Here is a 55,680-nt window from a genome sequence, read left to right as displayed (position 1 = left end):
AAGGCGGTCGGCACGGTGTTCGCCAAGTCGCAACTGGTGATCCGCCGCACCGGCGATGAAACCTGGGAACTGCTGATCCGTCGCAGCTTCTCCGACTACTGGTGGCTGTGGCTGCAGGATGCAGCGGCGGAATACGGGCTGAGCATTCAGGCTTAACCTTCGACTGGCGAACTGGAGCTTCAATTATGAGTCGCGCCCCGGATACATGGATTCTGACTGCCGATTGCCCGAGCCTGCTGGGTACGGTGGACGTGGTGACACGCTACCTGTACGAGCAAGGCTGCTACGTCACCGAACACCATTCGTTCGATGACCGGCTGTCCGGACGCTTCTTTATCCGGGTCGAGTTTCGCCAGCCCGATGGCTTTGATGAAGCGACCTTCCGCGCCGGCCTGACCGAACGCAGCGATGTCTTCGGCATGCTGTTCGAACTGACAGCGCCCAAGTACCGGCCGAAAGTGGTGATCATGGTCTCCAAGGCCGATCACTGCCTGAACGACCTGCTCTATCGTCAGCGCATCGGCCAGCTGTCCATGGACGTGGCCGCGGTGATCTCCAACCACCCGGACCTGGAACCCCTGGCCCGCTGGCACGAGATCCCGTACCACCATTTTCCGCTCGACCCCCATGACAAGCCGGCGCAAGAGCGCAAGGTGCTGGAGGTGATCGAGTCGTCCGGTGCGGAACTGGTGATCCTTGCCCGCTACATGCAAGTGCTGTCGCCGGAACTGTGCCGCAAGCTCGATGGCTGGGCGATCAATATCCACCACTCCCTGCTGCCGGGTTTCAAGGGTGCCAAGCCCTATCACCAGGCATACAACAAGGGCGTGAAACTGGTAGGCGCCACCGCGCACTACATCAACAACGACCTCGACGAAGGCCCGATCATTGCCCAGGGCGTCGAAGCGGTCGATCACAGTCACTATCCCGAAGACCTGATTGCCAGGGGCCGGGATATCGAATGCCTGACCCTGGCGCGCGCGGTGGGCTACCACATCGAGCGCCGGGTGTTCCTCAACGCTAACCGTACCGTCGTTTTGTAATGCAACTCCTTGCCCGGGGGGGAGCTTTGGCCGCTCCCGGGCACACCGCTACATAAAAACAACAGCGAGGTTAAAGCATGTCTGGTAATCGTGGTGTGGTGTATCTCGGCAACGGCAAGGTCGAAGTCCAGAAGATTGACTATCCCAAAATGCAGGACCCGCGTGGCCGGAAAATCGAGCACGGTGTCATCCTGCGCGTGGTCTCTACCAACATCTGCGGCTCGGACCAACACATGGTACGCGGCCGTACCACCGCTCAAGTCGGCCTGGTGCTGGGTCACGAGATCACCGGTGAAGTGATCGAGAAGGGCAGCGATGTCGAAAACCTGAAAATCGGCGACCTGGTGTCGGTGCCATTCAACGTCGCGTGCGGCCGTTGCCGTTCGTGCAAGGAGCAACACACCGGTGTCTGCCTGACCGTAAACCCTGCCCGTGCCGGTGGTGCCTACGGATACGTGGACATGGGCGACTGGACCGGCGGCCAGGCCGAATATGTACTGGTGCCATACGCCGACTTCAACCTGCTGAAACTGCCGGACCGCGACAAGGCCATGGAGAAAATCCGCGACCTGACCTGCCTCTCCGACATCCTCCCCACCGGCTATCACGGCGCAGTCACCGCCGGCGTCGGCCCGGGCAGCTCGGTCTACATCGCCGGTGCCGGCCCGGTCGGCCTGGCAGCCGCCGCCTCGGCGCGCCTGCTCGGTGCCGCCGTGGTCATCGTCGGTGACGTCAACCCGGTCCGCCTGGCCCACGCCAAGGCCCAGGGCTTCGAAATCGCCGACCTGTCCCAGGACACCCCGCTGCACGAACAGATCGCCGCATTGCTGGGCGAGCCGGAAGTGGATTGCGCCGTCGATGCCGTAGGCTTCGAAGCCCGCGGTCATGGCCACGCCGGCGCCAAACACGAAGCCCCGGCTACCGTGCTCAACTCGCTTATGGGTGTGGTGCGTGTTGCCGGCAAGATCGGTATCCCTGGCCTCTACGTGACCGAAGACCCGGGCGCTGTCGATGCTGCTGCGAAAATGGGCAGCCTGAGCATTCGCTTTGGCCTGGGCTGGGCCAAGTCCCACAGCTTCCACACTGGCCAGACGCCGGTCATGAAATACAACCGCGCACTGATGCAGGCGATCATGTGGGACCGGATCAATATTGCTGAAGTGGTGGGTGTGCAGGTAATCAGCCTGGATCAGGCGCCGGAAGGGTATGGCGAGTTTGATGCTGGGGTGCCGAAGAAGTTTGTGATTGATCCGCACAAGATGTTCAGCGCGGCCTAAAGATCCGTGCTTGTCAGAACGCCTCGCTGGTAAAACAGCGGGGCGTTTTTATTGATGCCAAGTAAGCTTGCTCACGGTGGGAGCCCTTGCCACCAGTACACGGAACAATCATCCGAATTCTCAGTCAAACGCCTGCTTTGCGCCCACACTCGGGCGTCTTTATGGCTCATGAGGTCGTTTCAATGAAGATTACCCGCGGTTTTGCACTGGCGACGCTGATGACCCTGGCCGCGAGCCCGGTGTTTGCCTTTAACCTGGGCGATGCGGCCAATGCGGTCGCGGCCATGCAGGGCGGCAACCAGAACAACGGTCAAACCACAGCCGTGGCCCCGGCCACTGGCCTGCTCAATACCCTGGGCACCGAGCTGAAAATTACCCCCGAACAGGCCATCGGCGGCACCGGCGCCTTGCTGGGCCTGGCCCGGAATCAGTTGAGCCCGACCGACTACGCCGAACTGAGCAAGTCGGTGCCGGGGCTGGACCTGCTCTCGGGTGTCAGCGCACTGGGGAGCCTGGGTGGCCTGGGCAGCTTGCTGGGCAATCCCAATGGCACCGGCACCGGGAGCCAGTCCGTGCTGGATAACGCCCTGGGCAATGTGAAGAACACCAACGACCTGAATAACGCCTTCAGCGCCCTGGGCATGGACACCGGGATGGTCGGCCTGTTTGCCCCGGTAGTGCTGCAATTCCTCGGGCAGCAGGGTGTCGCCGGTTCGCTGTTGCAGAGCCTGGGCACGGCCTGGGGCGTAGCCGCAACCAATACCGACACCGATACCGACAGTTAACCCTTGAGCTCGGCGCGCAAGGCGTCGATGCGTTGGTCCTTTTCCATCCAGAGCTGGTTGACCCAGTTCTGGACGGTCTGGCGAAAGGCCGGATCGTTCTCGTAATCCCCTGCCCACAATGCCGGATCGAGTTCACGCAGCTGAATGTCGATGATCACTTTCGGCACTTGCCCGCTGAGCAGTTCCCAGAAGCCAGGCGCCTTGTCGCCGGGGTAGGCCACGGTGACATCGAGCAATGCGTCCAGTTGTTCGCCCAGGGCGGCCAGTACAAAGGCAACGCCGCCTGCCTTGGGTAGGAGCAGGTGGCGAAAGGGCGAGCGCTGCGCGGCATGCTTGGCTTCAGTGAAGCGCGTGCCCTCCAGGTAATTGACCACGGTCACCGGCTGGCGTTTGAACAGCTCGCAGGCGGCCCGGGTGATTTCCAGATCATGGCCCTTGAGGTGCGGGTGCTTGTCCAGGAAGGCCTTGCTGTAGCGCTTCATGAAGGGATAGTCGAGTGCCCACCAGGCCAGGCCCAGGAAGGGCACCCAGATCAGCTCTTTCTTCAGGAAGAATTTGAAAAATGGTGTGCGTCGATTGAGTGCCTGGATCAGTGCCGGGATATCGACCCAGGATTGATGGTTGCTGACCACCAGGTAGGAGGTGTCCTGACTCAGGGTGGCGGCGCCGCGCACCTCCCATTGGGTCGGCAGGCACAGGGCGAAAATCAGCTTGACGATTTCGGCCCAGGTTTCGGCGATCCACATCACGGCGGCGGAGGCACGGTCACGATTTCGGCCTTTCAAGACCAGCTTGAGCAGGGCGAAGACCATCAAGGGGCCGATCAACACCAGGGTGTTGAGCAGGAACAGCAGGGTAACGAAACAGCCGGTGAGCAGGCGGCGCATAAGACGACTCTTGGAAAACGTGAAAGCCGGCCATGATAAGCAGCCAGAGCCATTACGCCAAATCGCCGGCCCGCGTAACGAATGTTTGACCAGATGTTGGCTAAGCTTGGCTTCCGTTATATTGCAGTGCCGAACCATTCGACGACAGACGGTCTAACGTCGGGCGCTTTAATTTCAACCTGAGGTAATCACCACGTGAAATCCGTTCTTGCGCTGTTAACCCTGCTGGCCCTGCCGGTCATGGCAGCTGAGCCAACCGTCTATGGGCGCTATGAATACATCGGGGTTTCGGAAATCGGCAAAGTCCTGACGGCCAAGATGGACACCGGTGCCTTGACCGCCTCGTTGTCGGCCAAGGACATCGAGCAGTTCACCCGTGACGGTCAGGACTGGGTGCGTTTCCGCCTGGCGACCAAGGACGGCGACGGCAAGGTCTACGAGCATCAGGTCGCGCGAATCAGCAAGATCAAATCCCGTGCCGACGAAGATGAAGAAAGCGTAAGCCCCAACGTCGCCAAACGCCCGGTGATCGAGCTGGATATGTGCCTGGGCGGCATCCAGCGCACCATAGAGGTCAACCTGGCCGACCGCAGCAACTTCAACTACCCGCTGCTGATCGGCGCCAGGGCCTTGCGTGAGTTTGGTGCGGCGGTGAACCCGGCCCGGCGTTTCACCGCTGGCAAACCCAACTGCTGATAGCGCCTCAGGCAGTCGGCGGCTCGGTAGCCTTGAGCGACGGACGCTGACTGACCTCGGCATACCATTGGGCCAATTGCGGCTGCCTGGCGCGCCAACCCAGAGTGGGCATGCGGAAGTCCAGGTAGCCCAATGCACAGGCGACACTGATTGCGGCGATGTCGAAGCTCGAACTCAGTTCCTTGATGCCGTCTCGCTCAAGGTAGGCCAGGGTGCGTTCGATCTTTTCCTGCTGGTTTTCCAGCCACAGGTCCCAGTGTTTTTCTGCCGGGCGCAGGAAGGTTTCGTAGCGGATCAGCACCGCGGCATCGAGGATGGCGTCGGCCAGCGAGGCCAGGGTCAGGCGCCGCCAGCGTGCCGGGACTTCACGCGGGATCAGCGGCGTGCCGGTGTGCTGGTGGTCCAGGTAGTCGAGGATCACCCGGCTGTCATGCAGGACGCTGCCGTCGGCCAGGCGCAGAGCCGGGAGCTTGCCGGCCGGGTTGTCCTGGTTCAGGCCGCTGTCGGGGCTGACCGGACTTACGGTGACGGTGTTGGTGGCGACACGGTCCAGTTGCCCGGTTTCATGCAGCAGGACCATCACCTTGCGCACGAAAGGAGAGCTGGGAGAGTGGAACAGGGTCATGCTGGGGGTGGACATGGCGATCCCTCGTTGATGGTGAGCGCCTAGCCTAATCAGCCGCATTGAGATTTGCGAGTGCTTCGCGCTGCCAACCCCCGAACACTGAGCACCGTCGGCATCACCAACCCTATCCACGCCAGCGCATCCCACCAGCCATCGCCCAACAGCGCCGCGAACAATCCCCCCGCACCGAGCAGGGCAATCAACACAGGCCAGCCAAACACCGGCCAGAACGTCGATTTCTTCTTCCTTGTCATCGCGCCATCTCCGTCTGGCCAGCGGTCGCCGATGCCGGCGCCCGCCGCCGCACCCACCACAAATAGAGTCCGCTACCGAGCACGATGATGGTCAGCACATCGAGCACGGCCCAAAGGATCTGCATCGGTCGGCCACCGTAGTCGCCGAAGTGCAACGGCTGCGACAGGCCCATGGCATTCATGTACCAGGGGCGGTCGCCGATGGCGGTTACCTTCAGCGTACGGGCGTCGATCAACACCGGCGTCCACAGGTGCGAAGTCAGGTGGGTGTTGCCTTTCATGAACACGGCGTAATGGTGTTCGCTGGAGAAACGGGTACCGGGGAAGGCGACGAAGTCCGGCTCCATACCGGGTGCGGCGCGGGCCGCGATATTCAGCAGGTTTCTGGTGGGTGCCAGGGTTTGCAGCTGCGGAGCATCGCGATACGGCGCCACCATCGCCGCCAGGCTTTCGTTGCGCCAGGCGGCGATGACCAGGTCGGCGCAGGCGCTGATCACGCCGGTCACACCCACCACCAGCGCCCAGCTCAAAGTGACGATGCCGATCAGGTTGTGCAGGTCGAGCCAGCGCAGGCGCGTGGACTTGTCATTGCGCACGGTGGCGAACTTCAGGCGGCGCATGAAGGGTGCGTACAGCACCACGCCGGAAATGATCGCGACCACGAACAGCAGGCCCATGAAGGCCAGCAGCAGCTTGCCCGGCAGCCCGGCGAACATGTCCACGTGCAGGCGCAGCATGACCATCATGAAGCCGCCGTTGGCCGATGGCGTCTCGATGGGGTCGCCGGTGCGAGCGTCGAGCATGAAAGTGTGCGAGCTATTGGGCTCGGTACCGGCCGTGGCTGCCATGATGGCCAGTACGCCATTGGGTTCGTCATCGTCCCAGCCCAGGTACTGTACGACTTCACCAGGCCGATGGGCCTCGGCCCTGAGCACCAGCTGCTGCGGGTTCAGGCGGCCGGCATTCTCGGGCATTTCCTTGAATTTGGGCGCATTACCGAGCAGGTGATCGATCTCGTGATGGAAGATCAGCGGCAAGCCGGTCACTGCCAGCATCAGCAAGAACAGGGTGCAGATCAGGCTGGTCCAGGTGTGGATAAAGGACCAGCGGCGGATGGTTGAGCTTTTCATTTGTTGCCCTTCACAAATACCAAAGCCGTCAGCGAGTGACGGCTCGGTTCATTGCCTCAGCCAATCACCAGCGGTAGGTAGCGCTGGCGACTACGCTGCGCTGGTCTCCGTAGTAGCAGTAGAAACCGTCGCAGGTGGAGATGTAGTCCTTGTCCAACAGGTTGGTGGCGTTGACCTGCAGCGACGCGCCCTTGAGGCTGCTGTCCAGGCGACCCAGGTCGTAGTGCACGGTAGCGTCGAACACGGTGTAGGAGTCGGCCTTGCCCAGGAAGGAGTTGGCCTGGTCGCCGTAGGTGTCGCCGGTGTAGCGGGCGCCGGCGCCGATGCCAAAGCCGTCCAGCACGCCGCTGTGCCAGGTGTAGTCAGCCCAGAGCGAAGCTTGCTTTTCAGGCATCAGTTGCAGGCGGTTACCTTTGAATGCGCCGTCTTGCACTTCGGACTTGGCCAGGGTGACGGCGCCGATCAGTTTCAGGTTTTCGGTGACATCGGAAACGGCTTCAAGCTCAAGGCCCTTGACCTTCACCTCACCGGTCTGGCTGGTGACCGTGATGTTGCCGACATTGTTGGTGACCGATACGTTTTTCTGGGTGAGGTCATACACCGCAGCGCTCAACAATGTGTCGCTGCCCGGAGGTTGGTACTTGATGCCCAGTTCCCATTGCTCGCCTTCGGTCGGTTTGAATGTCTTGTCGAATTCGGCACTGGCATTGAGAGCCGGCTGGAAGGATTGGGCATATGACAAGTAAGGGACAAACCCTGATTCGAACACGTAGCTGATGGCGGCATTGCCGGAGAACTTCTTGTCGCGCTCGGTATTGGTGGCATCGCCCTTGTTGAAGTACTTGGTACCGGTATGCACCCAGTCTTCACGCCCGCCCAGAGTCAGGCGCCATTGGTCGAGGGCCATCTGATCCTGGACATAGACGCCAGTCTGGTAGGTTTTCTGGTCGTAATCGAAGAACGCGGTAGAGCGTGGCGGACGCGTGATCGGCAAGCCATAGATCGGGTTGTTGACGTTGATGCCGGGGGCGCCGCCGAAGATCGAGGTGTAGTTGGTGTTGATGCGTTGGTGATCCAGGCCGAGCAGCAGGGTGTGCTGGATATCGCCGGTGGCAAAGTCGCCCTGGAAGTTGTTGTCCACGGCGAACTGGCTGATGTCTTCGTCGACATTGGTGGTGTTGCGGCCGGTGTTGCCCTGGTTGTCCACTTCACTGAACGGGGGGAAGAAAGCGTTCACGGTTACTTGCTGAAATTCCAGGTCCGACTTGGTGTAACGCAGGTTCTGCCGGAACTGCCAGACATCGTTGAAACGGTGTTCAAAGGCGTAGCCCAATGCGTAGTAGGTGCGGTCGTAGTAATCGTAGTTCGGGTCGCCCAGGTTCTTGTGATGGGAGATCTTGCCGAACGGCATGTCGATCTTGGTGCCCTGGATCGGGTAAAACTGGCTGGTAACACCGGTATCGTCGCGGGTGAATTGCGAGAGGAAGGTCAGCGAGGTATCGGGGTCGATGTTCCAGGTCAGACTGGGCGCGATGTTGTAGCGTTTGTCGTCGATGTGATCGATCTGGGTGCCGCCATCTCGCAGTACGCCGCTGAGGCTGTAGAGGAACTGGCCCTGGTCGTCGACTTTGCCGGTGCTGGCGAAGTTGATCTCGCGGAAATTGTCGCTACCGTATTGCAGCTGTATCTCGTTGCTGGACTCTGCGCTCGGGCGACGGCTGACCATATCGAGCAGGCCACCGGGAGGGGTCTGGCCATAGAGGGACGAGGCCGGACCACGCAGCAGGGCGACGCGGTCCAGGTTCCAGGTTTCCGGTTTCGGGTTGGCGTACACGCCCCTTGGCAGAGGCAGACCGTCCAGGAATTGGGTCGGTTCGAAGCCACGCACACGCAGCCAGTCGATGCGTGTGTCACTGCCGAAGCTGCTGGCAGTGATACCTGGCATATAGCGCACCGCGTCGTCCAGGCTGTGCACGGCGCGATCGTCCATCTGATCGCGCGTGGCAATGGAGATCGAGCGGGGTACTTCGACCAGGGCGGTATCGGTCTTGGTGCCGGCTGCCGTGCGGTTGGCCAGGTAGCCTGTGACCGGTCCCCATGCGCTTTCCGAATCACTGCTGGCGTTTACGGCCGTTTCCGGCAAGTCCACTACCCCTTCAGGCGTCGCGACCAGGCTGTAGCTGCCGACGCTGCTCTGCTGCAATTGCAGGCCAGTACCGCGCAAGGCTTCGCGCAGGGCGCCTGCGGCGTCGAACTGGCCCTTGACCGGTGCCGAGGTGCGGCCGCTGGCCAGGCTTGGGTCCAGGCTCAGGGCCAGGCCCGCCTGGCTGGCGATTTGCGTGAGGGTGGTCGACAACGGTCCCGCCGGAAGATCGTAACTGCGCACGCTGCTGGCTGCTTCGGCGGCGATCAGCGGGCTGCTCGCCAGCGGTACGGCCAAGGCGATGGCCATAGCCATCAGGCTGGGGCGCAGAAGGGTTTCGAATGGGCGGGACATGCGACGGCTCCAGGAAGAAATTAATTGTTCAATGACCCTGTGCCGAGCGAAAAACGAAAAGTGATAGGGGTTATCGAAAATAATTTAGATTTAGAATTGCATGGGCGACCGCTGTGCGGTCGATCGCTGGCAAGCCAGCTCCCACAAAAGCACCAGTAGAGGTTGTGATGAACTCTGTGGGAGCGGGCTTGCCCGCGATAAGACCCGAAGGGTCTTCAAGGTTTGTCGTTACGAGCTACTACAGTCACCCACCAAGGCGTGTGCTCTTCGATCTGCACCGGCAATGTCGGCATCAACGATTTGAGCGCCAGGTCCGTGTTGGTCAGCGGGAAACTGCCGGTGATACGCAGCTCCGCAACTTCCGGGCTGACGCCCAGATAGCCGCTGCGATACCGTCCAAGCTCATGGACCAGGTCGTCAAGGCGGGCGTTGTCGACCACCAGCATGCCGCGGGTCCAGGCATCGGCTCCGGGTGCCACGGCGAGGGTGGCGCCGAGGCCATCCTGGCGCATCACCACCTGCTGGCCTTCGCGCAGGATCTGTTCGCCCTGGTCGTGCTCGGGCCGGGCTGCGACCGCCGATTGCAGCACGCTCAAGCGCGTGCCGTCTTCTTCGAGTTTGACCAGGAAGCGGGTTCCAAGTGCACGCATGCGGCCATCGGACGTCGCGACAATGAAAGGTCGGTCGTCCTTGTGCCCGGTTTCGATGAAGATTTCACCTTCCTGCAACACGATCAGGCGTTGCTTGTCATCGAAGCGCACATCCACCGCACTGTGGGTATTGAGGTTGAGCAACGTGCCATCGGCCAGGCGCATCATGCGCTGTTCACCGGTGCCCGTACGCTGGTCGGCGAGCCAGTAATTCACATGCAGGTAGTTCTGGCCCAGGAACAAGGCCAGGCCACCGACCAGCACCACACTGGCAACGCCTCTGCCCAGCTGGCGAACCTGCCGCCGCAGGCTTGCGCGGGACTGCAGCAAGGACTTGCGCGCCGGACCTGCGGCAGCATTGAAACGTTGATCGACCATGCCCAATTGCATCCAGGCGCGAGCGTGCTCCTCATCGGCGGCGTACCATTTGTGGAATTCGGCGCGCTCGATTTCGCTGCCATTGCCGCAGTCCAGGCACAGCTGCCAGGCAATGGCGGCATCGAGTACCCGGGCCGAAACCGGCTTGGAACCGACCGGGCTCATGTTGGCTCACCGTAGAGTGCGACATAGCACTGTCGCATGCCTTGGGCCAGGTATTGGCGCGCACGCGGTACCGACACGCCCAGGCGCTCGGCGATCTCGGCGTGGGCCAGACCATCCAGCCGACTGTACAGGAATGCGGCGCGAGCCTTGCTCGACAGCTTGCCGAGCAGGCGGTCGATGGCTTTGAGGTCTTCAAGGATCAGGTATTGTTCTTCCAGGGAGGGCTGTTCGGCCTCCGGGATCAGCATCAGTTCGGCCAGATAGGCCTGCTCCAGTGCTGTGCGGCGGAAATGGTCGAACAACAAGCCCTTGGCAATGGCCACCAGAAACGCACGAGGTTCGCGAGGGGTAGCGAGCTGATCACGCCCGAGCAAACGCACGAAAGTGTCCTGGCTCAAGTCCTCGGCGCGCTGCGGACAGGCGATATTGCGCCGCAGCCAGGCGAGCAGCCAGCTGCGATGGTCGCGATAGAGCATGCCGACCAGTTCGCTGTGGGGGCTTTGGACAGACGACAAGGACTTCCCCGAAAAAGAAAAATATAACTAACGAGAATTATTCGCGATTGTGTCAGAGCCAGATACTCTGCGCAATTGGCGTTTGTCGGATGTTTCCTCGGAATTCGTGCGATTTCAAGGTCAAAATGAGTGAGATTGTTGGCGGCGACGCCATTGATTGAGTCGTTGCTCCAACAGCTGCGGGCTGTCGATTTGCTGGCGCCGCGCCTTGCTGAACAGGATCAAGGCCAATTCGGCAGTGACCAGGGCATCGGCACTGGCATGATGGCGGGCCTGGGCCTGCAGGCCAAAATACGCGGTCCAGTCATCCAGGGCGGCCTCGCGCAGGGTTGCGTGAGGGCAGAGCATGGGCGCCAGTTCCGCCAGATCGAAAAAGCGGTGCTGCAGACGGAAGCCGAGTCTGTCCTTGAGGGCACGGGTGAGCATGCGTTGATCGAAAGGCGCATGGAACGCCAATACCGGGCTGTCGCCGATAAACTGCAGCAGATCCAGGAGGGCATCGGCAGGGTTGCTGCCAGCCGCGATCGCACTGGGACCCAGGCCATGGATCAGCACACTGGGGCCCGGCTTCAGGTCGCTGCACTGCAGGGTGCGCTCGAACTGTTGGCCCAGGTCGATGGCTGCGTCTTCGATCACCACTGCGCCAATCGACAGCACCTGATCGCGATTCAGATTGAGCCCCGTGGTTTCCAGGTCGAGCACCACCCAGCGCTGTTCGCGCAGGGATTTTTCTGTCAATTGGCCAGGGTTGGCCAGGCCTTGCAGGCGTTCTTGCTGCTGTGGGGTGAGCAGCGGTTGGCGGGGGCACAACCAGGCCAGCAGGCTCATAACTGATACCGCACTGTCAGGCTGCTTTGCAGGCGCTGGGCCTGGCGCAGGGATTCGCGCAGGATGCGTCGATCCAGGTCGTTGAGGCTATCGGGGTCGACGCGGTTGGAGTAGGGCAGGTTGTGCCGGGTCTGGAGTTGATGTTGTTGCATGCGGGTTTGCTGGATGAAGTGATAGGCCTCTTCGTAGGCGGCACCGTCGAGGCGGTCGATGACCTCCTTGGCCACCAGTTGGCGCAAGCGTTCGAGGGTGTTGTTGGCCTCGATGCCATGGGCGAGCGCAAGCAATCGTGCACCGTCGACGAAGGGCGTCAGGCCCTGAACCTTCAGGTCGAGTGTGGCCGCCTTGTCATTGCCCTTGCGAGTCAGCACGAAGTCGCGCAAGCGCCCCACCGGGGGACGCTGACGCAAGGCGTTCTCGGCCATCATGCGCTGGAACAGGCGGTTGTCGGCCACCTGATCGAGGATGCCGCGGCGCAGTTGTTCACAGGCCTGTTCCGCGCCCCAGACCACCCGCAAGTCGAAATAGATGCTCGAGCCGAGCAGGTTTTCCGGTGTCGCCTCGCGAATGAAGGCCGCGAAACGTCGTGCCCATTCGGCGCGCGACAGGCACAGCTCAGGGTTGCCGGCCATGATGTTGCCCTTGCACAGGGTAAAGCCGCAGTGCGCCAGGCTCTGGTTGATCTGTTGCGCCAGCGGCAGCAGTACGCTGCGGATCTCGGCGGCATGGGCGGCATCGCGAGCCTCGAACAGGATGCCGTTGTCCTGGTCGGTGTGCAGTGTTTGCTCGCGTCGCCCTTCGCTGCCGAAACACAACCAGCTGAAAGGGATACCCGGATCGCCTTTCTCTTCGAGCACCAGTTCGATGACCCGGCAGACCATGTGATCGTTGAGCAGGGTGATGATCTGGGTAATCTGGGTCGAGGATGCGCCGTGGGCGAGCATGCGCTCGACCAGTTGGCCGATTTCCCCGCGCAGCGCCGCCAGGCTTTCGATGCGCGAGGCATGGCGGATGGTGCGGGCCAGGTGGACCAGGTCGACCCGCTGCAGCGAAAACAGGTCGCGTTCGGAAACCACGCCACACAAACGCCGCTCCTTGATAAGGCAAACGTGGGCGATATGCCGTTCGGTCATGGCAATGGCCGCGTCGAAAGCCGTGGCATCGGGGCTGAGGGCAAAGGGTGACTGGGTCATGTGCCGGCCGATGGGGTCGCTGAAGTCGGCACTGGCGTCGGCCACCACCTGGCGCAAATCACGCAGGGTGAAAATCCCCAGGGGCGTCTTGTGTTCGTCGACGATCACGATGCTGCCGACCTGCTGTTCATGCATCAGTTTCACGGCTTCGCGCAGGGGCGCCTGCGGACCACAGGTCACCGGATGACGCATCGCCAGCTCGCCCAGGCGGGTATTGAGGGAATACTGGGTTCCCAGCGTTTCCACGGCTCGGCGCTGGACCTGCAGGTTGACCTGATCGAGCAGGCTGCTGACCCCGCGCAAGGCAAAGTCACGGAACGGGCTGGAGAGGGCAAAGAGCTTGATGAACGCCGGCTTGTTCAGCTGCAGGCAAAAGGTGTCTTCGGCGGCCAGGTGCTCGGTTCTCGTGGCCCGCTCGCCAAGCAGTGCCGCCAGCGGGAAGCATTCACCGGTGGCGATCTCGAAGGTGGTTTCGGTGCCGCGCCTGGCCGTGTGCGGCCGCTCCCCGACCACCTGCCCTTGCTTGACGATGTAGAAGTGTTCGATAGGGCCATCGCTGGGCTTGATGATGCTTTCGCCTTCGGCGAAGAAGCGCAATTGGCATTGCTCGACCAGATACGCCAAATGGGCGTTTTCCATCTGGTTGAAGGGTGGAAAGCGTTGCAGAAACTGCATGGTGCCCTGAATGTTCTGCAACACCGCAGTTTTTCCGGCCTGGGCGAAGGCGTCGGTTTTGCTCATGACCATGACCGCACTTTTATCGGTTTGTTTTTATCGATCTCCATGGTCGGCCGCCTGCCCGCGAGTGCCCATTGGACGTAAGTCTAAAAAAACACTTCAAACAGGCGAGCGCCTTGAGCATCATGGATCCAACTTTTCGGATGAACCGACGAAGTGCGGGTTGAAACATGTAGCAATGCGGTCTGAACTCAAGGAGAGGGCAGTGGACAGGGGCGTTGAGAATGAGAAGGTTATGTCAGACCACGATATTTTGAGTGACGCCGAGCGTGAAGCTATCAATGCCGTCATGCAGGAACCCGAGCTGCCCCCCCAGAAAGCCTTGATCGTCGAAGATGACAAGGCGACCCGCGAGTTACTGGCCGAGATTCTTCAGCTTCATGGCATCCAGTGCCTGACCGCCAAAAGTGCGGAGGAGGCCTTGAACTCAGTGGCCACCAACAAAGCCATCGGGCTGGTCATTACCGATCTGCGCATGGGACCGGTCGATGGTCTGGACTTGATTCGCCAGATACGCGAATCGGATCGGGCAAGTTTGCCCATCGTGATCATTTCCGGTGATGCGGGAGTTCGAGATGCCATCGAGGCCATGCATTTGAATGTGGTCGATTTTCTGCTCAAGCCGATTGATCCGCAGCAACTGATCAAATTGGCTCGGCAGGAGCTGGGGCTCGATTCCTCGCTGTAGGCAAATTCTTTATTTCTTGAGCGACATTTCCCAAGCATAATCAGTCAGCCTTGAACGCTGTTGCGCCTGAATTTTCAGATGGCTAGTCTTGCCCAGTCGTTGCCGATTCAACGACCGGGCTTGGTAATCCGATCTGCAAAAGGCGCATAGCGCCCCAAATTCATTGCATGGCGTTTTTTACGTCGACTGCAAGGTTTATGGTGGCTGTGCGCGGGAGGGCTTCGGTCCTGCCGGGTTCCTTTTGCCCCGGTTTACCAACCTGCGTACAGCTGCCACCCATTCGCTTGGTAACGAACGTGGCAGCTCCACAGCAGAAGGAGCTACTCCATGATAAAAATCGTCCCCGATCCACCTGCTTCAACTCCCACACGTTTCACCATCGAAAAGCCCTTCGGCACCGTCGACAGCAATGGTCAGCCCATGCTCACGGTACGCGGCGGCATTCCGGTCGAAGACGCCCTGGCCCATGCCACGACCCTGATCGAATGCGCTGAAGCCACAGCCTGGGATGTGGTCGATCATCTGCACCTGAATGACAAAGCGCTGGTGCTCGGGTTGTTTCACCAGCTGGATGCAGCGCAGGCGTTGATTGGTGCGGTATTGGACCACCCCGGCGCTCGCTGACCAACGCCGAACCCTCGTTCCCACGCTCCGCGTGGGAATGCAGAGCAAGACGCTCCAGCGTCGACTTCCCGGAGCGTGACGCAGAGTGTCACGGGATGCATTCCCACGCAGAGCGTGGGAACGAGAAGCCAAAAAAAAAGCCCCGGTCCTGCGACCGGGGCTTTTTGTTTTTACGCCTTACAAACCGTTCTTCGCCTTGAACTCACGACGACGACGGTGCAGCACCGGCTCGGTGTAGCCGTTCGGTTGCTTGGTACCTTCAACCACCAGTTCGACCGCCGCCTGGAAGGCGATGTTGCTGTCGAAATCGGGGGCCAGCGGACGGTACAGTGGGTCGTTGGCGTTCTGCCGGTCGACCACTGGCGCCATGCGCTTGAGGCTTTGCAGCACTTGCTCTTCGGTGACGATCCCGTGACGCAGCCAGTTGGCCAGCAGCTGGCTGGAAATGCGCAGAGTAGCGCGGTCTTCCATCAAGCCGACGTCATTGATGTCCGGCACTTTCGAGCAACCAACACCCTGGTCGATCCAGCGCACCACATAACCCAGGATGCCCTGGGCGTTGTTGTCCAGTTCGTTCTGGATCTCTTCGGCCGACCAGTTGGTGTTGGCGGCCAGAGGGATGGTCAGAATGTCATCGACCGAAGCGCGCTCGCGCTTGGCCAACTCGGCCTGGCGGGCGAACACATCGACCTTGTGATAGTGCAGGGCGTGCAGGGCGGCTGCCGTTGGCGACGGTACCCAGGCGGTGTTGGCACCGGCCAGAGGGTGGGCGATCTTCTGTTCGAGCATGGCAGCCATCAGGTCCGGCATGGCCCACATGCCTTTACCGATCTGGGCGCGACCTTGCAGGCCGGTGCTCAGGCCGATGTCGACGTTCCAGTTCTCGTAGGCGCCGATCCACTTCTCGGCTTTCATGGCGGCCTTGCGCACCACGGCGCCGGCTTCCATGGAAGTGTGGATTTCGTCGCCGGTGCGATCCAGGAAACCGGTGTTGATGAACACCACGCGCTCGCTGGCCGCCTTGATGCAGGCCTTGAGGTTGACCGTGGTACGGCGCTCTTCGTCCATGATCCCGACTTTCAGCGTGTTGCGCGGCAAGCCCAGGACGTCTTCGACGCGGCCAAACAGCTCGTTGGTGAACGCCGCTTCTTCCGGGCCGTGCATTTTCGGTTTGACGATGTAGACCGAACCGGTGCGGCTGTTCTTGCGCACGGTATTGCCATTGAGGCTGTGGATCGCCGACAGGCTGGTGACCAGGCCGTCGAGAATACCTTCCGGCACTTCATTGCCCTGGCCGTCGAGGATGGCATCGATGGTCATCAGGTGACCGACGTTGCGCACGAACAGCAGAGAACGGCCGTGCAGGCTCAGTTCGCTACCGTCGAGGGCGGTGTAGGTGCGGTCCGGGTTCATGGTGCGGGTAAAGGTTTCGCCACCCTTGGACACCGATTCAGCCAGATCGCCCTTCATCAGGCCGAGCCAGTTGCGGTAGATCACTACCTTGTCGTCGGCGTCGACAGCCGCCACGGAGTCTTCGCAGTCCATGATGGTGGTCAGCGCTGCTTCCATCAGCAGGTCGGTGACGCCGGCCGGATCGGTGCGGCCGATCGGGCTTGAGGCATCGATCTGGATTTCGAAGTGCAGACCGTTGTTCTTCAACAGGATGGCGGTCGGTGCTTGTGCGTCACCCTTGAAGGCGATCAGCTGGGCATCGTTGCGCAGGCCCGAGTTACTGCCACCCTTGAGGCTGACCACCAACTTGCCGTCGACGATCTTGTAGCCGGTGGAGTCGACATGGGAGCCGGCAGCCAGTGGCACGGCTTCGTCGAGGAAGGCACGGGCGAAGGCGATGACCTTGTTGCCACGTACCGGGTTGTAGCCTTTGCCTTTTTCCGCGCCGCCTTCTTCGCTGATGGCGTCGGTGCCGTACAGGGCGTCATACAGCGAACCCCAACGCGCATTGGAAGCGTTGAGGGCGAAACGGGCATTCATGACCGGCACGACCAGCTGCGGGCCGGCCATGCGAGCGATTTCGTCGTCGACGTTTTGCGTCGTAGCCTGGAAATCCGCCGCTTCTGGCAGCAGATATCCGATTTCTTGCAGGAAGGCCTTATAAGCCGTTGCGTCATGGGCCTGCCCTTGACGGGCCTGGTGCCAGGCGTCGATTCGCACCTGCAGGTCGTCACGCTTGGCCAGCAGCGCTTTGTTCTTCGGAGCGAGGTCGTTGATGATCTTTTCCGCGCCCGCCCAGAACTGTTCGGCGGTTACGCCAGTTCCAGGAATGGCTTCGTTATTCACGAAGTCGAACAGGACTTTGGCGACCTGAAGGCCACCGACTTGAACGTGTTCAGTCATTGCTTGCCTCACTCTGCTCAGCTATTCAGCTCTTCTATTTAAAGCCTGTAGCGCTTCTCTAAACACGGTACCAGAACATGCCCTTGCGGGCGGCTGGGCTCGCCTGCCAGCGCTTGCTGGCGGGGCTTTCCATGTTTTCACAGGCGCCTTGGCAGACATCGATGCAACATTATGTAGTCCGCGCTGCGGCATACTACATGATGAGATGCGGTTGTGAAAATCAGACTAAATACGTCGTTCCGCGACCGGCATGAGCTGTGCGGTCACGGCGAGGAGACTTATGTTCTCAAAAAAACGGTAGATTGTTCCAGATAAATCTTAAAACAGTACACGATTTATCTTTCGGGGCGTCTGCGGCAGGTTGCCGCGCCTTGCCTATACTTTCCCGATCCCCGGCGTTTTCGCAGCGCAATGCGGGCAACAAGTAGAGGGCAGCAGTGTGGATGATTTGGTATTGACAGTATTCGCCCCGGACAAAGCCGGTCAGGTCGAACGGATTGCACAATGCATTGCCGAGAATAACGGCAACTGGATGGAGAGCCGCGTATCGCGCATGGCGGGACAATTCGCCGGGATCGTGCGGGTGGCGGTGCCCGCCGAGTCCTACGATGAACTGGTCGGGGCCTTGAAGAAACTAGCAGAGCAAGGGATACGTGTGGTGATCTCCAATATCGGTATGGAGGATTCCTGCACCTGGAAACCCATTGCCATGGAGCTGGTCGGCAATGACCGGCCAGGTATTGTGCGCGATATCACCCGGCTGTTGAGCGAGCAGGGCGTGAACCTGGAGCGCTTGACCACGGAAGTTCGCCCGGCACCGATGAGCAGTGAGCCACTGTTCCATGCCGATGCGATTCTTGCCGTGCCTTTGACCCTGCCGCTGGAGCAATTGCAGGCGCGCCTTGAAGAGCTCGCTGATGATCTGATGGTCGAATTGGTGCTGCGTACCGAGTAGCACCAAGTTATCCCTTATTAACTTGGATGTGCCTGTGGATAAGCTGGGGAGACCCGGCGCAGAGCCAAGCCGGCCGCGGCTTTCCAAGTTATGAGCAAAAAACGAGCAGTTTCAAGGGCTTGTGCACAAACCGCGTGGATCAAGTTGTGGATAACCTTGGGAGATAGCGCTGCAGGCCACGATTGACGTGGCCTGTAGAGGTTTGTGCGTTTTTTGATCAGCTGCGCCGGCGCAGGCTCAGCCATATATCGACGCTGTAGAGTGCAAGGCCTGCCCAGATAAACATGAAGGCAACCAGGGTGCTGGAAGACAGATGCTCACCGAACAGCAGTACCGCTTGCAGTAGAACCAGCGTCGGCGCCAGGTACTGCAGAAAGCCCAGAGTCGTGTAGGGCAAATGGCGCGCAGCGGCGTTGAAGCTGACCAGCGGCACCAGGGTGATAGGCCCGGCTGCTATCAACCAGAGTGCCTGGGTGTTGGTATAGAACTCGGGCTGAGCGCTGGCCGCCAAGGGGTTCAACAGCATCCAGCCTATCGCCAGGGGTACCAGCATCCAGGTTTCCACCACCAGGCCGGGCAGTGCGGCGACCGGCGCCTGCTTGCGGATCAGACCGTAGAAGCCAAAGGTAAGGGCCAGCACCAGCGAGACCCAAGGCAGGCTGCCAACGTGCCAGACCTGCTGCGCCACCCCGATGGCGGCCAGGGCGACCGCCGCCCATTGCAGGCGCCGCAGTCGTTCTCCCAGCAGCAACATGCCGAGCAGGACGTTCACCAGCGGGTTGATGTAGTAGCCCAGGCTGGCCTCGACCATGCGCCCGTTGTTCACCGCCCAGACATACACCAGCCAGTTGCTGGCGATGAGCGTTCCACTGAGCGCCAGGATCGCCAGACGGCGTGGATTGTCGCGCAGTTCTCGCCACCAGCCGGGGTGCTTCCAGAACAGCAGCAGGAGTGAGCCGAACAGTGCCGACCACAGTACGCGGTGGACGATGATTTCCACCGCGGGTACCGCTGCGATGGCTTTGAAGTAAATCGGGAACAGTCCCCAGATGATGTAGGCGGTAAGGCCCAGGATATACCCGCGACGCGGGTTGGCGGCTTGCATGCAGAGTCCTTGCTTAGGCAGCTAACTAAAAACACAGCGTATTGTAGAGGGGCGTGCGCTTTAGAACAGTTTCAATGGCTCTTCATTGAGAGCCGCCAGTTGCTCGCGCAACGCCAGCACTTGGTCACCCCAATAGCGTTCGGAGCCGAACCAGCTGAAGCTGCGCGGGAATGCCGGATCGTCCCAGCGCCGTGCCAGCCAGGCGCTGTAGTGCATCAGGCGCAGTGCGCGCAAAGGTTCGATCAGGGCCAGTTCGCGCGGGTCGAAATCGTGGAACTCGCTGTAGCCATCCATCAGTTCGGACAACTGGCTCAGGCATTCCTGGCGATCGCCGGCGAGCATCATCCACAGGTCCTGCACCGCCGGGCCCATGCGGCAGTCATCCAGGTCGACGATATGGAACATCTCGTCGCGGCACATCATGTTGCCGGGGTGGCAATCGCCATGCATGCGGATGTTCTGGTGTGGCGTGACCTTGTAGATTTCTTCCACGCGCTTGAGCAGGTCGCGGGCGACCGATTCGTAGGCCGGCAGCAGGCTGCGTGGTACGAAGTTGCCTTTGAGCAGGGTGTTCAGCGAGTCGTGGCCGAAGTTCTGCACGCCCAGGGCTTCGCGGTGTGCGAAGGGGCGGGTGGCACCCACGGCATGCAGGCGGCCAAGCAGTTGCCCGAGGCGATAGAGTTGATCCAGGTTGCCGGGCTCCGGGGCACGGCCGCCACGACGGGGAAACAGGGTGAAGCGAAAGCCCTGGTGTTCGAACAGGGTGGCGCCGTTGTGGATAAGGGGGGCGACCACCGGCACTTCGCACTCTGCCAGTTCGGCGGTGAACTGGTGTTCTTCGAGGATGGCCTCGTTGGTCCAGCGGCCGGGGCGATAGAACTTGGCGATCAGCGGTTCGGCGTCTTCGATGCCGACCTGATAGACCCGGTTCTCGTAGCTGTTGAGGGCCATCACGCGGGCATCGCTGAGAAACCCGATGCTTTCGACAGCGTCGAGGACCAGGTCGGGTGTCAGTGTTTCAAAAGGGTGGGACATGCTCACTCCTGCGCGCGGCAGGCTGCCGCGTCCGGCCACCCATGGTAGCGCAGATGGCCGCGGTATAGGAGTTGCTGCATGTGCCTCGTTCCCACGCTCTGCGTGGGAATGCATCCAGCGACGCTCCGCGTTGCATTCGGGCGACGCTGGAGCGTCTTGCTCTGCATTCCCACGCAGAGCGTGGGAACGAGTGGGCGTGGGAAGCCTGGCGTCAGGCGCCGACGACCCCACCATCCTCCCGCCGAATCGCAATCACCGAAGACCGCGGCTTGCCGCCTGGCAAGTGTTCGGGGAACGTCGACCCACCATTCTCCCCCGGATGCTGAATCCCCACGAACAGCGTCCGTTGATCGGGTGCAAAGCTGATGCCGGTCACCTCACACCCCACCGGTCCGACCATGAAGCGCCGAATCTCGCCGCTGACCGGATCCGCGCAGAGCATCTGGTTGTTGCCCATGCCAGCGAAGTCGCCGCTGTTGCTGAAATCACCATCGGTCAGGATCCACAGGCGTCCATCCTTGTCGAAACCAAGGCCGTCTGGGCTGTTGAACATGTTCTGCGGGGTAATATTGGCCGAGCCGCCCTTCGGTGTGCCCGCGTGGACGCTGGGGTTGCCGGCGATCAGGAACAGGTCCCAGGTGAAAGTCATGGCGGCGTGATCGTCGCCCGTTTCGCGCCAGCGCAGGATCTGCCCGTAGACGTTTTTCTCGCGGGGGTTGGGGCCGCCTACCGGTTGGCCGTCTTCGCCGCGTTTGACGTTGTTGGTCAGGGTGCAATAGACCTGGCCGTCCTTGGGGCTGACCACGATCCATTCGGGGCGGTCCATGCGCGTGGCATTCAGCTGGCTGGCCGCCAGGCGCGCATGGACCAGGACCTGGGCCTGGCTGGCAAAGCCGTTGCTGGCGTCGAGCCCGGCTTTGCCGTGGGTCAGCTCCAGCCACTGGCCCTGGCCTTTGGGGTGGTCGGGATTGCCATCGCCGGCATCGAAGCGCGCCACGTACAAGGTGCCGTGGTCGAGCAGGTCACGGTTGGCCTTCGGGTTGTTGTGGTCGATGCGGTCACGGCTGATGAACTTGTAGATGAACTCACCGCGCTCATCGTCACCCATGTATACCACTGCACGGCCGTCGCGGGTTTCGGCCAGTGCGGCGTTTTCATGTTTGAAACGACCCAGGGCTGTGCGTTTGACAGGTGTCGATTGCGGGTCGAAGGGGTCGATCTCCACCACCCAGCCATGGCGATTCAGTTCATTGGGGGTGTGGGCCAGGTCGAAGCGCGGGTCATGCGCATGCCAGCCGATCTCCTTGCTGGCAACCGAGGCGCCGTAACGTTTCTGCGCGGCATCGAACACCTGGGCCGAATCGCTGCTGCCAAAACAGTCGGTGAAATTCTCTTCGCACGTCAGGTAAGTACCCCAAGGGGTCTTGCCGTTGGCGCAGTTCTGGAAAGTGCCGAGCACCTGGGTACCGCTGCTGTCGGCGTCGGTCTTGAGCAGGGCATCGCCAGCCGCCGGGCCGCTGACGCGGATCGGGGTATTGCCGTGGATTCGGCGGTTGTAGCGCGAGCCCTGAACGAATTGCCATTGGCCATTCTTGCGCTGCACTTCGATCACCGAGACACCTTCGCAGGCCTGGGCCTTGTGCACGTCTTCGGCGGAAGTCGGTTGGCCGCCGTGGGCAAAGAGGTAGCGGTAATTGGTGTATTCGTTGTTGATGGCCATCAACGCCCGGTTGTCGTCATCCGGGAAGGGGAACAGGCTCATGCCATCGTTGTTATCGCCGAACTGCTGTTCCTGGGACTTGGCGCTGCCATTGCCGCTGGGGTCGAAAGCCGGACCGTCCTGGTGCAGCGGTTGGCCCCAGCTGATGAGTACCGAAGAGGTGTAGCCGGATGGCAGGCTGATGGTGTCGCCGGTGGCAGCGGCGATGCCCTGGAAACCCAGCAACGGGCTGGCTTCGCTGACGCTGGCAGCCAGTACACTGCGGCTCAGCAAGCTGCCGCCCATGAACATGGCCGCGCCACACAGGGCGCCAGCGCTGATAAAGCCACGACGACTGAGGCCGACCATCTGTTCGAGGTCGGTGGGTTGGTTGTCTTCTAGTAGTTTCATGCCAGGCTCCCTGCGGATTTGGCAGTCACCTTAGTCATGGGGTGTGACGGTTTTGTGGCAGTTGGTGTGTTGTCTAGACGGCCCTATCGCTGGCAAGCCCGCTCCCACAGAGTTCACTTCACACCTGTGGGAACTGGATATCTGTGGGAGCTGGCTTGCCAGCGATGAGGCCATCAGCTTTTACACAGAAATACCAAGCAACACAGAGGACGGTGAAAACTCCACCTTCACCTCACTCCCCACCTGCAACCGCTGCGAACTCACCGCACACAAGGTCTGCCCATTGGCCAGGCCAATACGTACTTCATTGGGCCCCTCGTCATCCTCGAGGATCTCCTCGACCTGTCCGCTCAGGCAGTTGTTGCCGGGGCTAGCCACCTCATCGGCCGCGAGCACTTGCAGCCAGCCGGCCTTGATCAACGCGACCACCTGGGTGCCGACCTCCAGTTCCAGCCGCATCGTACTTTCGTGGGTGATCTGCGCATCAATGCTCAACCCCTGCGCCAGTTCCAGGCCAATCAGGTCATTGCGGCCATGGGCGGTAATGGCGCTGATGCGGCCCTGTAGCTGATTACGGGCACTGGTGCGCAGCATCAAGCGGCCGAGCAGGTCCAGGTCGCTGGCGTCCTCGGCGGCCTCGAGAATTTGTGCCTGCAAGGCTTGCAAGCGCTGATACAGGCGCAGCACCCGTTCGCCCTCGGCCGACAACCTGGCGCCACCGCCGCCACGCCCACCGACGCTACGTTCGACCAGCGGCTGGCTCGCCAGGTTGTTCAGCTCATCGATGGCATCCCAGGCCGCCTTGTAGCTCAGGCCTGCACTCTTGGCAGCGCGGGTGATCGAGCCTTGTTCGGCGATGTGCTGCAGCAGGGCGATGCGCTGCGGGCGGCGAACGATGTGTTGGGTCAACAGGGCGGGCAAAGACATGGGGGGAGCAATCCAGAAGTATCTGCCACGAAAGTGCCCGCCGACCCAGGGCAAGTCAAGTGCTACCGGGTTTGGGCGTGCGGGCCAGGCAATACACATCGACCCTTGCTGCGCCGGCGTCGATCAGCAGGCGGGCCAGGGCATCCGCCGTGGCGCCGGTGGTCAGGACATCATCGACCAGTGCCAGGTGCATCCCCTTGACCTGCGCACCCGGGGCCAGGGCAAAGGCATGGCGCAGGTTGCGCTTGCGCGCCAGGGCGTCCAGGTCCTGTTGGGCCTGGGTCTCACGCGAGCGCAACAGCAGGTGCTCGTCGCAGGTAATATCCAGGCTGGCGCTCAACCAGTTCGCCAGCATGGCCGCCTGGTTGAAACCCCGTTGGCGCAAGCGCTTGCGGGCCATGGGCACCGGCAACAAACGCTGTGGTCGTGGCAAACCTTCATCGAAGCTGTGTTCAAGCCAGTGGCCAAGCAGCTCCGCCAGCAGCCTGCCGAATGGCCAGCGGCTGTTGTGCTTGAAACGGGTGATCAGCGCGTCGATGGGGAAGCCGTAATACCAGGGCGCCTCGACTCGTTCGAACGCCGGTGGGTGTTTGCTGCACTGGCCACAGGTCAGGCCGGCGAAGGGCAAGGGTAGGGCACACACCTGGCAGTGCTCGTGCAACCAGGGCAGCTCGGCCTCGCAAGGAACGCAGAGGGGATAAGGGTTGTCAGTGCTTTCATTGCACAGCAAACATGATTGGTTGTTTTTTGTGCAGATGTAAACCAGCTTGTTTGGTGGTGGTTGACAGCGCATGGCTCTTCCTTAAATATGCCGCATATCCGTGTTGCGCCTGTGGGCTTTCCCTGCCCCTGGCGCCAGTCCAAGCATAATCAAGGAATCGCCCATGAGCGCCAGCACAACTGCAAATCTGCGTCACGACTGGACCCTGGCCGAGGTCAAGGCCCTCTTCGTCCAGCCCTTCAACGATTTGCTGTTTCAGGCGCAGACCGTGCACCGGGCGCATTTCGACGCCAATCGCGTGCAGGTTTCGACCTTGCTGTCGATCAAGACCGGGGCGTGCCCGGAAGATTGCAAATATTGTCCGCAGTCCGGTCACTACAACACCGGCCTTGAAAAAGAAAAGCTGATGGAGGTGCAGAAGGTCCTCGAAGAGGCTGCTCGCGCCAAGGCCATCGGTTCCACCCGTTTCTGCATGGGCGCGGCCTGGAAGCATCCATCGGCCAAGGACATGCCATACGTGCTGGAGATGGTCAAAGGCGTCAAGGCCATGGGGCTTGAGACCTGCATGACCCTCGGCCGCCTGGATCAGGACCAGACCGTCGCTCTGGCCGAAGCCGGCCTGGACTACTACAACCACAACCTCGATACCTCGCCGGAGTTCTACGGCAGCATCATCACCACCCGCACCTACAGTGAGCGCCTGCAGACCCTGGCCTACGTACGCGATGCCGGGATGAAGATCTGCTCCGGCGGCATCCTGGGCTTGGGCGAATCGCTGGACGATCGCGCAGGCCTGTTGATTCAATTGGCCAACCTGCCGGAACACCCCGAGTCCGTGCCGATCAACATGCTGGTGAAGGTGGCCGGTACGCCGCTGGAAAACGCCGATGATGTGGATCCGTTCGACTTCATCCGCATGCTCGCCGTGGCCCGCATTCTCATGCCCAAATCCCATGTGCGGCTGTCGGCCGGTCGCGAGGCGATGAACGAGCAGATGCAGGCCCTGGCCTTCTTCGCTGGTGCCAACTCGATTTTCTACGGCGAAAAACTGCTGACCACCGCCAACCCTCAGGCCGACAAGGACATGCAACTGTTCTCGCGCCTGGGCATCCTGCCTGAAGCGCGCGAAGAGCACGCCGATGAAGTGCATCAGGCGGCGATCGAGCAGGCGCTGGTCGAGCAGAAGAGCAGCGAGATGTTTTACAACGCCGCTTCTGCCTGAGGCGCGTATGACTTTCGATCTTCGTGCGCGACTGGAAGAACGTCGCGCCGCCTCGCTGTACCGTCAGCGGCCACTGCTCGAGAGCCCGCAGGGGCCTGAGGTGGTGGTCGATGGTCAGCCGCTGTTGGCCTTCTGCAACAACGATTACCTGGGCCTGGCCAACCATCCCGAGGTCATCAGGGCCTGGCGCGACGGTGCCGAGCGCTGGGGCGTTGGCGGCGGGGCTTCGCATCTGGTGATTGGCCACAGCGGCCCGCACCATGCCCTGGAAGAGGCATTGGCCGATCTCACAGGCCGTCCGCGTGCCTTGCTCTTTTCAACAGGCTACATGGCTAACCTGGGGGCGGTAACGGCGCTGGTCGGGCAGGGCGATACGGTGCTCGAAGACCGCCTCAATCACGCTTCCTTGCTCGATGCCGGCCTGCTCAGCGGCGCGCGTTTCAGTCGCTACCTGCACAACGATGCCGAGAGCCTCGCCAATCGCCTGGAAAAAGCCTGCGGCAATACCCTGGTGGTGACCGACGGGGTGTTCAGCATGGATGGCGATGTGGCTGACTTGCCGGCGCTGGCCCGGGTTGCCCGTGCCAAGGGCGCCTGGCTGATGGTCGATGACGCTCACGGCTTCGGCCCGCTGGGTGCAAACGGCGGCGGGATCGTCGAACACTTTGGCCTGAGTCAGGACGATGTGCCGGTGCTGGTCGGTACCCTGGGCAAGGCGTTCGGTACTGCTGGCGCCTTCGTGGCCGGTAGCGAAGACTTGATCGAAAGCATGATCCAGTTCGCTCGCCCCTATATCTACACCACCAGTCAGCCACCTGCGCTGGCGTGCGCCACCCTGAAAAGTCTTGAACTGCTGCGTAGCGAACACTGGCGGCGCGAGCATCTGGCGAGTCTGGTCCGGCAGTTCCGTGCCGGCGCCGAGCAGATCGGGCTCGAGTTGATGGACAGCTTCACGCCAATCCAGCCGATCATGATCGGTGAGAGCGAGCGCGCCTTGCGCCTGTCGCAGATGTTGCGTGAACGCGGCCTGCTGGTCACGGCTATTCGTCCACCGACGGTTCCAGCGGGCAGCGCCCGGCTGCGGGTCACCTTGTCCGCCGCCCACAGCGAAGCGCAAGTGCAACTATTGTTGAACGCGCTTGCCGAGTGTTACCCGCTGCTGGAGCCAGGCGATGCGTGATCAACTTGTCTTGCTGCCGGGCTGGGGCCTGGGCATCTCGCCGCTCGAACCTCTGGCCGCCGCACTGCAGGGGCTGGACGAGCATTTGCGGGTCGAGATCGAGCCGTTGCCGGAGCTCGCGTCCAGCGACCCGAGCGACTGGCTCGACGAATTGGATGCCACCTTGCCCGACAACGTCTGGCTGGGCGGTTGGTCATTGGGTGGCATGCTGGCCAGCGAGCTGGCGGCCCGTCGCGGTGATCGTTGCTGCGGCTTGCTGACCCTGGCGAGCAATCCCTGTTTTGTCGCGCGCGCCGACTGGCCGCACGCCATGGCCAGCGAAACCTTCGAGGCGTTCTTGCAAGGCTGCCGAAGTGAGCCCCATGCGACCCTCAAGCGATTTGCCTTGCTGTGTGCGCAAGGCGCGCAAGATGCGCGAGGGCTGGCGCGTCTGCTCAATAGCGCTGCGCCGCATGCACCTGCGGCGAGTCTGGAATATGGACTGGCCGTATTGGCGCAGCTCGATACCCGCCGGGCGTTGCAGGCCTTCAGTGGCCCGCAACTGCACCTTTTTGCGGGCGCGGACGGTCTCGTCCCTGCCGAGGTAGCTGGCGAGTTGCTGGCGCTGCTGCCGGATGTTGAAGTCGGCCTGATCGAACAGGCTTCCCACGCACTCCTTCTGGAGGCGCCCCATGAACTGGCTGCGGCTATCCAGGCCTTCTTGCATGAGTCCGGTGATGACTGATCTCTCTACGCCGGGTTTGCCCGGCAGCCTGCCAGACAAGCGCCAGGTGGCGGCGTCCTTTTCCCGCGCGGCCACCAGCTACGACAGCGTCGCCGAATTGCAGCGTGCGGTGGGTGCGGAGTTACTTGCACGCTTACCGCAGGACCTGCAGCCAGAACGCTGGCTCGATCTTGGCAGCGGCACCGGTTACTTCAGTCGCGTCCTGGCCAGCACCTACCCGAGCAGTCATGGTGTCGCCCTGGACATCGCCGAAGGCATGCTCCGGCATGCACGCCCTCAGGGTGGTGCGGAGCATTACATTGTCGGCGATGCCGAGCGCCTGCCATTGCAGTCACAGAGCTGCCAGTTGCTGTTTTCCAGCCTGGCCGTGCAGTGGTGCGCCGACTTTGCCGCCGTGCTTCGGGAAGGGCTGCGCGTCTTGCAACCGGGTGGCGTCATGGCGTTCGCCAGCCTCTGCGTCGGTACGCTGTATGAGCTGCGCGAGAGTTGGCAAGCCGTCGACGGTATGGTGCATGTCAATCGTTTCCGGCGTCTGGAGGATTATCAGCGGCTGTGTGAAAACAGTGGTTTGCAGGTGCTCAGCCTCGAGTCGCGGCCGCATGTGCTGTACTACCCTGACTTGCGTGGCCTGACTCATGAGCTCAAGGCGCTGGGTGCCCACAACCTCAACCCGGGAAGACCTGGGGGGTTGACCGGCAGAGCGCGTATGATGGGGTTGCGGCAGGCCTATGAAGGCTTTCGACAAAGCCAGGGTTTGCCAGCAACCTACCAGGTGGTCTATGCCGTACTGCACAAGCCGATAGCATAAGGGGACCGAAATGAGCGCTGCCTACTTCATCGCAGGCACTGACACGGACGTCGGCAAGACGACGATTGCATCAGGCCTGCTGCATGCCGCGAGTTTGAATGGACTTTCAACCCTCGGCGCCAAGCCGGTGGCATCCGGTTGCGATGTCACCCCCAAGGGCCTGCGCAACGCCGACGCATTGGCATTGATGGACGAAAGCTCGATAAAACTGAAGTACGAAGAGATCAATCCGTTTGCCTTCGAGCCGGCCATTGCGCCGCATCTGGCGGCAAGGGAGGCCGGTGTGGTCCTTGACGTGCAATCCTTGCTTGGGCCGATGCGCGACATACTGGCCAGGGAGGCGGATTTCACCCTGATCGAAGGCGCCGGTGGCTGGCGTGTACCGCTGTCCAACCAGGCCAACCTGTCCGACCTGGCCATGGCCCTGGGATTGCCGGTCATTTTGGTGGTGGGCGTGCGCCTGGGTTGCATCAACCATGCCTTGCTGACCGCCGAAGCCATTGCCCAGGACGGCCTGCAACTGGCCGGCTGGGTTGCGAATATCATCGATGGGAAGACCGCGCGGCTGGAAGAAAACCTCGCCACGCTGGCCGAACGCTTGCCCGCGCCTTGCCTGGGGCGTGTACCCAAGCTCAAGGTGGTGTCGCCAGAAGTGGTGGCCAGTCATCTGGAACTGGATCTGCTGGAACTCGATCTGGTCTAGCCTGATCGAAACATTCACCTGACTCATCCTTCGAAGGGCGCCCTCTTGGCGCTCTTTCATCCTGCTTTCAACTAATCTTTATATATTCACCATATCGTTGCTACGCGGCTGCGAGGCCTGTACTTGCGCGCTTTGCAGCCATTTGCCGCGCGGCTCGTACGAGTGACGCTTGACAAGGATTTGGAGTAAACGTATGTTTCAAACAACTGTTTGACCGGTTGTCAGCCACTGCTGCCCGGTCTCTCGCGATCACTCCATCCAGGATTCATCAGCAGAGGTTTATCGCTATGCCTGAATACAAGGCCCCCTTGCGTGATATTCGCTTCGTTCGTGACGAGCTGCTCGGCTACGAAGCGCACTATCAGAGCCTGCCGGCTTGCCAAGACGCAACCAAGGACATGGTTGACGCCATTCTTGAAGAAGGCGCCAAGTTTTGTGAACAGGTGTTGGCTCCGCTGAACCGCGTCGGGGACCTGGAAGGTTGCACCTGGAGCGAGTCGGGCGTGAAAACCCCAACCGGCTTCAAGGAGGCCTACAACCAGTTCGTCGAAGGTGGCTGGCCAAGTCTGGCCCACGCTGTCGACCACGGTGGCCAAGGCCTGCCGGAGTCCCTGGGCCTGGCGATCAGCGAAATGGTCGGCGAGTCGAACTGGTCCTGGGGCATGTACCCTGGCCTGTCCCACGGCGCCATGAACACCATTTCCGAGCACGGCACCCACGAACAGCAAGAGACTTACCTGACCAAGCTGGTTTCGGGAGAGTGGACCGGCACCATGTGCCTGACCGAGCCTCACTGCGGTACCGACCTGGGCATGCTGCGCACCAAGGCCGAGCCACAGGCTGACGGCAGCTACAAAGTCACCGGCACCAAGATCTTCATCTCGGCCGGTGAGCACGACATGGCCGGCAACATCGTCCACATCGTGCTGGCACGCCTGCCCGATGCTCCTGCCGGCACCAAAGGCATTTCCCTGTTCATCGTTCCCAAGTTCCTGCCTAACGCCGACGGCACTGTTGGTGAGCGCAACGGCGTGAGCTGTGGCTCCATCGAACACAAGATGGGCATCCACGGCAACGCCACCTGCGTGATGAACTTCGACGCGGCCACCGGTTTCCTGATCGGCCCGGCGAACAAAGGCCTGAACTGCATGTTCACCTTCATGAACACCGCACGTCTGGGTACTGCACTGCAAGGCCTGGCGCACGCCGAAGTCGCCTTCCAGGGTGGCCTGAAATACGCTCGCGACCGCCTGCAAATGCGTTCCCTGACCGGCCCGAAAGCGCCGGAAAAGGCTGCCGACCCGATCATCGTGCACCCTGATGTGCGCCGCATGTTGCTGACCATGAAAGCGTTCGCCGAAGGCAACCGCGCGATGGTCTACTTCACCGCCAAGCAGGTCGATATCGTCAAGTACAGCCAGGATGAAGCAGCGAAGAAGCAGGCTGATTCCCTGTTGGCATTCCTGACGCCGATCGCCAAGGCCTTCATGACTGAAGTGGGCTTCGAGGCGGCCAACCACGGCGTGCAGATCTACGGCGGCCACGGCTTCATCGCCGAGTGGGGCATGGAGCAGAACGTTCGCGATAGCCGCATTTCCATGCTGTACGAAGGCACCACCGGCGTTCAGGCGCTGGACCTGCTCGGCCGTAAAGTGCTGATGACTCAAGGCGAGGCTCTGAAAGGCTTCACCAAGATGGTCCACAAGTTCTGCCAGAACAACGAAGGCAACGAAGCGGTCAAAGAGTTCGTCGAGCCGTTGGCTGCGCTGAACAAAGAGTGGGGCGAGCTGACCATGAAGGTCGGTATGGCTGCCATGAAAGATCGCGAAGAAGTCGGCGCGGCTTCCGTGGACTACCTGATGTACTCCGGCTATGCCTGCCTGGCTTACTTCTGGGCCGATATCGCTCGCCTGGCTGCCGAGAAACTGGCTGCCGGCACCAGCGAAGAGGCGTTCTACACCGCCAAGCTGCAGACTGCGCGCTTCTACTTCCAGCGCATCCTGCCGCGTACCCGCACTCACGTTGCCACCATGCTGTCAGGCGCCAACAACCTGATGGACATGAGCGAAGAGAACTTCGGCCTGGCTTACTGAGTCACGGGCTGATTCTCAAGCCGCCTGCCCTTACGGGGCAGGCGGTTTTTTTATGCTCGCAGTCACGGCCAACGCGCACTCCTGTAGCCGCTGCCGCAGGCTGCGCTGAGGTCCGTCAGGACCTCCCTGCGATACCGGGAGCGCGACCGCTTCGCGCTCGAGCGCAGCCTGCGGCAGCGGCTACATGGATTGTGCCTGTCGATAGATTTGTATCGGGTACCGTCGGTACCCTGAATAAATCTTCACGAATAAAGGCTAATAAAGCCGGGCGCGCTGCCGATAAGTTGAAGGCACAATGCCACCTACTGGTTTTCCGGGACCTTACCCTTGTCACGCCTACCTGCTGTGCGTTTCAGCCATTTCCTGCCGTCGTTGCTGTTGTTGCTCGCGGGGCTGGCGGCTGCCTACGTGAAAGACCTGAGTGTCTTCTTCACCTCGCTGTTCAATGTCTTGCCAACCCTGGTCCTGCTGCTTGGCGGTGCCTACTGCGCTGTGTATCGACGCCAGCGCGAACTGTTTCTGATGGTCACCGTCTACATCGCCTATTTCCTGCTCGATACCCAGACGGACTATTACCGGGACCACGGCAAGGTGCGCGACGACGCCGCCGTGGTGTTCCACCTGTGCTGCCTGTTACTGCCGTTGATGTTCTGCCTGTTCGCGGTGTGGCAGGAACGCACGCATCTGTTCCAGGACATGGTCGCGCGTTTTGCCGTACTGCTGGCCGTTGGCAGTGTCGCCCTGGGCCTGGAGCAGAGCTTTCCCGAGCCCTTGCTTGGCTGGCTTGCTGCGATTCGCTGGCCGGCGTTGCATGGTCAATGGATGAGTCTGATCCAGTTGGCCTATCCGGTGTTTCTGGCGTCCTTCGTGTTGCTGGTGGTGCAATACCTGCGAAATCCGAGGCCTTTGCATGCCGCGCAGGTGGTCGGGCTGCTCGGGATTTTCTGGATGTTGCCCAAGACCTTCATCCTGCCGTTCACGCTGAATATCATGTGCAGCCAAGTGATGTTGATGATTGCCGCCGCGGTGTCTCACGAGGCCTATCAGATGGCCTTCCGCGACGAACTGACCGGGTTGCCGGGTCGCCGTGCGCTGAACGAGCGCATGCAGCGATTGGGGCGCAACTATGTGTTGGCGATGACCGACGTCGATCACTTCAAGAAATTCAACGATACCCACGGCCACGACGTCGGCGACCAGGTGCTGCGGCTGGTGGCCAGCAAACTGTCGAAAGTCACGGGGGGCGGGCGGGCCTACCGTTACGGTGGTGAGGAGTTTGCGTTGGTGTTCGCGGCCAAGACGCTGGAAGAATGTTTGCCGCACCTGGAAGAAGTTCGTGAGGCCATTGCGACCTACAACATCCAGTTGCGCAATAAGGAAAGCCGACCCCAGGACGACCAGAGCGGACGCCAGCGGCGTGGCGCGGCAGCGTCTTCCAGTGTGTCGGTCACCATCAGTATCGGCGCTGCCGAACGGTTGGCCGAACATCGTTCACCTGAAGAGGTGCTCAAGTCAGCCGACCAGGCGCTCTATAACGCCAAGGGTGCCGGGCGTAATTGTGTCGTGCCTTTCGGGCAGAATCGGCGGGGGGCTGTACGGATGACGGCGAACAATTAGGCTGCCGAATAGCGTGACTGTTTTTAGACAAATGGTCACGATGCGACCCTATGTCTCTCAAGTGTTCTTGGGTTAAGCTCGACTTTTGTTAATAGGTCCTGCTTGGATCTTGTCCCTTGAGAGGTTGCCATGGCTGACTACAAAGCGCCCTTGCGCGATATGCGCTTCGTCCTCAATGAAGTTTTCGAGGTTGCCAACCTCTGGGCGCAACTGCCCGGGCTGGCTGACACCGTGGATGTCGAAACCGTCGATGCCGTTCTTGAAGAAGCCGGCAAGGTCACCAGCAAAAGCATTGCTCCACTGAGCCGCAGTGCCGATGAAGAAGGCTGCCATTGGAGCGCTGCTGGCGTGACCACCCCGGCAGGATTTCCCGAGGCCTATCAGACCTACGCCGAAGGTGGCTGGGTCGGCGTCGGCGGTGATCCGGCGTACGGCGGCATGGGCATGCCGAAAGTCGTTTCGGCTCAAGTCGAAGAAATGGTCAACTCCTCCAGCCTGGCATTCGGCCTCTACCCGATGTTGACCGCTGGTGCCTGCCTGTCGATCAACGCCCATGCCAGCGAAGAATTGAAGGCCGCCTACCTGCCGAACATGTACGCCGGTATTTGGGCGGGCTCCATGTGCCTGACCGAACCCCACGCCGGTACCGACCTGGGCATCATCCGTACCCGCGCCGAACCTCAGGTCGACGGTTCCTACAAAGTCAGCGGCACCAAGATTTTCATCACCGGTGGCGAGCACGACCTGACCGAGAACATCATTCACCTGGTGCTGGCCAAGCTGCCGGATGCGCCGGCGGGCCCCAAAGGCATTTCGCTGTTCCTGGTGCCCAAGTTCCTGGTCAATGCCGACGGTAGCCTGGGCGCGCGCAACCCGGTCAACTGCGGTTCGATCGAGCACAAGATGGGCATCCAGGGCTCGTCTACCTGCGTAATGAACTTCGACGAGGCCGTCGGCTATCTCGTCGGCGAGCCGAACAAGGGCCTGGCGGCCATGTTCACCATGATGAACTACGAGCGCCTGGGTGTCGGTATCCAGGGCCTGGCCACGGGGGAGCGCTCTTACCAGAATGCCGTCGAGTACGCTCGCGACCGCCTGCAAAGCCGTTCGCCGACGGGTCCGCAAGCCAAGGACAAGGTGGCCGACCCGATCATCGTGCACCCGGACGTGCGCCGCATGCTGCTGACCATGAAAGCCAGCAACGAAGGCGGCCGGGCGTTTTCGACCTACGTGGCCATGCAGCTGGATACCGCCAAGTACAGCGAAGACCCGACCACGCGCAAACGCGCCGAAGACCTGGTGGCCCTGCTCACGCCGGTGGCCAAGGCGTTCCTCACCGACCTGGGCCTGGAGTCCACGGTGCATGGCCAGCAAGTGTTTGGCGGCCACGGCTACATTCGCGAGTGGGGCCAGGAGCAACTGGTGCGTGACGTGCGCATTACCCAGATCTACGAAGGCACCAACGGCATCCAGGCGCTGGACCTGGTCGGACGCAAGGTGGTGGGAACGGGCGGCGCGTTCTACAAGCTGTTCGCCGATGAAATCCGCCATTTCACCGCCACCGCGGGCGCGGAGCTGGGCGAGTTCGTCAAGCCGCTGAATGCCGCCCTGGACAACCTCGACGAGCTGACCGCCTGGGTATTGGACCGCTGCAAAACCAACCCGAACGAAATCGGCGCGGCGTCGGTGGAGTACCTGCAGGCCTTCGGCTATACCGCCTATGCCTACATGTGGGCATTGATGGCCAAGGCTGCCCTGGGCAAGGAGGCGCAGGACGACTTCTACGCCAGCAAAATGGGCACTGCACGCTTCTATTTCGCGCGCCTGTTGCCGCGTATCCACTCGTTGGCGGCATCGGTCAAGGCTGGCAGCGAATCGCTTTACTTGCTCAATGCCGAACAGTTCTAAGGCTTATCGCGTTGTGTAAGCATTTGCTTACACAACGCGAGGTTTTTCCGCCTCTATCGGAAAATTGGATCCACAGCTAATCTACTTCACATGGACGTAGCGCAGGAAGCGCAAAGCAAGAACACGGACACGCAGGATTGCCGCCAGGAAGGTGCGCAGATAGGGATGTCAGGGAAACAGTCTGCAAAGCCCCGCCTCGGCGGGGTTTTCTTTTGCCTGCGATTTTTCCGGGTCTCTCTTCAGCTCAATATGTCCATTGGCGACAGGCTCGTGTGACGCGGTTCGATCACGTCTTCCAGCAAGTTGCGCAGCAGCTCCACTGATGCCTGCTGGCGTTGCGCATCACGAAATACCAGGCCCACCTTGAGCGGCACCCGTGGTTCGCTCAAGGGTTTCCAGAGCAATTCCTGATCATCCTGCACCACCTGTGCCCGACCGGGCAGCACGGTTGCCAGTGCCGTGTGCGGCAGGCTGTCAAGAATCCCCGCCATATTGTTCATCTCTGCCTGTACATGCGGGCGCCTGCCGAGATTGGCCAGCTGCGTGTGCCAGATCTGCCGTACCTGGAATTCCTCGCCAAGCAACAGCATCGGCAGTTCGGCGGCCTGGCTCAGTGATACCTTCTTGAATTCGCGCAGTGGGTGGTTTGCCGGAATCACCAGTTGCAGCTCATCTTCGTACAAGAGCAAGCCATGCAGGCCGGGTTGGCGGGGTGGCAGATAGCTGATGCCAATGTCCAGCGAGCCATTGAGCAGGCGACGCTCGATTTCGAGGCCGGACAGTTCGTAGATCTGCACCACCAGGTGCGGCTGAGCCTTGCGAACACGGTCGAGCAGCTGAGGAACCAGGCTCGGATGAACGGTTTGCAGCACGCCAATGGCCAGCGTGCGCAATGCCTGGCCCTTGAAGTTCTGCAGGGCTTCGCGCGCCCGTTGCAAACCATCGAGCAGAGGCACGGCGTGGTTGTACAGCGTATGTGCGGCCAGGGTCGGCAGCAGGCGTTTGTTGCCACGCTCGAACAGGCTCACGTCGAGGCTGTGTTCGAGTTGGCGAATCTGCTGTGACAGAGCCGGCTGCGAAAGTGACAGGCGTTCGGCGGCCCGGCCGACGTGGCCCTCTTCATAGACCGCGACGAAATAACGCAGTTGGCGGAAATCCATAAGGTTTACTTATCGAAAAAGCTGGAAAATCGAAATGGCTGTATTACCTGTGAACCCCTAGTCTATCCCGTATTCACAAGGCTTACAGGGCCAGAAAGCGCGATGAGTACCCGTTGTGTTGGTGGTATTTACATAGGCAAGGCAAAAAATCTTCGCAGGACGGGCGCATGAACCTGTTCAATCTGCGCCGCAAAGTTGCCAGTTTCGAAAATCACCACGACATTCAACCGCTCCATGACGATCAAGCCCGTGAGTGCCTGATGCCAAGTGTCGAGCGCCCTCGCCAGGTTTTTGTTCGTGGCCAGGGTTCCTGGTTGTGGGACAGCGATGGCCGTGCCTATCTGGACTTTACCCAAGGGGGCGCCGCCAACAGCCTGGGCCATAGCCCCAGCGTGCTGGTCAGGGCATTGGCCGATCAGGCCCAGGCCCTGATCAACCCGGGCGCGGGGTTCCACAACCGCGGCATGCTCAGGCTGGCCGACCTGTTGTGCCAGTGCACCGACAGTGACCAGGTGTACCTGCTCAACAGCGGCACCGAAGCCTGCGAAGGCGCGATCAAGCTGGCGCGCAAATGGGGCCAGCGCCACCGCAACGGTGCCTACCGCATCATCACTGCCAGCCAGGGCTGCCACGGCCATAGCCTGGGCGCCATGTCGGCCTCGGACAGGGCTGGATGCGAAGGCCTGTTCGAACCCAAGGTGTCGGGTTTCTGCAAAGTCCCCTTCAACGACTTGCAGGCAATGCATGCCGCCGTGGATGCGCAAACCGTGGCCATCATGCTCGAACCGATCCAGGGCGATGCCGGGGTCATTCCGGCGAGCCAGGAATACCTCAAAGGCGTCGAGCGCCTGTGCCGCGAGCTGGGCATCCTGTTGATCCTCGATGAAGTGCAAACGGGCGTCGGTCGTTGTGGCGCATTGCTGGCTGAAGAAACCTACGGCGTGCGCGCCGACATTGTCACGCTCGGCAAGGGCCTGGGCGGCGGCGTGCCACTGGCGGCCCTGCTGGCCCGCGGCACGGCCTGTTGCGCCGAGCCCGGCGAGCTGGACGGCAGCCATCATGGCAATGCCTTGATGAGTACGGCCGGGCTGGCGGTCTTGCAGGCGGTGCTCGAACCTGGCTTTTTTGAGCGAGTGCTCGATTGCGGACGGCATTTTCGCGATGGCCTGAGCCACCTGGCATCGCGCTACGGCCAGGGCGAAGTTCGCGGCCAGGGGCTGCTCTGGGGCTTGAGGCTGGTCGACGATTCGGCAGCAGCCATGGTCAAGGCCGCCTTGCAGGAAGGGCTACTGCTCAATGCACCACAACCCGATTGCCTGCGCTTCTCGCCCGCACTGACGGTCAGCAAGGGCAATATCGATGAGATGTTGCTGCGCCTGGCCAGGGCTTTCGCCCGGGTGCGTACGGCGCAATTGTCACGTTGAATACACCGATTTTTCCGAACCGTCTCGCGTAACTGCGCACGCCCCAGGCCTGATTATTTCGGACTGGGGCATTTTTTTGCATGATTACTCATTCTTTCTCGTTCCCACGCTCTGCGTGGGAATGCACCCTGCAACATATCGCAAAGCTCTCGTGCAGAACGACGCAGAGCGTCTGGCACGGCATTCCCACGCAGAGCGTGGGAACGAGAGGCAGTTGTCTTGCGCAGAGCTACTCGCCTTCGAGCACCTGCTGGTAGAACTGCCACTCATGCTCGAGTGCATGAGCCAGATTCTCGGCCTTGCGAAAACCATGACGCTCCTCCGGATAGAAATACCCCTGCGCGGCAATACCATTGGCTTGCAATGCAGCCAGCATCGAGCGGGTCTGCTCGGGCACGACCACCGCATCCAGCTCGCCCTGAAAGAAAATCACCGGCACCTGGATATTGGCTGCATGCAAAAGCGGCGTGCGGGCGCGGTAGCGTTCGGCGTCGCGTTCGGGATCACCGATCAGCCAATCCAGATAGTCGCTTTCGAACTTGTGTGTAGAACGGGTCAGGGCGAGCGGGTCGCTGACACCGTAAAGGCTGGCGCCTGCGCGGAAGACGTGGGCGAAGGCCAGCGCGCAGAGCGTTGTATAGCCGCCAGCGCTGCCGCCACGGATAAAGGCCTGTTGCGGGTCGATCAGGCCACGCTCTGCGAGGTAAGTGACCACCGCGCAGGCGTCCTCGACGTCGACCACGCCCCAGCGCAGGTGCAGCGCTTGCCGGTAGGCCCGGCCATAGCTGCTGCTGCCACGGTAATTGAGATCGGCAACGGCGAAGCCGCGTTGGGTCCAGTACTGGATACGCGGGTCGAGAACAGGGTAGCAGGCGGATGTCGGCCCGCCGTGGACGAACACCAGCAGTGGCGGTTTTTCCTGGCCGTTCATGGCCGGGTAGAAGAAGCCATGGGCATGACCATCGCCACTAGGATAATGCAGCGATTGCGGTCGGCTGATGCGCTCGGCGGGCAAGGGCAGCTTGCCGCCTGCCAGCACCTGTACCTGATGGTCCTTTCGGTTGATGGCAATCACCGCCGCCGTGCTGGTCGCCGATGCGGCAATGGCATAGAGATGATGGTCGTCCACATCCAGGCCGCGGAAGCGGCTGTAATCGCCGCTGAAATCTTCCAGGGTGCCATCGCCGTGCCTGAGGGCCAGGCGGCTGAATCCATCCTCGAACCAGGTTGCAAGGTACGCCTGCGCGGGCAATGGCAGCCAGGTGCAGGCGCCCAATTGCCAGGGCGCCGCGGCATGGTCGGCAGCGGCTGCCGGCAAGGTAGCCCAGCCCTCTGGCGTTTCACCCCAGGGTTGCCAGAAGTCGTTGCGGTCTGACAGGCAGTACAGCACGCCCTGTTCGTCGAAGCGTGGCTGTTGCAGAGACTCCTCGCTCGACCCTCCGCCGGCGATGCAGCGCGGCACTCCCCAGTGGCCGCCAGCCATGCGCTCGGCGCACATCAGGCGAGTGATCGTCCAGGGCTGATGCGGCCGGCTCCACTCGATCCAGGCCAGCCGCGCGCCATCCGCGCTCAACGTCGGTGCGGCATAGAAGTCGGCACCTTCGGCGAGTATCCGGCGTTGGCCGTCGGCCAGGTGCAGGGTAACCAGGCGATGTTCGACCAGTTGTGGCCCGTGGGTTTCTTCCACGGCCAGCACCAGGCCGTCGGCATGGCGCAAGTCACCGTAGCGCCGCGTGCCCCGGGTCAGGGCTCGGGGCAGGCTGCCATCGAGCGCCTGGGTGTACACCTGCTGATCGGCCTCATTGACGAACACCAATCCGGTGTCGCTCAGGCAAAACGATCCGCCGCCGTATTCGTAGACCCGGCTGCGGGCGCTGAAACCATCCGGAGTGAGGCAACGGGTTTTGCCGTCGCTCCACTGCCACAGCCGGCAAGCGCCATCCTCGGGGCGAAACTCGTTCCAGAACACCCCGCCGTGACCTGCACGCAGCTCGGCGAAATCGGTACCGGCGGCAACCGCCTGGGCAGCACTGAATCGTTCAGCTTTTGGCGATGAGGCGTGAGTTCCGTTCATTTCGAAAGGCCAGTTGTTCAATGGTTTGGGTCGCATGCTCGGCTTTATCACGTGCCTTGAGGATGACGCCGTGCTGCGGTGACTTGCTGCATACCGGGTCGGCATTACTGGCGTCACCGGTCAGCATGAAGGCCTGGCAGCGGCAGCCGCCGAAGTCCTTTTCCTTCTCGTCGCAGGAACGGCAAGGTTCGCGCATCCACTCGTATCCACGATAGCGGTTGAAACCGAACGAGTCGTACCAGATGTGTTGCATGCTGTGATCGCGCACATTGGGAAACTGCACCGGTAACTGCCGGGCGCCGTGGCAGGGCAGGGCGGTGCCGTCCGGCGTGACGGTCAGGAAGATGCTGCCCCAGCCATTCATGCAGGCTTTGGGGCGCTCTTCGTAGTAGTCCGGGGTGACGAAAATCAGTTTGCAGGGATTGCCTTCCGCTTCCAATTTGGCGCGGTATTCATTGGTGATGCGTTCGGCGCGCACCAGCTGTTCGCGAGTGGGCAGCAGGCCGACCCGGTTCAGCTGAGCCCAGCCATAGAACTGGCAGGTGGCAAGTTCGACGAAGTCGGCCTGGAGGGCAATGCAGAGTTCGATGATGCGGTCGATCTTGTCGATGTTGTGGCGGTGGGTGACGAAATTCAGCACCATCGGGTAGCCGTGCGCCTTGACCGCCCGGGCCATCTCCAGCTTTTGCGCGAAGGCTTTTTTCGAGCCGGCCAGCAGGTTGTTGACCTGCTCGTCGCTGGCCTGGAAGCTGATCTGGATATGGTCCAGGCCGGCCTGCTTGAAGTCACTGATCTTTTGCTCGGTCAGGCCGATGCCCGAGGTGATCAGGTTGGTGTAGAAACCCAGCTGGCGGGCTTCCTTGATCAGTTCGGCGAGGTCCTGGCGCACCAGCGGTTCGCCGCCGGAAAAGCCCAGCTGCGCCGCGCCCATTTCGCGCGCTTCGCGAAACACCTTGAGCCACTGCTCCGTGCTCAGCTCCTGGCCCTGCTGGGCAAAGTCCAGCGGATTGGAGCAATACGGGCACTGCAACGGGCAGCGGTAGGTCAGCTCGGCAAGCAGCCACAGCGGCAGGCCGACCTCAGGCTTGGGCGGCAGCTGCATCGGCACTTCAGGCAAGTTCGATCCAGTGCTGCGCACGGGCGACCTCCATGAACTGCTCGATGTCGTCACCGAGCTCGGGTACGCCGGGGTATTGCCGATCCAGCACGGCAATGATCGCCGCGACGTTGCGTGAACCATCGATCAGACCACCGATGGCACTGGCACTCTCATTGAGTTTGATCATGCCTTCGGGGTACAGCAGCACATGGCCTTTTTGCGCGGGCTCGAACTGGAAACGGTAGCCCGGGCGCCAGCGTGGCGTCAGTTGTCGATCGAAACTCATAGGGCGATCCCCTTATGCCAGACCCGCTGATCGGTGACGCTGTGATAGGGCGGGCGGTGCAGCTCATACGCCATGCTCATGGCATCGAGCATGCTCCAAAGAATGTCCAGTTTGAACTGGAGAATTTCCAGCATGCGCTGCTGGCCTTCCAGCGTTGTGTAGTGTTGCAGGGTGATTGCCAGGCCGTGTTCGACATCACGTCGTGCCTGACCCAGGCGCGTGCGGAAGTATTCGTAGCCGGCCGGGTCGATCCACGGATAGTGCTGCGGCCAGCTGTCCAGGCGCGACTGGTGGATCTGCGGGGCGAAGAGCTCGGTCAGCGAACTGCTGGCAGCTTCCTGCCAGCTGGCGCGACGGGCGAAGTTGACGTAAGCATCCACGGCAAAACGTACGCCGGGCAGCACCAGCTCCTGGGCGCGTAATTGCTCGGGGTCCAGGCCGACCGCCTGGCCAAGACGCAGCCAGGCTTCGATACCGCCGTCCTCGCCGGGTGCGCCATCGTGATCGAGCAGGCGCTGGATCCACTCGCGGCGGATTTCCCGGTCCGGACAGTTGGCCAGAATCGCGGCATCCTTGAGCGGTATGTTCACCTGGTAATAAAAGCGGTTGGCGACCCAGCCCTGGATCTGTTCGCGGGTGGCGCGGCCTTCATACATCGCCACGTGGTAGGGGTGGTGGATGTGGTAGTACGCGCCCTTGGCGCGCAAGGCCCGTTCGAATTCGGCGGGGGAAAGCGGTTTGGCGTCGCTCATGTCGGCTCCTACAACGCGATACTCATGCCGTCGAAGGCCACTTCGACGCCACGGCGATCCAGTTCGGCGCGCTCTTTCGAGTCTTCGTCGAGGATTGGGTTGGTGTTGTTGATGTGGATAAGGATCTTGCGCGGTCGTTCCAGCCCGTCGAGCACTTCGAGCATGCCGCCGGGGCCGTTTTGAGACAGATGGCCCATTTCGCGGCCGGTACGGGTACCGACACCACGGCGCTGCATCTCGTCGTCGTCCCACAAGGTGCCGTCGACCAACAGGCAATCGGCTTCGGCCATTTTTTCCAGCAAGTCCGGATCCACTATGCCGAGGCCCGGGGCATAGAACAGTTTGCCGCCAGTGTTCAGGTCTTCGACGATCAGCCCTAGGTTGTCACCCGGGTGCGGGTCGAAGCGGTGCGGCGAGTAGGGCGGTGCCGCACTGCGCAACGGGAAGGGACTGAAGCGCAGGTTCGGGCAGGCGGGAATCACGAAGCTACCTTCGAGCTCGATGCGGTTCCAGTTCAACCCGCCGTTCCAGTGGCTGAGCATGGTGAACAGCGGGAAGCCTGTACTGAGGTCCTGATGAACCATATCCGTGCACCAGACCTGGTGCGGGCAGCCTTCGCGCAGGCTCAGCAGTCCGGTGGTGTGGTCGATCTGGCTGTCGAGCAGGATGATCGCGTCGATGCCGGTGTCGCGCAGGGTCCGTGCCGGTTGCATCGGGGCGAAGCTCTGCAGTTGGGCGCGGATGTCGGGCGAGGCATTGCACAGGATCCAGTGCACACCGTCATCGGACAGGGCGATCGAGGACTGGGTCCGCGCCTTGGCGCGCAGGCTGCCGTCGCGAAAGCCCTTGCAGTTGACGCAGTTGCAGTTCCACTGCGGAAAGCCACCGCCGGCGGCGGACCCTAGAATCTGGATGTACATGGCAACTCCATCGAGCGGCGCCTGAAAATAAAAACGCCCCGGCTGACCGAGGCGCTGTTCGATGCCAAAAAAATCAGCGGCTTGCGAAGTACATGGTCACTTCAAAGCCGATGCGCAGATCGGTGTAGGCTGGCTTGGTCCACATAGGCGGTCTCCTTCAGGGTTGTTCTGGGGTGGTAACTACAACATTAGTCCACTACTAAAGGCGGACGTTCCAATGAATAGGTAGCTATGTTACTAAGTTTACGACATTTGATATGCCGGAATCTGCAAGAAAGCTCATTGCAGGCTCGGTAACGATCAGATTGTCGTTTGCCAGCCAGTGTCGGGACGGGGCCCGTTTGCCAGGGCCAGCCAGCCATGCTGCGCTTGGCTCAGCTGCTCTGCGGCCTCGCGCAACATAGCGGGTTCCACCCTGAGAATAGACTGTTGTAGCGCGGGCAGGCTGGTCGACGAATCGGCCAGTTGCGACTGCCAGGCCCATTCGGCAATGTCGGCGTTGGCCATGGCGGATTCGTCGAACTGCGCTGCCAGGGCCAGGCGTTGGGCATGCAGGCCGGCGGGGTCAAGTTCGGCCAGGCGCACCGGCAATGCGTCGAGGAAGGCGCGCACGTGCTCGAGAATATCCCGGGAAGTGGTCTGGGGCGACTGCACGCCAAACAGCACGCCACTCACGCCCTGCAGTTGGCGGAACGCACTGAAGACGGCATAGCCCAGTTGCAGCTCGACGCGCAGACGCTGATAGAACGGGCCTTGGCATAGATGGGTCAGTAGACGCCACGTGGCCTGCGCAGTCAGGTCATGGCCTGGGGCGGGGCAGAACAGCAGCAAGGCGTGCTCGTTGCCAGTGAGCGGCACCTGGCTCCAGATGCGCCTGGCGGACAGTACGTGAGGTTCAAAGGTGCCGGGCTGGCCGGGCAGGCTTTGCAACGCCGCCTGCAATTGGACGCGGTTATCGGCGTTAAAGCCGGTGGCCAGGCCCTGCCAGCGAGCGTTGGTCCAGAGGTACTGCAAGTCCTCGATGGCTGTGATCGGGTCAGGGTATTCCTCCCTCTGTTTGTAAGCACCGAGGCAATGCTCCGGTAACAGCTTGAGCAGTTGCCGGATCGGCATCAAGGGCTGCTCGGCCTTTGGCTGGGCATAGTCACGCCAATGCTCTTGAATGGGCAGGGTGAGCGCCTTGAGGGCCTGCTCGACTATCGCAGCGATCGGTTCCCGGGCGCCGAAACACTTGAGTTGCCAGTAGTGCGCGCAGGCGCTGAAGCTCACATCGACGCCCGCCTGGCGTGCGCTTTCCATCAGACTTTGCAGCGCTTGTTCGAGCACTCGCCACAGACTGTCGCGCAACGGCGACTCGAGCTGCCATTGCAGATAGAGCGCACCGGTATCGCGTACGGATGGAAGCGCGGGGCTGTACGTCAGGGCGACAGACACTTGGGCATTTACTGGTGCGACAGGTGTGGGTCGGAGAAAAGGATTGGGGGGCGGTAGTTGCCATGGGGCAGTGACGCTGGTGTGTTGCGCAGGCTGCAGGCTGTCCAGCAACTGGTCCAGAGCTGCGCTGGGGAAGCTTGCTTGGCCGGCGTAGTGTTCGCAGTCATGGCGGGCCAGTTCCAATGCACTGCCGACGCTCGCTCGCCGTTGTTGCAGCAGGGCGTATTCAGCCAGCAGGCCTTGCCAATCGGCCGCCCGGAAGAACCTCAGCCAGTCGAAGAACATATCACTGACCTTTTCGCGCGCTTCGAGGCCCGCGGCGCTGAGCTTGAATTCCGCGTGCAGCAGCGCTTGACCGGCGAACTGGTAGAGCGGCCTGAAGGTGAATGTCTCCAGCCAGCCACGGGTGCGCAGTTCGGCCAGCAGGCCGCCGGGTTGCGCATCGCTGAGCCAGGTGCCGAGAAATTCGATCGCCTCCCGTGCGTGGCCCGGCAATGATTCAACAGGCAGCAGCCAGTGAAGTTGGCGGCCCTGTTGCAGACAGTAAGGCTCAGGTCCTTTTTCGCGCAATGGCGGTGGTACGCTCTGGGCGACGTGCGTGCCTTTGGTCAGTTGCCGCCCAAAGGCCTGGGCCAGGCGTTGCAGTTCGGCAATGGATTGCGGCCCGGCGATACTCAGCGTCATCTGCCCGGCCTGGTAGAAGCCGGTGTAAAAGTCGCGCAGTGCCTGTTGGAAGTTCGCGCTCGGCACCGCCAGGGTGTATCGGTTGCCGGCATGAAAACCGCGCAAGGGGTGTACTGGCGACAAGTATTGATACAGCGCGAATTGTCGTTGCGCCGTGGCATCGCGTGCCCAGGCGAGAAACTCGGCATGCAGCACCTCGCGTTCACGACGCTGATCGTCCAGTGCCAGACGTGGCCTGGTCAGCATGTCGCTCAGGCGCTCCAGGCCACCGGCAAAGGCGGCTACAGGCACCTCGAAAAAGTACCAGGTAGTGCGTTCGCGGGTGCTGGCATTGAGCTGCCCGCCATGACGCTGCACAAAGCGCATCAAGCCGTCTTCAGCCGGAAAACGCTCGGTACCGAGAAAAAACAGGTGTTCGAGGAAGTGCGCCAGCCCGGGACAGGCCGGGGCGGCATCATGGCTGCCTGCCGCAACCTGCAAGGTGGCCGCGCAGCGTTTGAGGTGCGCGGCGCTGCGCAGGCTGACGCGCAGCCCGTTGCTCAGGGTGCAGAATTCGACGGGGGGAGACGCAGGCATGACGGCTTCAAGCCCATTTTCAGGGGATCAAGCCGTCATGCTAGCGGATAACGCAGGTTAGAGCCTCAGGCTTTGGTCAAGTCGCCGTACAGCTCGGGGCGCCGGTCGGGCAGGTAGAAGTTGTCGGCGCGCACGTTTTCAAGCAAGGCGCGATCCAGGGTTGCGGCAATGCGTTCTTCGTCGTGCTCGGCCATGCCAAGCATGTGCCCGTCAGGCCCGACGATGCTGCTCTGCCCGCAATAGTGGATGCCACACTCGTCGGCGCAGTAGTTGGCGTACAACACATAGCACTGGTTCTCGTAGGCGCGGGCGCGCACGGTGACCTGGGCGACAAAGTCATACGGCACCATGTTGGCGGTCGGCACCAGGATCAGTTCGGCGCCGGCCAGGGCCAGGCGCCGCGCATTTTCCGGGAACTCCAGGTCATAGCAGATCAGCATGCCCAGTTTCCAGCCGTTCAACTCCACCACGGGGTAATCACCCGGCCCGGGCGCGAACATGGCCCGGTCCATACCGCCGAACAGATGCGTCTTGCGGTAATTGCAGCGGCTCTTGCCTTGACCGTCGATCAACTGCACGGCGTTGTAGATCTGCCCATCTTCGCTGCGCTCGGGATAGCCATAGACGATGGCTATCCCGCAGCTTTGCGCAATCTCGACCACTTCCATGGCCGAGGGGCCGTCGACGGCCTCGGCCAGCTGAATGACGGCATCGGTCCCGATGTTATATCCGGTCAGGAACATCTCCGGGCATACCAGCAACTGGACGCCATCCGCCGCCGCCTCATGCGCCTGGGAGCGCAGCCGGTCGAGGTTGCCGCGCACATCCAGCGGTTGAGAGGCACATTGAAACAGGGCAATGCGCATTGCGATTCTCCTGTCAGTCCGCCAGGGCAATGGGGCCGATTTCGTCGAACACATCGCCAGGGCCTGGGTTTTCGGCATGAGAGTGGCCGCCGAAGTGATTCATGATACCCCACACAGCGTTGAGCGACGTTTGTACCGCGCCTTCGACCCAGGCCGGCGTCCACGACACGTCGTCGCCGGCGATGAAGATGCCGCGCTGTTCGGCCGGCATGTCCTTTTGCATGAAGTGCGCGTACATGCGCTGGTTGTAGCGGTAGTGGCCTGGCAGCGCGCCCTTGAAGGCGCCGAGGAAGTGCGGGTCGGCCTCCCAGGACACAGTGATCGGGTCGCCGATGATGCGGCTGGCGATATCCACATTCGGGTAGATCTTCTTCAGGGCATCGAGGGCCAGCTTGACGCGCTTCTCGACCGGGTGTGGCAGCATTTTCAGCGCATCGCTCATCCACGAATAGGACAGGCAGATAACGCCCGGCTTGTCGTCGCCGTTGTCGAACAAGTAGGTGCCGCGGGTCAGACGGTCGGTCAGGGTCATGCTCATCAGGTCACGACCGGTTTCCGGATCCTTGTCCTTCCAGAACGGACGATCGACCATGACGAAGGTCTTCGACGACTGCATGTAGCGGGTACGGTCCAGGGCCATCCACATTTTCTGCGAGAACAGCGACTCTTCGCACTCGATCTGCGTGGTCAGCAGCCAGCTCTGGCAGGTGGTCAGTACGGCGGCGTAGTGGCGGGTGTCGCCCCAGTTGTCGGTGACTGCGAAGCGGCCATCGTCGGCACGGGCAATGCGCTTGACGCCGGCACGTGGCGCGCCGTTGTGCAAGGAGGACAGGCTGGTGCCTTCGGGCCAGTGTACGCAGCGCTCCGGTACGTGGCGCCAGATGCCCAGTGGAACCTGCTCAACGCCGCCAACCACCAGGTGCTGGTGGTCGTCGCAGTTGGTCATCACCACCCGGAAGATTTCCAGCATCGAGTTGGGGAAGTCCGAGTCCCAGCCGCCGGTGCCGAAACCGACCTGGCCAAACACCTCGCGGTGGTGGAAGGACAGCTTGGCGAAGGCCTTGGAGGTGGCGACGAAGTCGTAGAAGGTGCGGTCATCCCACAGCGGTACCAGGGTGTTCCACAGCTCCTTGAGGCGCGGCACGTCACGGTCGCGGATGGCCTGCTGGATATCCTTGAACTGGGCGCCATCTTCCAGAGCGTCGGCCCAGGCATCGGCGACTTCCTGGAACAGCTTGGGCAGGTCGGCCAGTTTTTGCGCGTAGTAGGTCTGGCCTTCCAGGTCGATGACGGTGCTGCCGGAGGCAACGGTCAGCGGGTTGGGGAACGGCTTGGTTTCCAGGCCCAGTTTGTCGACGTAGTGATAGAAGGCCGTGGACGACACCGGAAAGCGCATCCCGCCCAGCTCGGCGATGATGCCTTCGGCGCCGTTGAATGCTTGCGAACGCAGGCGTCCGCCCATTTTCGAAGCCTCATAGACCACGGGCTTGAGGCCCAGCTTCATCAGCTCGTAAGCCGCCACCAATCCTGCAATACCGGCGCCGACAATCGCCACTTCGGCACCGTGATTCTGCGAAGGAATCACGCCCAGCCCGGCCGGGTGTTCGATCCAGTCGTCGAAAGCGAAGGGAAAGTCCGGGCCGAAAATGGTGATGGGTTTTTTACCGTCTACGGGGTGGCGATTCTTCTTGTTCATGGCTGACCTTGCTGGGCTGAGGCGCGGGGCGCTTAGCCTGAGTATAGGAAATGTGTGGTGGCCATTTTAGGGAGGCGTGCGCACGTAAATAAGACGCAGAGTGTCGTCATATCGATGTTTTTTTGTGCATTGTGACGATGTTTGTTGTCAGAGTGATGTATTGATTGGTCTGGCCTCATCGCTGGCAAGCCCACAGAGGTTATGCGCCGATTTTGACACCTCACCCACTGTGGGAGCGGGCTTGCCGGAACGCCGGACCGCCGCGATCGAGCGCACAGCGCTCGCCTACGGTGTTGCGCCAAACACACCATGCCGGTACCCTTCAAATGTCGCTGCCAATTCAGCGACCGGTTTTGACAGACCGAATCAAATCAAGGCGCACAAGCGTCCGTATCCGATCAGCAGGCGCTTTTTTTGTGCCTGCCGTTTCGTTTTATGGCAGCTGTGCGTGGGGCACACTCGTGTGCGCCGGGTTCCTTGATTCCCGGTCTGTCAACCCGCGTACAGTTGCCACCATTCCTGTTTGACAGCGGGAGGTGGTAGCTCCACCAATCAAGGAGCTTCACCATGATTAAGATTACCCCCGATCCACCCCAAGATCGCACCATCACCCATACCGTCGAAAAACTCTTCGGCCCTCTCGACTGCAACAACCGCCCACTCTTCACCGTCCGCCAAGGCATCGCCATCGAAGATGCGCTCGTCAATGTGGTCATGTTGCTCAATTGCGCGGAAGCCACCGGCTGGGATGCTGCCGAACACCTCGAATTCAACGACAAGGCCCTGGCGTTTGCGATGATTCAAAGCGTGGGTTCAGCGCGGGCGCTGGTCGAGGCGTTGCTTGAGAGTGTGGAAGTCTGACGAGACCGACTGTGTTCCCGCGTCAAGCGCGGGAGCACGTCATCAAGCCAGTGCAGCCAGGTGTCCCACGGTTTCAGGAAATTTTTGTACGAGACGAATCAAGGTCATGGCTTGAGCGTTGGGTTTGGCTCGGCCTTGTTCCCAGTTCTCCAGAGTGCGGGCATTGGTGCGCAGATACATGGCAAACACCGGGCGAGACATGTTCAGCTGCTGACGGATATCGACCAGCTCATCGGCTGTCACTTCGGAAAGTGGATCGAGTTGCACTTTGTGCGTGCGCAAAGTGATTTTGCCTTCGCGCTCGTCAGCCAAGGCTTCAAAGCCTTCGACCAACTCAGAAAAAATGTCACGTTTCATTGTGTGTCCTCGCTGCGAATTCGCTTTCGAGCAGCCTTTTGAGTATTTTTCTCTGGTCTTCGCTGAGGTCGTTCTGATCGCCCTTGCTGTACAGGGTGAATAGCCAAAATTGAGCGCCACCCAGCCACCAGTAGTAAATGATCCGGATCCCTCCGCGCTTGCCCTTCTGACGATTTTCATCGCCAAAGCGTACTTTGCGAAGCCCCCCAGTCCCCTGTATCACGTCACCCGCTTCTGGATTTTGCATCAACACCGATTGAAGGGAGCGAAAGGCATCGTCATCCAGGTATTCGCTGCGGTATCGCTGAAACGGGGGCAGTTCGACAAATAGCGCTTTCATCTTTTTGTACGTTATCTGCGTATAGTTTGGGGTGATGCTGTTCAACCGTCAAGGCGGTTTCCATCACCGAGCTTACATACAGGCACACCCATGCTTCATGGCGCTTTGGTTTCGAGGGATGTCGAATAGGAAGGTGTTGGCAATCATTCCCGCGTAGAGCGCGGGAATGGGAGGGTCTCTAAACCGGCTGACCGCGATCGATCTTGCTGCTGAGGATGATTGAGGTGGTGGTTTTTTCTACCCCATCGACGCTACCGATCTGATCCAGCAACTGATCCAGCTGCTCAGGCGAATCAGTACGCAGCCACGCCACATAATCAAACTCACCACTCACAGCACACAGCTGCTGCACCTGCGCCATGGCGCTCAACCGGCGCAGCACTTCCTTGCCCGAGCGTGGCTGCACAGTGATGCCTACGTAAGCCTGCAAGCCGCCGTCAACGACCCGCTGGCCCAGCCGAACGCCATAGCCGGTAATGACCTTGGCCTTCTCCAGGCGAGCCAGGCGCGAGGTGACGGTGGTGCGGGCAATACCCAGTTGCCGGGCGAGCATGGCTACACTCTCACGGGCGTTGATTTGCAGGGCGGCGATGAGCTGGCGATCGATTTCGTCGAGGACGGCGAGGCGGGTATCGGGCATTGAAGGTTACTCGTGAGAAGGGAGCGGCTGCGCAGGTGCGGGCCAGTTGATCTGATAGCGGGTACTACGCCCGCCACCCGGCAAGCGCTGTAGGCAGTCTTTTTCCAGCAGGTCCGCCAAATGGCGGGTGGCGGTGGCCTTGCTGACTTTGGCCACGGCTTGATACTGGGCTGCGCTGATTCCATCGGCGAAGCCATTGTCACCACCGTCGAGCAAGCGGTTCAGGACTTTCAATTGTTCCGTCGACAGTTCCTGTCCACGATGCAGTTGCCAGAAGCGCGCCTTGTTCAAGACTCGGTCGATACGGGCCAGCGCCATTCCCAGGCTCGACAGCAAGGTTTGCAGGAACCATTGCAGCCAATCAGTAACGTCCAGTGAGGCTTTCTGGCTGCGTTCAAGAATCCGGTAGTAACCTGCCCGGTCTTCCAGGATGCTGGCGCTCATTGCGTAGAAACGAATGGCTTGATGCTCTCCTTGTGCCAATGCCAAGTCAGTGAGGGCGCGTGTAAGGCGCCCATTGCCGTCCTCGAAAGGGTGCAGCGTGACGAACCAGAAGTGCGCAATCCCTGCCCGCAGCAGTGGATCAAGGCCGGCATTGCTTCGGCTGTCATTGAACCACTGGATGAAGGCGTGCATTTGCTGCTCAAGCCCCTCCCGAGGTGGGGCCTCGAAATGCACGGTAGGCCGATCGAGCCTTCCGGAGACTACCTGCATAGGTTCATCGCCACGCAAGGCGGCAACACGGATGCGTGGAGCCAGCGGGTTGTCATCTTCGGGAAAAAGCAAACCATGCCAATGCAGCAAGCGCTCCAGGCTGAGAGGTTTTGTATGTTGCTGAGTTGCATCAAGCATCAGTTCAGCCAGGCCTTCACTGCGTGGGCTGACTTTCTGATCGGCAGCTATGCCCAGGCGTCGCGCGAGCGAGGAGCGCACCGAGCCGACATTCAGCCGTTCGCCTTCAATGGCTGAAGAGGTGACGATATTCTGCAGCAGGGCATCGAGTTCACTCTGGGCGCTGGAGTCATTGTCCACGGCGCCGGCCATCCCTTGCAGCCGCCCTTGCGCTTGCGCGCAGGCGCGCAGCAGCGGGGCGAGCGCTTGTGCCTGCCAGGTGAAATGAGGCCAATCCGGTTGCTGCCAGATCCAGTAGGGAAGTTGGTTCATAGGGCTCCAGCGCAGGATGAGCCGAATAGGTGAGTTAATCGGCTCACCAGATGAGCCGATTAACGCACCTATTCGGCTCAGTGTCCAGAGCGGCGGGAAGGTCCTGAAACGCAAAAAGCCGCGCAAATGCGCGGCTTTTTGAAGGTGGTGGGCCCAGCAGGACTCGAACCTGCGACCAAGGGATTATGAGTCGCCGACTGATGCACCGAGGTACGTAAAGTCTAGGTTAGGTAGGGGAAGGGTACAATAGTGTTAACTAGCTGATTGTATGTAGGTTTGGCTAGTTTTCGCTAGGTGGGCGAAGCTGAGCACTGTACTGCTGCTGTACCTTTTTAACAGCTACCCAATACTGCCTCTTCGCCACCAATGTACAACCAGACAAGAAAACTTCAGCCCGTTATCATGCGCCTCTCTTAGCGCTGATCGTTACAGCCACCCACCCGCGCGGCTCTCTTCGGCCGTGCTTGATTCCTGGCCAGCTGCGCCTGCCTATGTGGAAGAACTCACAAGGAATATCTTATGAATGAACAGCGACCGGCTTGGCTGTTGACCTGGAATCCACGTCATTTCAGCGATGGAGGCGACGGCGACGAATGCAATCAACTAAATTTGATGCCTGGCTCCGTTAGGGCTTGGAGCTGTAGCTCCCATCAACCTCAAGAGGGTGAAACGGTCTATCTGGTTCGTCTGGGGTTGCCACCGCGCGGCATTATTGCCAAAGGCACTGTTGCTCGGGTTTCCTATGAGGGGACGGACTGGAAGGATACGAGCAAGCTCCGTCGCTACATCGACTTCCGAGTGGACGAATATCGCCCCGACTGCGCCTCGGGGCTGTTACCGATGGTGCTGCTGGAAAAGGCTCTGCCTCTTCAACGCTGGAGTCCGCAAGCCTCTGGGATCTCCATCGGCAGCGAGATGCTCGCCATCCTCGACGGGTTGTGGCAGCGAGGAAGTAGCAAGCACAGTCTGTGGCAATACGTGGATTGGAGTTCGCAGGACGAACAAGAACGCTGTCCGGAGTGGTTGGGCGAATACCAGGATGTCATCGAGTTGGGGCGACAACTCCGAGATGGCGCGGCGGTACTGGATGAGCCGGCATTGATCCATCTGTGGCGCGACAAAGCCAACGGTGTTGCCAGTGTAGGGCTGGGCTTTCTGTCGCATCAGTCTTTTGCCGACAACCAGCCCCTGCTCAGGAAGTTGACCGAAAAGATTCTTGTCACGCCGGATGCTGCGACGCTTGTGGCCATCCTGGCGAAGTGGCGCGAGGCGGTGAACGACAACCTGTTCGACAGCATGCGTCCTGCTGCCATCAAACGGGTATTCGCTGCCTTCGCTCCGGAGACTTTCACCACCCTGCTGAACGATGATGATTGCCGGGCGTTGCTTGCTGGGCTGAAGGAGCACTTCCAACTGCCAGTCGAGTGTGGCGACGACTGGGCCGAGCGCAACCGTGGCATCAAGTCCTGCATGGCGGCAGCCGGGCTGGAAGCCAGGCAATTGCTGGAAAACAACATTGCCATGTGGCAGCTACTGGTCGCGCTCAAGGGGAAACCGCTCGTGATCGATGCTCAGAACGAACAAGGAGAGGCATGCATGGAGTCGCATAAGATGTCGCAAGCGCCGGTCGCACCGTTGAACCAAATCTTTTTCGGCCCGCCAGGTACCGGAAAAACCTTTGCGACTATCGATGCAGCACTCGCCATCCTCGATCCAGAAAACCTCCAGGCCAATGCGAGCAACCGCAACCGGTTGAAACAACGCTTTGATGAATTGGTGACATCGGGGCAGATTGTTTTCTGCACCTTTCACCAGAGCTTCAGTTACGAGGATTTCGTGCAAGGTATTCGCGCGGAAACGGTTGCGGGTCAGTTGCAGTACAGCGTGCACGACGGGGTGTTCAAGCAACTGTGTGATCGGGCCCGGTCGGGTATTGCAGAGAGTAACGACGTCTTCGATCAGGCACTGGCTCGGTTCAAGCAGGCAGTGGCAGATGCCGAGGATGAGGGTGGCCTGCTGCTGCAGACGATTAAAGGCAAGACCTTCCGAGTCGAGTGCTCCGGTGGCAGCAGCTTGCTGGCTTTCCCTACCAGCGCAGTGGATCAGAAGCATGACTACTTCGTACTCCTTAAGGATGTCAGGCGACTGTATGAGGGTATTGACAAGAAAAGCATCACTAACAACCCGTCCTATGTTTGGGGTGTGCTGGAGTACCTGCAAAAGGAGTGCGGCTTGCCACCCTACGAAGCGAAGGGCGTCGAGAAGCAGCCTGCCGAGAACTTCGTACTGATCATCGATGAAATCAACCGTGGCAATGTCTCGCGGATTTTCGGCGAGCTGATCACCCTGATCGAGCCCTCTAAACGCGAAGGAGCCGATGAGGCTCTGGCGGTTACCCTGCCTTACGACAATGAGGGGGAGTGCTTCAGCGTCCCGTCCAATCTATACCTGATTGGCACCATGAACACCGCTGACCGCTCCTTGGCCTCGCTGGATATCGCCTTGCGCCGGCGCTTCACCTTCCGGGAGATGCCGCCGCAGCCGGAGTTGCTGGATGGGGTGGACGTGGCGGGTGTGGATATCGGTCAACTGCTGCGTATGTTGAACCAGCGCATCGAAGTGCTGTTGGATCGCGATCATTGCCTAGGCCACGCCTATTTCATGCCGCTGGTGAAGGACCCCCGCCTGCAACGGCTGGAGTTGATCTTCCGCAATCAGGTACTGCCACTTCTGCAGGAATACTTCTTCGAGGATTGGCAGCGTATCCAGTGGGTGCTGAACGATCATCGCAAGGCGCCGGTCGATCGCTTCGTGTTCCAGCATCAGCGCAATGTGCAAGCTCTGTTCGGAGACGGGGTAGATGTTTCGACGCATAACCTACCGTGGAGCATCAATGATGCTGCCTTCCAGCGGGTCTCTGCCTATGCCGGCATCATTGCTGTGCAGGTGAAGGAAGCGGCTCCATCTATCGAGCTGGAGCCGGAGGAAGCGTGATCACCAAGATCACCGTTCGCGAATTTGCCCGCCTGACTACCGATCCGGTCGAGCCGTCGCTGGACTGCGCCCAGGTGTCTCCCAGCGCCTTCGACTGGCTATGCGAGCAAAGCGCCTCGCTCAGCAAGACCGGCGCGGTACTTTTGCAGCAGGACGGGCACCTGGCGTTAAAATTGGACAGCTATGTAGGCGTGGTAGAGACGCCCTGTGGCACGCGCCTGGAAATCCTGCCCAAGCACACCGAACGTACGGATTGCCGTAAGGAAAGCCGGGCGCTTCTGCAGCGGATGATCCAGACGGCGCTGGATTTGCCGGTACGCCAGGTCGGGGCGGCGGGTCTGCAGTTGTTCGATGCGCCGCTGTCAGAGTGGGTTATGCGCCAGTTCCTCCAGGCGCTGGACCATCTGGTCAAGCGAGGAATGCGCTTCGATTACCAGCGCATCGAGGAGGAGCAGCGCTTCCTGCGTGGCCAGCTCAATGTGTTGGCGCAGATGCGCCAGCCGCCGGGGCGCCAGCATCACTTCCAGATCCGCCATGATGTATTCCTGCCGGACCGCCCTGAAAACCGTTTGCTGTGCTTGGCCCTGGAGCTGATCTGCAAGAGCACCGAGGAGCCCGGCAACTGGCGGCTGGCACACGAGCTGCGCAGCCTGCTGCTGGAGGTGCCGGTGAGCCGCAATGTGCCGCAGGACTTCAAACAGTGGCGCAGCGACCGGTTAATGGCCCACTACCAGCCGATCCGGCCCTGGTGCGAGCTGATCCTCGGCGAGCAGTCGCCGCTTTCGGTGAGTGGCGACTGGCGCGGCATCAGCCTGCTGTTTCCGATGGAAAAGCTCTTCGAGCGATATGTCGAGGTGCTGCTCCGGCAGCAGCTGCCTGCGACAGGCGAGCTACTACCGCAACGCGGCAGCCACTTTCTATGTAAGCACCGGGAGGAGCGCATGTTCCAGCTCAAGCCTGACCTGCTGCTGAAACATGCCGGGCAAACTTGGGTGCTTGACGCTAAGTGGAAACTGCTGGACTCCGCAGATCGGGCCTCCAAGTACGGTCTGAGCCAAGCAGACTTCTATCAACTGTTCGCCTATGGACAGTGCTATCTGGGCGGGAAGGGCGAGATGGCTCTGATCTATCCGCGAACGGAGCGCTTTTCGGTGCCGCTAGAGCCTTTTGCCTTCTCTGATCACTTGAGGTTATGGGTGTTGCCGTTCGATCTGAAAACAGGAGAGTTGTTTGGGGGCGAGGCTATGGGATTATCGCTGGTACCTGTGCAATTGTCGCAACATGTAGTTGGCTGAGAAAAAACTAAACGTCGTGTCTGGGAGTAGTTGACCACTACAGTACGTTCGCTCGCACGACTTCGGCCTGCTCTTAACTGCGCTCTTTAGAATCGCGCTCTCCCCCCAACGGCGCGGTGATTTGGAAAGGGCCATGTTATGTTGAGGTTCAAAACGGCAACCAGGTTTAGCGTGGAAGGATGACGAGAATAATTGCGGACTTCAAAAGTGATTGGCACGAGCAGCTTTTGGAGCAGATGAGATCTGTCTGGGGGGATCAGGTTGATGGAGTCAATAGAGATGAAGTGCCATTCAGGTATTTCGACTCCCTGCGTCGTGACATCCCATCCAGGCCAAGACAACTCAAAATTTCCGATAACTTCGTCTGTGCAGCTGATTATGACGCTGGCTGGTCGAACCTGCGGAGAAAGGTCGAAGCCGGTGAGTCGCTGAAGCCCCATCAGAGCAAAGTGAACGAGCCCCATGAAAGACAGGACACCGTTTCCCCCTTACGATAAGGGATAGGCAAACGGTTATGTTTATGACTAATAGCAACGACAAGAGTGGGGAGCTTTTGGGCCAGGAGCGGCGGCGCCGCTGGAGCCCAGAGCAAAAGCTGGCCATGGTTGGGGAGGACGCTGGG

Annotated in this window: 49 protein-coding genes; 20 read left to right on the top strand and 29 right to left on the bottom strand. The window is 60.9% G+C overall.

Annotated features, from left to right (window positions below; translation table 11 throughout):
* The 4 genes from F2S13_RS26025 to F2S13_RS26010 all read left to right on the top strand — a co-directional run.
* On the top strand, positions 1 to 156 hold a 156-nt coding region (locus F2S13_RS26025), incomplete at its 5' end, for a sarcosine oxidase subunit gamma family protein (RefSeq protein ID WP_218584102.1).
* A gap of 29 nt (positions 157 to 185) precedes the next feature.
* Positions 186 to 1,043 (top strand): formyltetrahydrofolate deformylase, encoded by an 858-nt coding sequence (gene purU / locus F2S13_RS26020; protein ID WP_166366318.1) that lies wholly within the window; start codon positions 186 to 188, stop codon positions 1,041 to 1,043.
* Positions 1,044 to 1,120: 77 nt separating this feature from the next.
* Positions 1,121 to 2,320, top strand: a complete 1,200-nt coding sequence (gene fdhA / locus F2S13_RS26015; RefSeq protein WP_166366316.1) for a formaldehyde dehydrogenase, glutathione-independent — start codon at positions 1,121 to 1,123, stop codon at positions 2,318 to 2,320.
* 182 nt (positions 2,321 to 2,502) lie between these two features.
* Entirely contained in the window at positions 2,503 to 3,105 is a 603-nt protein-coding gene (locus tag F2S13_RS26010; protein ID WP_166366314.1) for a DUF2780 domain-containing protein, read from the top strand.
* Here F2S13_RS26010 and F2S13_RS26005 read toward each other — a convergent pair.
* The gene (locus F2S13_RS26005) at positions 3,102 to 3,992 is read right to left on the bottom strand and encodes an acyltransferase (RefSeq protein ID WP_166366312.1); all 891 of its coding nucleotides are present in this window, start codon (positions 3,990 to 3,992) and stop codon (positions 3,102 to 3,104) included. The two genes, F2S13_RS26010 and F2S13_RS26005, sit on opposite strands and share 4 nt — an antisense overlap.
* 195 nt (positions 3,993 to 4,187) lie before the next feature.
* Here F2S13_RS26005 and rloA2 point away from each other — a divergent pair, with 195 nt between their 5' ends.
* Positions 4,188 to 4,688, top strand: a complete 501-nt coding sequence (gene rloA2, locus F2S13_RS26000) for a retropepsin-like aspartic peptidase RloA2 (protein ID WP_166366310.1) — start codon at positions 4,188 to 4,190, stop codon at positions 4,686 to 4,688.
* Between the two features lie 7 nt (positions 4,689 to 4,695).
* Here the strand turns inward: rloA2 and F2S13_RS25995 are convergent, their stop codons facing one another.
* The 8 genes from F2S13_RS25995 to F2S13_RS25960 form a co-directional block, all read right to left on the bottom strand.
* A complete protein-coding gene (locus F2S13_RS25995) occupies positions 4,696 to 5,328 on the bottom strand; it encodes a glutathione S-transferase (protein ID WP_166366308.1) in 633 nt (210 codons plus the stop codon).
* A gap of 35 nt (positions 5,329 to 5,363) precedes the next feature.
* Positions 5,364 to 5,567: a hypothetical protein gene (locus F2S13_RS25990; RefSeq protein ID WP_166366306.1), complete on the bottom strand. Its 204-nt coding sequence runs from the start codon at positions 5,565 to 5,567 to the stop codon at positions 5,364 to 5,366.
* Positions 5,564 to 6,697: a PepSY-associated TM helix domain-containing protein gene (locus tag F2S13_RS25985; protein ID WP_166366304.1), complete on the bottom strand. Its 1,134-nt coding sequence runs from the start codon at positions 6,695 to 6,697 to the stop codon at positions 5,564 to 5,566. Before F2S13_RS25985 ends, F2S13_RS25990 begins: the two co-directional genes overlap by 4 nt.
* A 64-nt stretch (positions 6,698 to 6,761) precedes the next feature.
* Positions 6,762 to 9,194, bottom strand: a complete 2,433-nt coding sequence (locus F2S13_RS25980; RefSeq protein WP_166366302.1) for a TonB-dependent siderophore receptor — start codon at positions 9,192 to 9,194, stop codon at positions 6,762 to 6,764.
* Between the two features lie 215 nt (positions 9,195 to 9,409).
* Positions 9,410 to 10,387: a FecR domain-containing protein gene (locus tag F2S13_RS25975; protein WP_166366300.1), complete on the bottom strand. Its 978-nt coding sequence runs from the start codon at positions 10,385 to 10,387 to the stop codon at positions 9,410 to 9,412.
* The gene (locus F2S13_RS25970; protein WP_246238006.1) at positions 10,384 to 10,863 is read right to left on the bottom strand and encodes an RNA polymerase sigma factor; all 480 of its coding nucleotides are present in this window, start codon (positions 10,861 to 10,863) and stop codon (positions 10,384 to 10,386) included. Before F2S13_RS25970 ends, F2S13_RS25975 begins: the two co-directional genes overlap by 4 nt.
* 159 nt (positions 10,864 to 11,022) lie before the next feature.
* Positions 11,023 to 11,730: a 3'-5' exonuclease gene (locus F2S13_RS25965; RefSeq protein WP_166366296.1), complete on the bottom strand. Its 708-nt coding sequence runs from the start codon at positions 11,728 to 11,730 to the stop codon at positions 11,023 to 11,025.
* Positions 11,727 to 13,664: a putative nucleotidyltransferase substrate binding domain-containing protein gene (locus F2S13_RS25960; protein ID WP_343047603.1), complete on the bottom strand. Its 1,938-nt coding sequence runs from the start codon at positions 13,662 to 13,664 to the stop codon at positions 11,727 to 11,729. Before F2S13_RS25960 ends, F2S13_RS25965 begins: the two co-directional genes overlap by 4 nt.
* A gap of 232 nt (positions 13,665 to 13,896) precedes the next feature.
* Between F2S13_RS25960 and F2S13_RS25955 the strand changes: the two genes are divergently transcribed.
* Positions 13,897 to 14,349 carry a response regulator gene (locus F2S13_RS25955; protein ID WP_166366324.1) on the top strand — a complete coding sequence of 151 codons (453 nt, stop codon included), beginning with the start codon at positions 13,897 to 13,899 and terminating at the stop codon, positions 14,347 to 14,349.
* 327 nt (positions 14,350 to 14,676) lie between these two features.
* Complete coding sequence (locus F2S13_RS25950; RefSeq protein WP_166366285.1) at positions 14,677 to 14,973, top strand: DUF6124 family protein; 297 nt, start codon at positions 14,677 to 14,679, stop codon at positions 14,971 to 14,973.
* Between the two features lie 177 nt (positions 14,974 to 15,150).
* On the opposite strand, the gene F2S13_RS25945 is transcribed toward F2S13_RS25950, so the two are convergent.
* A complete protein-coding gene (locus F2S13_RS25945; RefSeq protein WP_166366283.1) occupies positions 15,151 to 17,328 on the bottom strand; it encodes a malate synthase G in 2,178 nt (725 codons plus the stop codon).
* Positions 17,329 to 17,767: 439 nt separating this feature from the next.
* On the opposite strand from F2S13_RS25945, the gene F2S13_RS25940 reads away from it, so the two are divergent.
* Positions 17,768 to 18,283 (top strand): ACT domain-containing protein, encoded by a 516-nt coding sequence (locus tag F2S13_RS25940; RefSeq protein WP_166366281.1) that lies wholly within the window; start codon positions 17,768 to 17,770, stop codon positions 18,281 to 18,283.
* A gap of 217 nt (positions 18,284 to 18,500) precedes the next feature.
* Here the strand turns inward: F2S13_RS25940 and rarD are convergent, their stop codons facing one another.
* From rarD to F2S13_RS25915, 5 genes are all read right to left on the bottom strand, one after another.
* Positions 18,501 to 19,388 (bottom strand): EamA family transporter RarD, encoded by an 888-nt coding sequence (rarD, locus tag F2S13_RS25935; protein ID WP_166366279.1) that lies wholly within the window; start codon positions 19,386 to 19,388, stop codon positions 18,501 to 18,503.
* A 60-nt stretch (positions 19,389 to 19,448) separates the two neighbouring features.
* Positions 19,449 to 20,423, bottom strand: a complete 975-nt coding sequence (locus F2S13_RS25930; protein ID WP_166366277.1) for a serine/threonine protein kinase — start codon at positions 20,421 to 20,423, stop codon at positions 19,449 to 19,451.
* Positions 20,424 to 20,634: 211 nt separating this feature from the next.
* Positions 20,635 to 22,533, bottom strand: coding sequence for a PhoX family protein (locus tag F2S13_RS25925; protein WP_166366275.1), 1,899 nt, complete (start codon positions 22,531 to 22,533; stop codon positions 20,635 to 20,637).
* Positions 22,534 to 22,713: 180 nt separating this feature from the next.
* On the bottom strand, positions 22,714 to 23,460 hold the full coding sequence (locus F2S13_RS25920; protein WP_166366272.1) for a TOBE domain-containing protein: 747 nt from the start codon (positions 23,458 to 23,460) through the stop codon (positions 22,714 to 22,716).
* Positions 23,461 to 23,515: 55 nt separating this feature from the next.
* Positions 23,516 to 24,253 carry a ComF family protein gene (locus F2S13_RS25915; protein WP_166366270.1) on the bottom strand — a complete coding sequence of 246 codons (738 nt, stop codon included), beginning with the start codon at positions 24,251 to 24,253 and terminating at the stop codon, positions 23,516 to 23,518.
* 91 nt (positions 24,254 to 24,344) lie between these two features.
* Between F2S13_RS25915 and bioB the strand changes: the two genes are divergently transcribed.
* The 8 genes from bioB to F2S13_RS25875 all read left to right on the top strand — a co-directional run bounded on the left by bioB (position 24,345) and on the right by F2S13_RS25875 (position 34,436).
* On the top strand, positions 24,345 to 25,403 hold the full coding sequence (bioB, locus tag F2S13_RS25910; protein ID WP_166366268.1) for a biotin synthase BioB: 1,059 nt from the start codon (positions 24,345 to 24,347) through the stop codon (positions 25,401 to 25,403).
* A gap of 7 nt (positions 25,404 to 25,410) precedes the next feature.
* A complete protein-coding gene (bioF, locus tag F2S13_RS25905) occupies positions 25,411 to 26,583 on the top strand; it encodes an 8-amino-7-oxononanoate synthase (protein WP_166366266.1) in 1,173 nt (390 codons plus the stop codon).
* Positions 26,576 to 27,307, top strand: a complete 732-nt coding sequence (locus tag F2S13_RS25900; RefSeq protein WP_166366265.1) for an alpha/beta fold hydrolase — start codon at positions 26,576 to 26,578, stop codon at positions 27,305 to 27,307. Before bioF ends, F2S13_RS25900 begins: the two co-directional genes overlap by 8 nt.
* A complete protein-coding gene (bioC, locus tag F2S13_RS25895) occupies positions 27,300 to 28,115 on the top strand; it encodes a malonyl-ACP O-methyltransferase BioC (protein WP_166366264.1) in 816 nt (271 codons plus the stop codon). The genes F2S13_RS25900 and bioC overlap by 8 nt, the downstream gene beginning before the upstream one ends.
* A gap of 10 nt (positions 28,116 to 28,125) precedes the next feature.
* Positions 28,126 to 28,818: a dethiobiotin synthase gene (gene bioD / locus F2S13_RS25890; protein ID WP_166366263.1), complete on the top strand. Its 693-nt coding sequence runs from the start codon at positions 28,126 to 28,128 to the stop codon at positions 28,816 to 28,818.
* Between the two features lie 287 nt (positions 28,819 to 29,105).
* Complete coding sequence (locus F2S13_RS25885; protein WP_166366262.1) at positions 29,106 to 30,911, top strand: phenylacyl-CoA dehydrogenase; 1,806 nt, start codon at positions 29,106 to 29,108, stop codon at positions 30,909 to 30,911.
* Between the two features lie 327 nt (positions 30,912 to 31,238).
* The gene (locus tag F2S13_RS25880; RefSeq protein ID WP_166366261.1) at positions 31,239 to 32,528 is read left to right on the top strand and encodes a GGDEF domain-containing protein; all 1,290 of its coding nucleotides are present in this window, start codon (positions 31,239 to 31,241) and stop codon (positions 32,526 to 32,528) included.
* A gap of 129 nt (positions 32,529 to 32,657) precedes the next feature.
* Positions 32,658 to 34,436: an acyl-CoA dehydrogenase C-terminal domain-containing protein gene (locus F2S13_RS25875; RefSeq protein WP_166366260.1), complete on the top strand. Its 1,779-nt coding sequence runs from the start codon at positions 32,658 to 32,660 to the stop codon at positions 34,434 to 34,436.
* Positions 34,437 to 34,675: 239 nt separating this feature from the next.
* On the opposite strand, the gene F2S13_RS25870 is transcribed toward F2S13_RS25875, so the two are convergent.
* The gene (locus tag F2S13_RS25870; RefSeq protein ID WP_166366259.1) at positions 34,676 to 35,596 is read right to left on the bottom strand and encodes a LysR family transcriptional regulator; all 921 of its coding nucleotides are present in this window, start codon (positions 35,594 to 35,596) and stop codon (positions 34,676 to 34,678) included.
* A gap of 167 nt (positions 35,597 to 35,763) precedes the next feature.
* Between F2S13_RS25870 and F2S13_RS25865 the strand changes: the two genes are divergently transcribed.
* Positions 35,764 to 37,020, top strand: coding sequence for an aspartate aminotransferase family protein (locus F2S13_RS25865; protein WP_166366258.1), 1,257 nt, complete (start codon positions 35,764 to 35,766; stop codon positions 37,018 to 37,020).
* A 229-nt stretch (positions 37,021 to 37,249) separates the two neighbouring features.
* Here F2S13_RS25865 and F2S13_RS25860 read toward each other — a convergent pair whose 3' ends face one another.
* The 9 genes from F2S13_RS25860 to F2S13_RS25820 all read right to left on the bottom strand — a co-directional run bounded on the left by F2S13_RS25860 (position 37,250) and on the right by F2S13_RS25820 (position 47,407).
* Positions 37,250 to 39,094, bottom strand: a complete 1,845-nt coding sequence (locus tag F2S13_RS25860; protein ID WP_166366257.1) for a S9 family peptidase — start codon at positions 39,092 to 39,094, stop codon at positions 37,250 to 37,252.
* Positions 39,060 to 40,196, bottom strand: a complete 1,137-nt coding sequence (gene pqqE / locus F2S13_RS25855; protein WP_166366322.1) for a pyrroloquinoline quinone biosynthesis protein PqqE — start codon at positions 40,194 to 40,196, stop codon at positions 39,060 to 39,062. The genes F2S13_RS25860 and pqqE overlap by 35 nt, the downstream gene beginning before the upstream one ends.
* A 7-nt stretch (positions 40,197 to 40,203) precedes the next feature.
* Positions 40,204 to 40,479, bottom strand: coding sequence for a pyrroloquinoline quinone biosynthesis peptide chaperone PqqD (pqqD, locus tag F2S13_RS25850; RefSeq protein ID WP_166366256.1), 276 nt, complete (start codon positions 40,477 to 40,479; stop codon positions 40,204 to 40,206).
* Positions 40,476 to 41,231 carry a pyrroloquinoline-quinone synthase PqqC gene (pqqC, locus tag F2S13_RS25845; protein WP_166366255.1) on the bottom strand — a complete coding sequence of 252 codons (756 nt, stop codon included), beginning with the start codon at positions 41,229 to 41,231 and terminating at the stop codon, positions 40,476 to 40,478. The genes pqqD and pqqC overlap by 4 nt, the downstream gene beginning before the upstream one ends.
* Before the next feature lie 8 nt (positions 41,232 to 41,239).
* Positions 41,240 to 42,151: a pyrroloquinoline quinone biosynthesis protein PqqB gene (gene pqqB / locus F2S13_RS25840; RefSeq protein ID WP_166366254.1), complete on the bottom strand. Its 912-nt coding sequence runs from the start codon at positions 42,149 to 42,151 to the stop codon at positions 41,240 to 41,242.
* A gap of 73 nt (positions 42,152 to 42,224) precedes the next feature.
* Positions 42,225 to 42,296 (bottom strand): pyrroloquinoline quinone precursor peptide PqqA, encoded by a 72-nt coding sequence (gene pqqA / locus F2S13_RS25835; RefSeq protein ID WP_008365141.1) that lies wholly within the window; start codon positions 42,294 to 42,296, stop codon positions 42,225 to 42,227.
* Positions 42,297 to 42,451: 155 nt separating this feature from the next.
* On the bottom strand, positions 42,452 to 44,845 hold the full coding sequence (gene pqqF / locus F2S13_RS25830; RefSeq protein WP_166366253.1) for a pyrroloquinoline quinone biosynthesis protein PqqF: 2,394 nt from the start codon (positions 44,843 to 44,845) through the stop codon (positions 42,452 to 42,454).
* 65 nt (positions 44,846 to 44,910) lie between these two features.
* Positions 44,911 to 45,711, bottom strand: coding sequence for a carbon-nitrogen hydrolase family protein (locus tag F2S13_RS25825; protein ID WP_166366252.1), 801 nt, complete (start codon positions 45,709 to 45,711; stop codon positions 44,911 to 44,913).
* A gap of 13 nt (positions 45,712 to 45,724) precedes the next feature.
* Positions 45,725 to 47,407 carry a flavin monoamine oxidase family protein gene (locus F2S13_RS25820; protein ID WP_166366251.1) on the bottom strand — a complete coding sequence of 561 codons (1,683 nt, stop codon included), beginning with the start codon at positions 47,405 to 47,407 and terminating at the stop codon, positions 45,725 to 45,727.
* Between the two features lie 567 nt (positions 47,408 to 47,974).
* On the opposite strand from F2S13_RS25820, the gene F2S13_RS25815 reads away from it, so the two are divergent.
* Entirely contained in the window at positions 47,975 to 48,268 is a 294-nt protein-coding gene (locus F2S13_RS25815) for a DUF6124 family protein (RefSeq protein ID WP_166366250.1), read from the top strand.
* Positions 48,269 to 48,310: 42 nt separating this feature from the next.
* On the opposite strand, the gene F2S13_RS25810 is transcribed toward F2S13_RS25815, so the two are convergent.
* The 4 genes from F2S13_RS25810 to F2S13_RS25795 all read right to left on the bottom strand — a co-directional run bounded on the left by F2S13_RS25810 (position 48,311) and on the right by F2S13_RS25795 (position 50,769).
* Positions 48,311 to 48,625, bottom strand: a complete 315-nt coding sequence (locus tag F2S13_RS25810; protein ID WP_166366249.1) for a helix-turn-helix domain-containing protein — start codon at positions 48,623 to 48,625, stop codon at positions 48,311 to 48,313.
* Entirely contained in the window at positions 48,615 to 48,965 is a 351-nt protein-coding gene (locus F2S13_RS25805; protein ID WP_166366248.1) for a toxin, read from the bottom strand. The genes F2S13_RS25810 and F2S13_RS25805 overlap by 11 nt, the downstream gene beginning before the upstream one ends.
* Before the next feature lie 178 nt (positions 48,966 to 49,143).
* Positions 49,144 to 49,605, bottom strand: coding sequence for an Lrp/AsnC family transcriptional regulator (locus F2S13_RS25800; protein WP_166366247.1), 462 nt, complete (start codon positions 49,603 to 49,605; stop codon positions 49,144 to 49,146).
* 6 nt (positions 49,606 to 49,611) lie between these two features.
* Positions 49,612 to 50,769: a Fic family protein gene (locus F2S13_RS25795; protein WP_166366245.1), complete on the bottom strand. Its 1,158-nt coding sequence runs from the start codon at positions 50,767 to 50,769 to the stop codon at positions 49,612 to 49,614.
* Positions 50,770 to 51,288: 519 nt separating this feature from the next.
* On the opposite strand from F2S13_RS25795, the gene F2S13_RS29280 reads away from it, so the two are divergent.
* Positions 51,289 to 53,763: an McrB family protein gene (locus F2S13_RS29280; protein WP_218584098.1), complete on the top strand. Its 2,475-nt coding sequence runs from the start codon at positions 51,289 to 51,291 to the stop codon at positions 53,761 to 53,763.
* Positions 53,760 to 55,058 carry a 5-methylcytosine restriction system specificity protein McrC gene (locus tag F2S13_RS25785; RefSeq protein ID WP_166366243.1) on the top strand — a complete coding sequence of 433 codons (1,299 nt, stop codon included), beginning with the start codon at positions 53,760 to 53,762 and terminating at the stop codon, positions 55,056 to 55,058. Before F2S13_RS29280 ends, F2S13_RS25785 begins: the two co-directional genes overlap by 4 nt.
* Positions 55,059 to 55,680 lie beyond the last annotated feature (622 nt).

The sequence above is a fragment of the Pseudomonas akapageensis genome (genome assembly GCF_011355085.1).
In the GTDB taxonomy this organism is placed as follows: Bacteria; Pseudomonadota; Gammaproteobacteria; order Pseudomonadales; family Pseudomonadaceae; genus Aquipseudomonas; species Aquipseudomonas akapageensis.
The sequence above is the reverse complement of the archived record's forward strand: the minus strand, read 5'-3'. Positions and strand labels throughout refer to the sequence as shown.

Coding starts and splice junctions, on each gene's coding strand:
- F2S13_RS25975 (WP_166366300.1), bottom strand. CDS start 10,387: ATGAGCCCGGTCGGTTCCAAGCCGGTTTCGGCCCGGGTACTCGATGCC.
- pqqC (WP_166366255.1), bottom strand. CDS start 41,231: ATGAGCGACGCCAAACCGCTTTCCCCCGCCGAATTCGAACGGGCCTTG.
- bioC (WP_166366264.1), top strand. CDS start 27,300: ATGACTGATCTCTCTACGCCGGGTTTGCCCGGCAGCCTGCCAGACAAG.
- pqqB (WP_166366254.1), bottom strand. CDS start 42,151: ATGTACATCCAGATTCTAGGGTCCGCCGCCGGCGGTGGCTTTCCGCAG.
- F2S13_RS25875 (WP_166366260.1), top strand. CDS start 32,658: ATGGCTGACTACAAAGCGCCCTTGCGCGATATGCGCTTCGTCCTCAAT.
- F2S13_RS25930 (WP_166366277.1), bottom strand. CDS start 20,423: ATGTCCCACCCTTTTGAAACACTGACACCCGACCTGGTCCTCGACGCT.
- rarD (WP_166366279.1), bottom strand. CDS start 19,388: ATGCAAGCCGCCAACCCGCGTCGCGGGTATATCCTGGGCCTTACCGCC.
- F2S13_RS25860 (WP_166366257.1), bottom strand. CDS start 39,094: ATGAACGGAACTCACGCCTCATCGCCAAAAGCTGAACGATTCAGTGCT.
- F2S13_RS25960 (WP_343047603.1), bottom strand. CDS start 13,664: ATGAGCAAAACCGACGCCTTCGCCCAGGCCGGAAAAACTGCGGTGTTG.
- F2S13_RS25900 (WP_166366265.1), top strand. CDS start 26,576: ATGCGTGATCAACTTGTCTTGCTGCCGGGCTGGGGCCTGGGCATCTCG.
- purU (WP_166366318.1), top strand. CDS start 186: ATGAGTCGCGCCCCGGATACATGGATTCTGACTGCCGATTGCCCGAGC.
- pqqF (WP_166366253.1), bottom strand. CDS start 44,845: ATGCCTGCGTCTCCCCCCGTCGAATTCTGCACCCTGAGCAACGGGCTG.
- F2S13_RS25810 (WP_166366249.1), bottom strand. CDS start 48,625: ATGAAACGTGACATTTTTTCTGAGTTGGTCGAAGGCTTTGAAGCCTTG.
- bioB (WP_166366268.1), top strand. CDS start 24,345: ATGAGCGCCAGCACAACTGCAAATCTGCGTCACGACTGGACCCTGGCC.
- F2S13_RS25915 (WP_166366270.1), bottom strand. CDS start 24,253: ATGCGCTGTCAACCACCACCAAACAAGCTGGTTTACATCTGCACAAAA.
- bioD (WP_166366263.1), top strand. CDS start 28,126: ATGAGCGCTGCCTACTTCATCGCAGGCACTGACACGGACGTCGGCAAG.
- F2S13_RS25885 (WP_166366262.1), top strand. CDS start 29,106: ATGCCTGAATACAAGGCCCCCTTGCGTGATATTCGCTTCGTTCGTGAC.
- F2S13_RS25945 (WP_166366283.1), bottom strand. CDS start 17,328: ATGACTGAACACGTTCAAGTCGGTGGCCTTCAGGTCGCCAAAGTCCTG.
- F2S13_RS25795 (WP_166366245.1), bottom strand. CDS start 50,769: ATGAACCAACTTCCCTACTGGATCTGGCAGCAACCGGATTGGCCTCAT.
- F2S13_RS25990 (WP_166366306.1), bottom strand. CDS start 5,567: ATGACAAGGAAGAAGAAATCGACGTTCTGGCCGGTGTTTGGCTGGCCT.
- F2S13_RS25955 (WP_166366324.1), top strand. CDS start 13,897: ATGTCAGACCACGATATTTTGAGTGACGCCGAGCGTGAAGCTATCAAT.
- F2S13_RS25985 (WP_166366304.1), bottom strand. CDS start 6,697: ATGAAAAGCTCAACCATCCGCCGCTGGTCCTTTATCCACACCTGGACC.
- F2S13_RS25950 (WP_166366285.1), top strand. CDS start 14,677: ATGATAAAAATCGTCCCCGATCCACCTGCTTCAACTCCCACACGTTTC.
- F2S13_RS25865 (WP_166366258.1), top strand. CDS start 35,764: ATGAACCTGTTCAATCTGCGCCGCAAAGTTGCCAGTTTCGAAAATCAC.
- F2S13_RS26010 (WP_166366314.1), top strand. CDS start 2,503: ATGAAGATTACCCGCGGTTTTGCACTGGCGACGCTGATGACCCTGGCC.
- F2S13_RS25800 (WP_166366247.1), bottom strand. CDS start 49,605: ATGCCCGATACCCGCCTCGCCGTCCTCGACGAAATCGATCGCCAGCTC.
- F2S13_RS25820 (WP_166366251.1), bottom strand. CDS start 47,407: ATGAACAAGAAGAATCGCCACCCCGTAGACGGTAAAAAACCCATCACC.
- F2S13_RS29280 (WP_218584098.1), top strand. CDS start 51,289: ATGAATGAACAGCGACCGGCTTGGCTGTTGACCTGGAATCCACGTCAT.
- F2S13_RS25815 (WP_166366250.1), top strand. CDS start 47,975: ATGATTAAGATTACCCCCGATCCACCCCAAGATCGCACCATCACCCAT.
- F2S13_RS25920 (WP_166366272.1), bottom strand. CDS start 23,460: ATGTCTTTGCCCGCCCTGTTGACCCAACACATCGTTCGCCGCCCGCAG.
- bioF (WP_166366266.1), top strand. CDS start 25,411: ATGACTTTCGATCTTCGTGCGCGACTGGAAGAACGTCGCGCCGCCTCG.
- F2S13_RS25995 (WP_166366308.1), bottom strand. CDS start 5,328: ATGTCCACCCCCAGCATGACCCTGTTCCACTCTCCCAGCTCTCCTTTC.
- F2S13_RS25925 (WP_166366275.1), bottom strand. CDS start 22,533: ATGAAACTACTAGAAGACAACCAACCCACCGACCTCGAACAGATGGTC.
- F2S13_RS25805 (WP_166366248.1), bottom strand. CDS start 48,965: ATGAAAGCGCTATTTGTCGAACTGCCCCCGTTTCAGCGATACCGCAGC.
- pqqE (WP_166366322.1), bottom strand. CDS start 40,196: ATGCAGCTGCCGCCCAAGCCTGAGGTCGGCCTGCCGCTGTGGCTGCTT.
- pqqD (WP_166366256.1), bottom strand. CDS start 40,479: ATGAGTTTCGATCGACAACTGACGCCACGCTGGCGCCCGGGCTACCGT.
- F2S13_RS25825 (WP_166366252.1), bottom strand. CDS start 45,711: ATGCGCATTGCCCTGTTTCAATGTGCCTCTCAACCGCTGGATGTGCGC.
- F2S13_RS26005 (WP_166366312.1), bottom strand. CDS start 3,992: ATGCGCCGCCTGCTCACCGGCTGTTTCGTTACCCTGCTGTTCCTGCTC.
- F2S13_RS25870 (WP_166366259.1), bottom strand. CDS start 35,596: ATGGATTTCCGCCAACTGCGTTATTTCGTCGCGGTCTATGAAGAGGGC.
- F2S13_RS25965 (WP_166366296.1), bottom strand. CDS start 11,730: ATGAGCCTGCTGGCCTGGTTGTGCCCCCGCCAACCGCTGCTCACCCCA.
- F2S13_RS25980 (WP_166366302.1), bottom strand. CDS start 9,194: ATGTCCCGCCCATTCGAAACCCTTCTGCGCCCCAGCCTGATGGCTATG.
- F2S13_RS25970 (WP_246238006.1), bottom strand. CDS start 10,863: ATGCTCTATCGCGACCATCGCAGCTGGCTGCTCGCCTGGCTGCGGCGC.
- fdhA (WP_166366316.1), top strand. CDS start 1,121: ATGTCTGGTAATCGTGGTGTGGTGTATCTCGGCAACGGCAAGGTCGAA.